50 protein-coding genes and 2 tRNA genes (2 of these 52 only partly in view) are annotated in these 57,671 nt (G+C 49.6%); 19 read left to right on the top strand and 33 right to left on the bottom strand.

The window, feature by feature from the left end:
- Window positions 1-958 carry the 3' portion of a P44/Msp2 family outer membrane protein gene (locus OC187_RS02320; protein ID WP_263008554.1) on the top strand. Its footprint begins 119 nt before the window's first position, so the window shows 958 of its 1,077 coding nt (coding positions 120-1,077); the start codon falls outside the window, past its left edge; it ends in the stop codon at window positions 956-958.
- 705 nt (window positions 959-1,663) lie between these two features.
- Here OC187_RS02320 and ygfZ read toward each other — a convergent pair.
- Both ygfZ and OC187_RS02310 read right to left on the bottom strand, forming a co-directional pair.
- Entirely contained in the window at window positions 1,664-2,533 is an 870-nt protein-coding gene (gene ygfZ, locus OC187_RS02315) for a CAF17-like 4Fe-4S cluster assembly/insertion protein YgfZ (protein WP_263008553.1), read from the bottom strand.
- A complete protein-coding gene (locus tag OC187_RS02310; protein WP_263008552.1) occupies window positions 2,533-4,473 on the bottom strand; it encodes a heme lyase CcmF/NrfE family subunit in 1,941 nt (646 codons plus the stop codon). The genes ygfZ and OC187_RS02310 overlap by 1 nt, the downstream gene beginning before the upstream one ends.
- Window positions 4,474-4,804: 331 nt before the next feature.
- On the opposite strand from OC187_RS02310, the gene OC187_RS02305 reads away from it, so the two are divergent.
- Window positions 4,805-7,246 (top strand): valine--tRNA ligase, encoded by a 2,442-nt coding sequence (locus OC187_RS02305; protein WP_262997485.1) that lies wholly within the window; start codon window positions 4,805-4,807, stop codon window positions 7,244-7,246.
- 95 nt (window positions 7,247-7,341) lie between these two features.
- Here the strand turns inward: OC187_RS02305 and smpB are convergent, their stop codons facing one another.
- The 10 genes from smpB to OC187_RS02255 all read right to left on the bottom strand — a co-directional run bounded on the left by smpB (window position 7,342) and on the right by OC187_RS02255 (window position 14,941).
- Complete coding sequence (gene smpB, locus OC187_RS02300) at window positions 7,342-7,791, bottom strand: SsrA-binding protein SmpB (RefSeq protein WP_262997486.1); 450 nt, start codon at window positions 7,789-7,791, stop codon at window positions 7,342-7,344.
- 3 nt (window positions 7,792-7,794) lie between these two features.
- The gene (ribB, locus tag OC187_RS02295; RefSeq protein ID WP_262997487.1) at window positions 7,795-8,427 is read right to left on the bottom strand and encodes a 3,4-dihydroxy-2-butanone-4-phosphate synthase; all 633 of its coding nucleotides are present in this window, start codon (window positions 8,425-8,427) and stop codon (window positions 7,795-7,797) included.
- 14 nt (window positions 8,428-8,441) lie between these two features.
- On the bottom strand, window positions 8,442-8,942 hold the full coding sequence (gene greA, locus OC187_RS02290; protein ID WP_262997488.1) for a transcription elongation factor GreA: 501 nt from the start codon (window positions 8,940-8,942) through the stop codon (window positions 8,442-8,444).
- A gap of 22 nt (window positions 8,943-8,964) precedes the next feature.
- A complete protein-coding gene (gene atpA, locus OC187_RS02285) occupies window positions 8,965-10,482 on the bottom strand; it encodes a F0F1 ATP synthase subunit alpha (RefSeq protein WP_262997592.1) in 1,518 nt (505 codons plus the stop codon).
- A 14-nt stretch (window positions 10,483-10,496) separates the two neighbouring features.
- Window positions 10,497-11,063: an ATP synthase F1 subunit delta gene (atpH, locus tag OC187_RS02280; protein WP_263008551.1), complete on the bottom strand. Its 567-nt coding sequence runs from the start codon at window positions 11,061-11,063 to the stop codon at window positions 10,497-10,499.
- A gap of 69 nt (window positions 11,064-11,132) precedes the next feature.
- Window positions 11,133-11,324, bottom strand: a complete 192-nt coding sequence (locus OC187_RS02275; RefSeq protein ID WP_262997490.1) for a hypothetical protein — start codon at window positions 11,322-11,324, stop codon at window positions 11,133-11,135.
- A gap of 53 nt (window positions 11,325-11,377) precedes the next feature.
- A complete protein-coding gene (locus OC187_RS02270; protein WP_262997491.1) occupies window positions 11,378-11,635 on the bottom strand; it encodes a DUF1467 family protein in 258 nt (85 codons plus the stop codon).
- A gap of 9 nt (window positions 11,636-11,644) precedes the next feature.
- On the bottom strand, window positions 11,645-12,880 hold the full coding sequence (locus tag OC187_RS02265; protein WP_262997492.1) for a hypothetical protein: 1,236 nt from the start codon (window positions 12,878-12,880) through the stop codon (window positions 11,645-11,647).
- Complete coding sequence (locus OC187_RS02260; RefSeq protein WP_262997493.1) at window positions 12,877-13,629, bottom strand: hypothetical protein; 753 nt, start codon at window positions 13,627-13,629, stop codon at window positions 12,877-12,879. The genes OC187_RS02265 and OC187_RS02260 overlap by 4 nt, the downstream gene beginning before the upstream one ends.
- Window positions 13,630-13,633: 4 nt before the next feature.
- Entirely contained in the window at window positions 13,634-14,941 is a 1,308-nt protein-coding gene (locus tag OC187_RS02255; RefSeq protein WP_262997494.1) for a lipoprotein-releasing ABC transporter permease subunit, read from the bottom strand.
- Between OC187_RS02255 and holA the strand changes: the two genes are divergently transcribed.
- Complete coding sequence (holA, locus tag OC187_RS02250; RefSeq protein WP_262997495.1) at window positions 14,942-16,093, top strand: DNA polymerase III subunit delta; 1,152 nt, start codon at window positions 14,942-14,944, stop codon at window positions 16,091-16,093.
- On the opposite strand, the gene gshA is transcribed toward holA, so the two are convergent.
- The 3 genes from gshA to guaA all read right to left on the bottom strand — a co-directional run bounded on the left by gshA (window position 16,081) and on the right by guaA (window position 20,445).
- Window positions 16,081-17,295, bottom strand: coding sequence for a glutamate--cysteine ligase (gene gshA, locus OC187_RS02245; RefSeq protein ID WP_262997593.1), 1,215 nt, complete (start codon window positions 17,293-17,295; stop codon window positions 16,081-16,083). The genes holA and gshA overlap by 13 nt on opposite strands.
- Window positions 17,296-17,565: 270 nt before the next feature.
- On the bottom strand, window positions 17,566-18,819 hold the full coding sequence (locus OC187_RS02240; protein ID WP_262997496.1) for a citrate synthase: 1,254 nt from the start codon (window positions 18,817-18,819) through the stop codon (window positions 17,566-17,568).
- 36 nt (window positions 18,820-18,855) lie between these two features.
- Window positions 18,856-20,445, bottom strand: a complete 1,590-nt coding sequence (gene guaA, locus OC187_RS02235; RefSeq protein ID WP_262997594.1) for a glutamine-hydrolyzing GMP synthase — start codon at window positions 20,443-20,445, stop codon at window positions 18,856-18,858.
- Between the two features lie 459 nt (window positions 20,446-20,904).
- On the opposite strand from guaA, the gene OC187_RS02230 reads away from it, so the two are divergent.
- The 4 genes from OC187_RS02230 to OC187_RS02215 all read left to right on the top strand — a co-directional run bounded on the left by OC187_RS02230 (window position 20,905) and on the right by OC187_RS02215 (window position 24,224).
- Window positions 20,905-21,285, top strand: coding sequence for a hypothetical protein (locus tag OC187_RS02230; RefSeq protein ID WP_262997497.1), 381 nt, complete (start codon window positions 20,905-20,907; stop codon window positions 21,283-21,285).
- A gap of 548 nt (window positions 21,286-21,833) precedes the next feature.
- A complete protein-coding gene (locus tag OC187_RS02225; RefSeq protein ID WP_262997498.1) occupies window positions 21,834-23,114 on the top strand; it encodes a pyruvate dehydrogenase complex dihydrolipoamide acetyltransferase in 1,281 nt (426 codons plus the stop codon).
- 137 nt (window positions 23,115-23,251) lie between these two features.
- The gene (locus OC187_RS02220; protein WP_262997595.1) at window positions 23,252-24,151 is read left to right on the top strand and encodes a class I fructose-bisphosphate aldolase; all 900 of its coding nucleotides are present in this window, start codon (window positions 23,252-23,254) and stop codon (window positions 24,149-24,151) included.
- Between the two features lies 1 nt (window position 24,152).
- Window positions 24,153-24,224: transfer RNA gene (locus tag OC187_RS02215), tRNA-Cys, on the top strand.
- 901 nt (window positions 24,225-25,125) lie between these two features.
- Here OC187_RS02215 and secF read toward each other — a convergent pair.
- The gene (gene secF / locus OC187_RS02210) at window positions 25,126-26,034 is read right to left on the bottom strand and encodes a protein translocase subunit SecF (protein WP_262997499.1); all 909 of its coding nucleotides are present in this window, start codon (window positions 26,032-26,034) and stop codon (window positions 25,126-25,128) included.
- Window positions 26,035-26,226: 192 nt separating this feature from the next.
- Between secF and OC187_RS02205 the strand changes: the two genes are divergently transcribed.
- On the top strand, window positions 26,227-26,556 hold the full coding sequence (locus OC187_RS02205; RefSeq protein WP_263008550.1) for a YraN family protein: 330 nt from the start codon (window positions 26,227-26,229) through the stop codon (window positions 26,554-26,556).
- A 25-nt stretch (window positions 26,557-26,581) separates the two neighbouring features.
- Here OC187_RS02205 and hemA read toward each other — a convergent pair whose 3' ends face one another.
- The 3 genes from hemA to OC187_RS02190 all read right to left on the bottom strand — a co-directional run bounded on the left by hemA (window position 26,582) and on the right by OC187_RS02190 (window position 29,339).
- Entirely contained in the window at window positions 26,582-27,790 is a 1,209-nt protein-coding gene (gene hemA, locus OC187_RS02200; protein WP_262997501.1) for a 5-aminolevulinate synthase, read from the bottom strand.
- Between the two features lie 196 nt (window positions 27,791-27,986).
- Window positions 27,987-29,231: a tyrosine--tRNA ligase gene (tyrS, locus tag OC187_RS02195; RefSeq protein WP_263008549.1), complete on the bottom strand. Its 1,245-nt coding sequence runs from the start codon at window positions 29,229-29,231 to the stop codon at window positions 27,987-27,989.
- Window positions 29,232-29,263: 32 nt separating this feature from the next.
- Window positions 29,264-29,339, bottom strand: a tRNA-Lys gene (locus tag OC187_RS02190).
- Between the two features lie 194 nt (window positions 29,340-29,533).
- Between OC187_RS02190 and glnA the strand changes: the two genes are divergently transcribed.
- From glnA to OC187_RS02175, 3 genes are read left to right on the top strand one after another with little or no spacing between them, the layout of a single operon-like run.
- A complete protein-coding gene (glnA, locus tag OC187_RS02185; protein ID WP_263008548.1) occupies window positions 29,534-30,949 on the top strand; it encodes a type I glutamate--ammonia ligase in 1,416 nt (471 codons plus the stop codon).
- A 20-nt stretch (window positions 30,950-30,969) separates the two neighbouring features.
- A complete protein-coding gene (gene mraY / locus OC187_RS02180; protein ID WP_263008547.1) occupies window positions 30,970-31,989 on the top strand; it encodes a phospho-N-acetylmuramoyl-pentapeptide-transferase in 1,020 nt (339 codons plus the stop codon).
- 8 nt (window positions 31,990-31,997) lie between these two features.
- Window positions 31,998-32,981, top strand: a complete 984-nt coding sequence (locus OC187_RS02175; RefSeq protein WP_263008546.1) for a polyprenyl synthetase family protein — start codon at window positions 31,998-32,000, stop codon at window positions 32,979-32,981.
- A gap of 129 nt (window positions 32,982-33,110) precedes the next feature.
- On the opposite strand, the gene OC187_RS02170 is transcribed toward OC187_RS02175, so the two are convergent.
- The 5 genes from OC187_RS02170 to polA form a co-directional block, all read right to left on the bottom strand.
- Window positions 33,111-35,177, bottom strand: a complete 2,067-nt coding sequence (locus tag OC187_RS02170) for a hypothetical protein (protein ID WP_262997506.1) — start codon at window positions 35,175-35,177, stop codon at window positions 33,111-33,113.
- A gap of 160 nt (window positions 35,178-35,337) precedes the next feature.
- Window positions 35,338-36,057 carry an ABC transporter ATP-binding protein gene (locus OC187_RS02165; RefSeq protein WP_262997597.1) on the bottom strand — a complete coding sequence of 240 codons (720 nt, stop codon included), beginning with the start codon at window positions 36,055-36,057 and terminating at the stop codon, window positions 35,338-35,340.
- A gap of 4 nt (window positions 36,058-36,061) precedes the next feature.
- The gene (locus tag OC187_RS02160; RefSeq protein WP_262997507.1) at window positions 36,062-36,856 is read right to left on the bottom strand and encodes an MlaE family ABC transporter permease; all 795 of its coding nucleotides are present in this window, start codon (window positions 36,854-36,856) and stop codon (window positions 36,062-36,064) included.
- Between the two features lie 3 nt (window positions 36,857-36,859).
- Window positions 36,860-37,585 carry a ribulose-phosphate 3-epimerase gene (gene rpe / locus OC187_RS02155; protein ID WP_396124700.1) on the bottom strand — a complete coding sequence of 242 codons (726 nt, stop codon included), beginning with the start codon at window positions 37,583-37,585 and terminating at the stop codon, window positions 36,860-36,862.
- A 142-nt stretch (window positions 37,586-37,727) separates the two neighbouring features.
- Complete coding sequence (gene polA / locus OC187_RS02150) at window positions 37,728-40,283, bottom strand: DNA polymerase I (protein ID WP_262997508.1); 2,556 nt, start codon at window positions 40,281-40,283, stop codon at window positions 37,728-37,730.
- A gap of 364 nt (window positions 40,284-40,647) precedes the next feature.
- Between polA and OC187_RS02145 the strand changes: the two genes are divergently transcribed.
- From OC187_RS02145 to recF, 3 genes are all read left to right on the top strand, one after another.
- Window positions 40,648-41,043 (top strand): hypothetical protein, encoded by a 396-nt coding sequence (locus OC187_RS02145; RefSeq protein ID WP_262997509.1) that lies wholly within the window; start codon window positions 40,648-40,650, stop codon window positions 41,041-41,043.
- 400 nt (window positions 41,044-41,443) lie between these two features.
- On the top strand, window positions 41,444-41,593 hold the full coding sequence (locus OC187_RS02140) for a hypothetical protein (RefSeq protein WP_262997510.1): 150 nt from the start codon (window positions 41,444-41,446) through the stop codon (window positions 41,591-41,593).
- 407 nt (window positions 41,594-42,000) lie between these two features.
- Window positions 42,001-43,116, top strand: coding sequence for a DNA replication/repair protein RecF (recF, locus tag OC187_RS02135; protein WP_262997511.1), 1,116 nt, complete (start codon window positions 42,001-42,003; stop codon window positions 43,114-43,116).
- A 745-nt stretch (window positions 43,117-43,861) separates the two neighbouring features.
- Here the strand turns inward: recF and OC187_RS02130 are convergent.
- From OC187_RS02130 to OC187_RS02120, 3 genes are all read right to left on the bottom strand, one after another.
- Window positions 43,862-45,043 carry a P44/Msp2 family outer membrane protein gene (locus OC187_RS02130; RefSeq protein WP_262997512.1) on the bottom strand — a complete coding sequence of 394 codons (1,182 nt, stop codon included), beginning with the start codon at window positions 45,041-45,043 and terminating at the stop codon, window positions 43,862-43,864.
- A gap of 21 nt (window positions 45,044-45,064) precedes the next feature.
- On the bottom strand, window positions 45,065-46,246 hold the full coding sequence (locus OC187_RS02125) for a P44/Msp2 family outer membrane protein (protein WP_262997513.1): 1,182 nt from the start codon (window positions 46,244-46,246) through the stop codon (window positions 45,065-45,067).
- Window positions 46,247-46,822: 576 nt separating this feature from the next.
- Window positions 46,823-47,254 (bottom strand): hypothetical protein, encoded by a 432-nt coding sequence (locus OC187_RS02120; RefSeq protein WP_262997514.1) that lies wholly within the window; start codon window positions 47,252-47,254, stop codon window positions 46,823-46,825.
- Between the two features lie 448 nt (window positions 47,255-47,702).
- On the opposite strand from OC187_RS02120, the gene OC187_RS02115 reads away from it, so the two are divergent.
- Entirely contained in the window at window positions 47,703-48,227 is a 525-nt protein-coding gene (locus tag OC187_RS02115; RefSeq protein WP_263008545.1) for a hypothetical protein, read from the top strand.
- 241 nt (window positions 48,228-48,468) lie between these two features.
- On the opposite strand, the gene OC187_RS02110 is transcribed toward OC187_RS02115, so the two are convergent.
- Entirely contained in the window at window positions 48,469-49,476 is a 1,008-nt protein-coding gene (locus tag OC187_RS02110; protein ID WP_262997517.1) for a hypothetical protein, read from the bottom strand.
- 28 nt (window positions 49,477-49,504) lie between these two features.
- Window positions 49,505-51,007 carry a murein biosynthesis integral membrane protein MurJ gene (gene murJ / locus OC187_RS02105; protein ID WP_262997518.1) on the bottom strand — a complete coding sequence of 501 codons (1,503 nt, stop codon included), beginning with the start codon at window positions 51,005-51,007 and terminating at the stop codon, window positions 49,505-49,507.
- A gap of 91 nt (window positions 51,008-51,098) precedes the next feature.
- Here murJ and lgt point away from each other — a divergent pair, with 91 nt between their 5' ends.
- Window positions 51,099-51,947, top strand: a complete 849-nt coding sequence (gene lgt, locus OC187_RS02100) for a prolipoprotein diacylglyceryl transferase (RefSeq protein WP_262997519.1) — start codon at window positions 51,099-51,101, stop codon at window positions 51,945-51,947.
- A gap of 808 nt (window positions 51,948-52,755) precedes the next feature.
- Here lgt and rpsT read toward each other — a convergent pair.
- Both rpsT and OC187_RS02090 read right to left on the bottom strand, forming a co-directional pair.
- Window positions 52,756-53,049, bottom strand: coding sequence for a 30S ribosomal protein S20 (gene rpsT, locus OC187_RS02095; RefSeq protein WP_262997520.1), 294 nt, complete (start codon window positions 53,047-53,049; stop codon window positions 52,756-52,758).
- 92 nt (window positions 53,050-53,141) lie between these two features.
- Complete coding sequence (locus tag OC187_RS02090; RefSeq protein ID WP_263008544.1) at window positions 53,142-53,861, bottom strand: lysophospholipid acyltransferase family protein; 720 nt, start codon at window positions 53,859-53,861, stop codon at window positions 53,142-53,144.
- Between the two features lie 63 nt (window positions 53,862-53,924).
- Between OC187_RS02090 and def the strand changes: the two genes are divergently transcribed.
- From def to OC187_RS02075, 3 genes are all read left to right on the top strand, one after another.
- Entirely contained in the window at window positions 53,925-54,524 is a 600-nt protein-coding gene (gene def / locus OC187_RS02085) for a peptide deformylase (RefSeq protein ID WP_262997522.1), read from the top strand.
- Between the two features lie 279 nt (window positions 54,525-54,803).
- A complete protein-coding gene (locus OC187_RS02080; RefSeq protein WP_262997523.1) occupies window positions 54,804-55,631 on the top strand; it encodes a uracil-DNA glycosylase in 828 nt (275 codons plus the stop codon).
- A gap of 566 nt (window positions 55,632-56,197) precedes the next feature.
- Window positions 56,198-56,770: a hypothetical protein gene (locus OC187_RS02075; protein WP_262997524.1), complete on the top strand. Its 573-nt coding sequence runs from the start codon at window positions 56,198-56,200 to the stop codon at window positions 56,768-56,770.
- A 188-nt stretch (window positions 56,771-56,958) separates the two neighbouring features.
- On the opposite strand, the gene OC187_RS02070 is transcribed toward OC187_RS02075, so the two are convergent.
- Both OC187_RS02070 and OC187_RS02065 read right to left on the bottom strand, forming a co-directional pair.
- Window positions 56,959-57,147, bottom strand: coding sequence for a hypothetical protein (locus OC187_RS02070; RefSeq protein ID WP_262997525.1), 189 nt, complete (start codon window positions 57,145-57,147; stop codon window positions 56,959-56,961).
- 507 nt (window positions 57,148-57,654) lie between these two features.
- On the bottom strand, window positions 57,655-57,671 hold the end of the coding sequence (locus OC187_RS02065) for a hypothetical protein (RefSeq protein WP_262997526.1). It continues 490 nt past the right edge of the window; only the last 17 of its 507 coding nucleotides appear in the window; its start codon lies off the right edge, out of view; it ends in the stop codon at window positions 57,655-57,657.

Here is a 57,671-nt window from a genome sequence, read left to right as displayed (position 1 = left end):
GGGAACGCATCATGCATATTTAGCCTTTACAACTGGCTGGGCAAGGAGTGTAGTTCGAGACTTCAGATTAGGAACCATAGATGGCAAAACAGAAGGGATACTGCCCTTTGGCCAGAATAGGAATGTCGAGTTGGGAGCGGAGAATTTCAACTGGGCGACACCGGATCCAGAAATAGATTTTGGATATGGCGAGATCCCCTCTGTTGGTTGGTCCATAGGGTATGCAGCAGGCAATAAGAGGTTTGAGTTTGGAGTAGAGAAAAGGAGGTTTGCCGCAAAAATAAACGGAGAATCGGATCAGGAAGGTCTTTTCATGTTACTAAAGGGCCTCACCTATGCCCTTGCTTACTATGGTCACAACGTCACGCGCGTAGCTGATGCTCTGGAAAATTGCATAGGATGCCAGGATGGGTTATTCATAGATTCACCTAACGGTTGGGCAACATATAAGGTCTCTACGTACGGCGATGACGACGCTAAGCACGCAGCAGAGAAATTGGCAGAGTTTAGTAGCGAAGATAGATTAGCCGCAGCCAAGCTCTTAGTAGGCAATGTAGAAAGCGGCGGAGGTGAAGTTTCCGAAATTGTGGAAATTAGCGAGTTAGAGGCCACAGCAGCCATGCTCAGCGTGTGCTACGACGCTCCCGTGCGTACGCTCTCAGGGCGGGTTACCCCGTACGTTTGCGGCGGTGCGGGTGGAAGCCTGATCGACGTATCTGGGAATACCATATGGAAACTAGCATACAGAATGAGGGGAGGAGTAAGCTGCAAGTTTACCCCTAAAATCTCATTGAATCTGGAGGCTTTTTTCCATAGTGTACCTGACAGAACGCTATACAGGAAGTTCGCCGTAGAACGCGCGCTAGGAGACATAAATTACCAGAGTGACGATCCCGTCGAGGTAGCCTTCAATCTGAGCTATTTAGGTGGCAACCTGGGAGTGAGAATCGCATTCTAGGCCTTGTGCAACCGTGCCTAAGTTAAGCGCTCACCGCCGCCTCGTTGCTGAACAAGCGCCAAAGCAGTATGTGGCTCTACCAAGTGCGCGCGCGTGCAATTCCTTAGCGAGTGCTAGGTAAGGCACCAACAACAAGCTCACCTGCCGATTTCAAACGGCGCCGGCTCACTGCGCGATTAAGTCCTCACAGCTGCACCACACCAGTAACATCACCACGGGAAAGCCACCATCCTCCCCGTCAACCAGGCCTGGAATACACACTACAACTTGGCTTCAACCAGGTAATAGGGGTAGCAACCCTACGCCAAACATCCCAGCATGTATACACATCAGTGTTCCAGACACCATGGGAAAGACCCCCGTTTCTGTGGTGACTAGATGATAAGGTCGCGCATATGGATGGATAGAGCGCACACCCTAAGCTTGCCACACACCATGGGTATGTTCCATGCGGGTAACGTAGTGCAAAGCGTTTGGCTGGTGGCAACAGGACAGCACATTGTCCGCCAGAAATTCCGAAAATAACAGCAACCTAAAGACGCGAAGAACGCACGCCTGAAAGATAGACAAACAGCGGCTAATATATGCACTCTCAACACACGAACTGAGGCGGCAAATTGCTCGGCAGCATCAGCCTCCTATAGGAAGTGTGAGTCAGGACACATACCGAAGTGCCACCAACAGTGCAACTGGAAGCCAAGTGTGCTAATCTCGCAATGGTCCAGTCCCATCATAAATCTTGATACTAGTGTTCCCAGATTGTAGGTAGCAATCATCAATCACCTTCTCAACCTCTAAAAGACATAAACCCCAGTTACCGAGTGTGGAAAGCAAATGCCCGGCAGGCTGTCCTTGCGCTAGCACTTCCTGCCCCCTTATGAGTGTGTCAGTGTCGGAGAACACCGTATACAGCCCCCTCTTCGCGCCCACACGCCACATGCGTGCCACGGTTTCTTGCCCTATGTAACACCCCTTATTCGTACTTATGGCGTTAAGTCTATCCATGGAAAAATACAGCGGGAATGACCTGCCTCTTGTCATATCCTGCACACAATCCGGAATTGTGCACTTGATCCTCAATAGCTCGTAATCGTCCCAATCTGGTAGCTCTTCCAGCGTTACTGTCTCAGCAATAGGTACAATTGCACGTGCCCACATGCAGACATTCCTGGGGTCTTTAAACGTTACTATACCCTCCAAATTGGTTGTACACTCTGCATCTGCACCATCAGGGCACACTGCAACTGCATATTCATCGTCACAATTCCTAACCCTAACCCTGAGCCGCAACCTATATGAGCGCAGCAACTCGACGAGCGCATCTGCATCCACACTTGCGCAATCCAGTAAAAAATTTTGTTCATGGGAAATTAGAAAAAAATCAAATACGTACCTACCCTGAGAGTTTAATATCAAATTGTATATAGGCGCACGAGTGCCAGCCCCAAGCACATCGTTCGTTGTAATATTGTGTAGAAACGACCCGGCATCGGGCCCGTAAATCTTCAACACACTGCGGTTCTGAAGGCGAAAAAGTTTCACTGAAACCCCCAAGACGTTACTTAACAAAAACATTAAGCCGTATGCGACGTTGCATTATAATCTGCACCCACGGCTACACTATTAGCTTTCTTCCCGCGCAACCATACCCTGCCAACTGTGCCCAGTATTCCCCCGGCAACCATGAGCGCAAACCCAATCCATATAAGACCCATGCATGGCTTATAGTACACCTGTACAGCTATTCCTCTGTTTCGATCCACCTCACCTACCACTATGTAGATATCTGCGAACAGTCCGTGATATATACTGCTTTCAGAATTCCTGACACCCTCAACGTAGTAAAATCTGCTCTCAGGATACAGCAGACAAACTACTTTATCTCCCTGCGTCACAGAAAACTTAACTCTTATAGCTTCATGATTCTGCCGCTTCACTAACGACACACCAGATAATGTCACAGTAAATCCGTGAACACTCACAGATTCACGCTCTTTCATATACTGTGCTACATCCTCCTGAAATACAGTCGAGCACACAACACCAAGCATCAAGACAGCGGCGCCTGAGTGCGCCATCATCATTGCATACTTCCCAGGACTTACCCGCCGTATAGCAACACTGAGCGGAACTGACGAGCTACATATTCCGCGGATGTAATCCTCTACTATCGAAAAAAACAACAGCGCAGCTAGTAGAATCAGCACCCCCAAAAGCCCTAGAGACACCGTAAATGGGAAAAGCACTAACGCGAGCAAGGAAGAAACTTTAAAGGTCATTTTAAATCTCTGCGCACCATCCCAGCTCAAACCGGATAGGAGAATCATGGCCGCAAACAGCACTATTGATAGTACACCAAACACGCTGTTGTAGTAGGGGGCACCCACAGATACAGTATCTCCCACTAGCAGTTCCAGCGCCACTGGGTATACTGTACCAACCAACACCACCAAAAATGCAGTGAGCATTGCAACGATATTGGCCGAGATCGCAGTAATTCTCGAAACATAACCAAAGTTGCACGCTTCGGGCCAATGCTTGTACTTGGCAATAAACGTCCCAAGGCCAACCACCCCTACCACTGTCACCAGCATCAATAAAAAAATACCTCGCTCAGGGTCATTGGCAAAAGAGTGTACAGAAATCAGGAATCCGGAGCGTACCAGAAATGTGCCAAATAAACTAAATACGAACGCGGATATGGCGAGTAAAAATGTAAGGTTGCAATATATGCCAAACTTCCGCACTACCGGAATCATGTGAATGAGTGCTGTACCCAAAAACCAAGGCATCAGCGAAACATTCTCAACCGGGTCCCAAGACCAAAATCCTCCCCAACCCAGCTCTCTATATGCCCACCATCCGCCAAGTGCTATACCCAGCGTCAACAGCATCCAGGCACTCAGCGCCCAGTTACGCGTAATAGTAACCCACTCCTTGGGCTCCACATGCAAAACTAGGGCAGCAACCGTTATGGAAAACACAGCACCAAAGCCCGCATAGCCCCCAAACAGCATGGGAGGGTGAACTGTCAACCCTATGTCTTGCAACATGGGGTTAAAGCCCAGCCCGTCGGAGTCCATAGCAACAACTCTCAGGAACGGATTTGCGAGCACTATTCCGAAAAACGCAAAGCCAAACCCTAGCAGATTATGCACGGAAAGCGCTATTCTCTTTAGATCATCTCTCTTAATAAAGTACCCTATGAGGGCCGCATATGCGCTCATCATCCACACAAACAGCAGGTTAGAGCCTTCGTAGTTTCCCCATATTCCAAAAACCTTGTACAAAAGTGGCTGTGTGGAATGCACATTTTGGTATACATGCGCATAGCTGAAGTTGTTTGTAACCAGCAAGTAGGTCAGTAGCGCCATCGCAGCACTGTATAAAGCAAATGCCGTATAAGTAAGTGCCACCCCCCATGTGGTGGATACGCGCGCAACTACGGAACATATCAGAGATAGTACGCACGCACATACCAAAAACGTACTCGAACTATCGATATAATAAAGCATACGACCTCTTGAGCCCATTACACCCGAAGCACCGGCTCTTGCCGCAGCAGGCAGGGCACCTTGCTACTCTATACTCTACATCTAATGCAACACGCACTCAACTGTTGGCGAGTTTCACCATATTGCACGCAATACAGTAACGAACAACACGTTTTTGTGGGACGCATATGCACCTAGTTACGCGGTTGCGCCTATTCGAATGCAAGTAGTCCTGTATGTGTTCTGTGGGTCTACCACCAGTGGAGATCCCTCACGTGAAATTAGAGTTGTTTATAGTATGACAATTTTTTATACTTCGTGCCTGCGCTTTGGCGTACGCGTTTGACATTTTATGCGGTCTTTGGACAGTAGATATCAACACAAGGTAGTAGAGGAGAAGTGTAACTCCACCTGGGATGCAGACGGAATTTACAGGTGGAAGGGTGACGTTGCACAGAGTTTTGTCATAGACACTCCCCCACCTACGGTGTCCGGTGTCTTACACATGGGACATGTTTTCAGTTACTGCCACACAGATTTTATAGCCCGCTACCAGAGGATGTCCGGGAAGGATGTGTTCTACCCTATAGGGTTTGACGACAATGGCTTACCAACGGAAAGGCTGGTTGAAAAAGTCAGAAAACTTCGCGCCGCGCAGTTAGATAGGGCAGAATTCACCCAAATCTGCAGGGAAGTCTCGCGTGAGTTCAGGGTAAAATTCAAAGATCTTTTTAGGCAATTGGGTATCAGCTACGATTGGACACTGGAGTATCACACAGTAAGCAAAGAGATTCAGAAGCTATCTCAGGCTTCTTTCCTGGATCTGTATGCAAAGGGGCAGCTCTACAGGAAGAAGAAACCCATATTATGGGACACCGTGGATTGCACTGCCATAGCGCATGCAGAAATTGAGGAGCGTGATTTGCCATCCGCCATGAATACCATAAGCTTTCACACAGAGGATGGAGAAAGGATCAACATAGCTACTACACGGCCAGAACTTATACCTGCCTGTGTAGCAATATTTTTTAATCCCGAAGATGATAGGTACAAACACCTGCACGGCAAGCTTGCTGTGGTACCCGTAGGCGGGCACAAAGTCAGAATTTTACCAGATAGCAAAGTGAAAATCGAAAAAGGCACTGGGCTGGTAATGTGTTGCACGTTTGGTGATGAAACGGATGTGCACTGGTGGCATACACACAGGTTGGACACCAGGATCATCATGGACAAAACCGGAAGTATAAGTAGCCTGGCGGAAGACACGCCAGATTCAAAAATTCCCGCAGCGCAATTTGACGGCATGCGCGTGCAAGAGGCCAGGAACGCCGTCTGCGACGCGCTAAAAAGCGCGGGGTTGCTCATCTCGCAGGAACAGATTGTGCATACTGTTAAGTGTGCGGAGAGGTCCGGTGCCCCAATAGAGATTTTGCTCAGCGATCAGTGGTTCGTTAAAGTAGTAGAGCATAAGCAAGATCTCCTGGAGCAGGTACAAAAGGTATGCTGGCATCCTGATAGTATGCGCAAGCGCATGGAAATATGGATAGAAAATCTAAACTGGGACTGGTGTGTATCCAGGCAGCGGTACTTCGGTGTGCCATTCCCGTTGTGGTACTCCAAGCGGGCAGGAGAGCTTGGTAAAGTACTGTTCCCCAGAGTAGAAGATCTGCCTGTAGACCCACTGCAGGACTTGCCCAGTGGGTACAGTAAAGATGAGGTAGAACCGGAGGTGGATGTCATGGATACGTGGGCCACCAGCTCTATATCACCGCAGTTTTTCACCAAGTCTATCGGGCAGACGCTGCGCCGTGATGGGGGTCTTACCCTCCCCACTGATCTTAGAGCACAAAGTCATGAGATTATACGCTCGTGGGCATTCTATACGATATTAAAATCCTACCACCATAGTGGAGAAATCCCGTGGAAGAACATAATGATCAGTGGGTGGTGCCTCGCAGATGACAAAACAAAAATGAGCAAATCTAAGGGGAATGCTGCAAGCCCAGAAAAAACACTAGACCTATACGGGGCAGACGCTGTTAGATACTGGGCGGCGAAATCGCGCTTGGGAGCTGACACAGTATTTTCGGAGGAAACCCTGAAAACTGGCAAGAGGCTTACAACCAAGCTGTGGAATGCGAGTAAGTTCGTGTCCACCTTCCTGCACGAAAGTTTTCCGGTTAGTAGTGCGGAGATGCCCACAGATTTGTGGATATTGTCAAAGCTACACAAAACAATTGCGGATAGCACAGAGAGTTTCAAATGCTTAGAGTATTGCACGGCATTGAACAGCGTTGAGGAATTTTTCTGGAAGAATTTCTGTGACAACTACCTGGAGCTGGTAAAACATAGGGCATATAACCATGAGCCGGCTCGGGAGCATGCCTCTGCAATCAGCACCCTGTGCCACACGTTGAAGACCCTGCTGTTGCTATTTGCGCCATTTCTTCCGTATGTCACTGACGAGATATACAACACACTTTGTACTGGCTGTGTACATACCCAAGGGTGGCCAGATGCCAGCACAATTCCCTTCAACAGCGCGCTAGAGCAGCATGGAGATGTGCTAGTAAAAATAGTTGAGGAGGTGCGTAAGGCAAAAACCCAAGCTCAGGTCTCCGTAAAGTACCCCGTAGAGACTTTGACCATAAGCGGACTCGCAGCCGATTTCCCGGAACCTATGCTCGAAGATTTGAAACACGTGTGCTGCACTGAGCACGTCATGTGCACCGCATCAGACAATGCAGAGCTGAGGGTTTCTGTATCCTTGGCAGCTCCCACAAACAACGCGTAATCGCCCCATAATGAAGCTGAAGTGCCGCCTGAAAAGTTGTGAGGCAAACTCGGCCCACCCCAGTGGGAGGCCATACTCAGCCTGAGCAGTACTGATTAAACTTCCCTACGAGCCATCCTGCTCTTCTCTCGGTTCCAGTCCCTAGTTTTGATAGCCTCGCGTTTATCGTACAGCTTCTTTCCCTTTACTACCGCGATCCTGATCTTGGCAAACCCCTTATCGTTGAAAAAAATCATGAGTGGAACCACTGTTAAGCCCGCAGTCTTGATGCTACCCATAATTTTGTGTATTTCACGTCTTCGCAGTAACAACTTCCTCATGCGCAATGGGCTGTGGTTTTTATTATGCGACATGTTGTACTCAGATATGTGTAGGTTGTGCACCCACAACTCCATATCCCTTTCTAAAACGTAGGCATCACCAATGTTGACCTTGCGCTGGCGCAAAGACTTTACCTCACTCCCAACCAGCACCATTCCAGCGTCATATTCCTGGAGGATGAGGTAGTCAAACCGCGCTCTGCGATTCTCTGCTACTACCTCCATATATCAAGAACTACCCAAGTACTCTACAAGTCCCTTTATCGTGGTAACACCAATACCATGTTCCCGAGCAAACGTAACAATCTCGGGTAGTCTGGACATTGTGCCATCAGGATTCATGAGCTCACAGATAACAGCCGCACCGGTTTTTGCCCCGGCAAGTTTTGCTATTTCCACGCTCGCTTCAGTATGTCCAGCTCGCTTTGCTACACCACCACTATCAGCCACTATAGGGAATACATGCCCAGGAGTGACTATGTCATCAGCAGTGCTGTGCTCTGCAACTGCCGTAAGTATGGTCGTCACCCGATCATAGGCGGACACGCCGGTGGTTACCCCATATCTAGCATCGATAGATGTGGTAAACGCCGCACAACTGTCCTTCGCATTCCTCCGGGGCATCAGGGTCAAACCCAACCTATCTGCATGCTGCGCAGAAAGCGCCAAGCACACAATCCCGCTGCCACACCTGATCATCATGTTCATAACTTCAACATCAACCTTGTCTGCAAGGACTACCAGATCACCTTCGTTCTCTCTCTCCTCATCATCCAAAAGCACAAAGGCTTCGCCCCGTGAAGCCGCCTCGACAACCTTATCTACAGGCACAAAAACCTCAGCGGCTTGCTCAACGCTCATACGTACCCTGGCCCCTAAACAAACTCAATTTTCATAATCTGATAGATCTTGTAGTCACCCCTAGGAGTTTTTACCTCAACACTGTCCTTCTCCTTTCTACCCAAGAGAGAAAGTACTAGCGGAGATTTAATGGAAATCATGTTTTTTGACACATCCGCTTCATACTCACCAACAATCTGGTACTTCATAATGCTTGTAGAGTCAGTCTGTTCGTCATAGACGGATACAGTCACTGTGGCACCAAACATCACGGTATCCCCGGACAACTCGGAGACATCTATAACCTCGGCCCTGGAGCGCTTAGACTCGAGCTCCATTATCTTGCTCTCAACCAACCCCTGCCTCTCACGCGCCGCATGATACTCAGCATTCTCGGAAAGGTCACCTAACTCCCTGGCATCTGATATAGATTTAATAATCTTAGGCCTTTCACTTTTCAGGGCCTCCAACTCCGCCTCCAACTTCTGGAAACCCCTTCTCGTGATAGGAAACCTGGTGGTCACATAATCACTCATACAGCACACCCATCCTCCACAGTCAAAAACTAGAAGCGAAACTCCTTATAACCTCCGAAAGCTTACTTTTTATATCATCAGCAATATCAGCTGACAAGGAAGACATAAGACTCCTGTGCTCAACACGCAGTAGATCCAGAAGGCCACTCTCAAACCTGCATATCTCGCTCACCGGAATGTGACTCACGCAGTCATCCACACCTGCAAGCACAACAGCAACCTGTTCCTCAACAGAGAGAGGCGAGTACTGACCCTGTTTTAGTAACTCCATAAATCTGCGCCCCTTTTCCAGCATAGCCTGAGAACTAGGATCAAGATCAGAGCCAAATCTAGCAAAGTCTTCCAGCTCCCTGTACTGGGCCAAGGCCAACTTCACAGAGCCCGCAACTTTCTTTACTGACTTAACCTGAGCAGCAGAACCTACACGAGACACAGACAAGCCTACGTTAATCGCTGGCCTAAATCCCTTGTGAAACAACTCAGATTCCAGAAAAATCTGCCCATCGGTTATGGAAATCACGTTGGTAGGTATATAGGCAGAAACATCACCAGATTGAGTCTCTATGACAGGCAGCGCAGTCAGAGAGCCCCCACCCAGGTCTTTAGACAACTTAGATGCCCGCTCTAGAAGACGTGAGTGTATGTAGAACACATCACCAGGATACGCCTCCCTACCCGGAGGACGCCGCAACAACAAAGACATCTGCCTGTATGCAATAGCATGCTTAGATAAGTCGTCATACACTATCAAGCAGTGCATCCCATTGTCTCGGAAAAATTCACCCATGGCACACGCAGCATAGGGCGCCAGATATTGCACCGGCACGGGGTCAGATGCACCCGCAGCTACAACCACTGTGTAGTCCATGGCCCCTGCTTCCTTAAGCTTGTGCACCACGCGCGCAACCGAAGAGTTCTTCTGCCCGATGGCGACATAGATGCAGTACATCTTATCCTTGACGTCAGACACATCATTAGTGCGCTTCTGATTTATAATAGTATCAAGCGCTATGGCAGTTTTCCCAGTCTTCCTGTCACCAATAATGAGCTCACGCTGCCCGCGGCCAATTGGGATAAGCATATCTATGGTCTTTATTCCTGTCTGCAAGGGCTCGCACACAGGCTGCCTAGCCACTACCCCAGGAGCCTTGGCCTCTACAGGAAGTCTACAGTCACCCGAAATGGCGTCGCCCCCATCCATCGGGAGTCCAAGCGGACTCACTACCCTACCAAGCACGGACAACCCGGCAGGAACAGTCATGAGCTCACCCGTACATTGCACCGAGTCCCCTTCCCGTATAGCCCGATCCTCACCAAAAACTACAACACTACACGTATCGCGCTCCAGACCCGCGACTACACCACGAACTCCGGAAGAGAAGGCCACAGACTCACCAAATTTCACTCCATCCAAGCCGTAGACCAGGGCTATGCCATCCTTAATCGAGACAACATCACCAACGCTACTGGTTTTCACCGGGGTGTCAAAGCCCTCAATCCTTTCCTTCAGAATCCTGAGCACATCACCCGAGGACACAATACCCACGCCGCACCCTACCTAAAATCGACACCACATATAACGCTCTTGCTGACCTTCTCCAGCTCGCGTAAGTGTCCGGAAAACGAAGCATCAATCACGAGGGAACCCGCCTTCGCAACAAAGCCACCAAGCACTGTAGGATCCACGCGCTTTGTAACCGTCTCCGGCTCCCCACACTCCGACCGCACGATGCCCAATATTTTCTTCTCCTCTGCAGCAGATACTGGAGCCGCTGTTGTTATCTCCAGCTTACACCTACCACGTGCACGCCTGAGCAGAGCAAAAAACTCCTCAAACACATCAGAGAGTAGGTCAAACCTACCATCTTCCACAACTACGCAAATAAGGCCAACAAGGGCTCTGCTTAGCTTACAGCTCCCAACCAAAGCCCGCAGCACCTCAATCTTACTAGCCTTTGAGGTTACAGGGTTGGAGAAGAACGCTCGTACGTCGGCATCCGCAATAAGCACATCATGCACAAGCTCGATCCCCGCGCACACGCTGTCCTCGCTACCCGCGGCCACATCCAGCAACGCACGCGCGTAACAGTACACTACGCGCCCACCCCCACGCTTGCTCATGACATCAAAACAAGAATACAGAACACCCGGGCGTATTATTGCGTACACTGTATACCCAGTCAAGTGGTTTCACCCATAATATACCCGCACCTTGATGCAATTATCCATATTTTCAGTAAAATGTACGTTGTAACAACCGCATTTTATGAAATAAACACAAAGTATGTCCTCTATAACCGGACATGCACCATTAGCCGCAGCCATTTCGGCGGTGGATCCAGCATCTAGCACCGCTATATCGCGGCAGCTTCTCAAAACCATTTTGCCGGACACACAAAATTTGAACGTGAACACAGGGAAGGGCCCACAGAGATTTAGGGCACCAAATCGTATAAAAAGCTGAAGTCTGCGTCCAGGTACCCTGCGTATTTCAAGTAGCAGTACAGACCCGCACATATCGCAGAGATAGCAGTCACAACAAGAATTTTTACTGCTAGGTAGGCCTTTTTAGGCGCGCTACTGGCACATCCTACCGGGTACTGCTTTGTATCCACCTCAACCCCCACAGGCAGCGCAACGAAAAGGGCTATCCACCAGGTAATTGTGAATACGAGAAATGCCCCAGCTATCACTTAATTATCCTACAGCCATTGTATGGAATCAAACGCACCACAATCTGGGCACTCGTGCACCCACTCAGGCGACACAGCGCAGCACTTCGCACACTTCCACCTCGCATCTGGCAAGGAGTCCTTTCTCATCTTTTCCAGCCAGTATACCACCCCATCAATATTCCCTATGCAGGCCATAATGTCCATCATCATACAATAAAGCTCGGTGCTTTTGTGCTTTGCGATCGCGCGTTTAACATACTGCTCAGCCGCATTATATCGCTTTGCCCCCATGTACCGCCTTGCAGTCAGCATCAAGCTGACGTAGTGCTCAGCATTAAAACTACTGAGTCGTTCCATGGCCAAGTCCTGATCTTTGGCAATTTCTAAATACACTGCAACAACCTCCGGATGGGGTGCAGCCCTGTAACAAGCCTCTAGCACATCTCTGGCTTTTCGCAGGTTATCCAGCTTGACGTGGATCTGCGACTTTAGGATTGCTGAATGCATGTCCGTTGTACGCTCCAGCAGTTTTAGGCTTGCCCTGTACTCGCCTCTCTTGTAGCGTGACCTGGCACACATGAGCCGGGCAATCTCACCGATTCTCTCGTGTTCGTATGGAAGAACAACACCTCGCCTTGCAGCAAGCTCCGCCTCAGAGAGTACAGCATCCCAGTTTCCCTCCATGCGGGCAATTTCCAACCTAAACATGGTAACCCAGACCGCCCGGTTAAACACATCACACAGCCTTCTGAGAACTCTAAGCCTACAGTCCCTGCTCTTTTCCCGTTGCAATGACTCTAACAACCATAACCCGAACTTTCCGTCAGGCCAGCAGTTGCTCCCCAGTAGCGACATTGGCTTCTCAGCCATCTCATACTTTCCCAACCTAAACCATGCACAGACTTCCAATATTGCGAGTGAGCGTCTATCAAGCCCCTGCAGCTTATTCACTGTGTCTATAATGCGCTCAGCATCTTCTGCCCTTCCCAAGCTCAGTAGGGCATATCCCGCACCTAGAGACTCATATTGCTTAGCAACGGATCTACATCTGAACTTATAGGAAAAAAGTGCGCACGCCAGGAATAACCGCAGCAGAGCAGCTAGTAGCAGCATTACAGCACAAACTGCAAACACTACAAACACCGCACTTGCCTCAACGGCATATCCGGCAACTTCAACCTTGAATATGAGCCCCTCATAACTCTGTATAGCAAGCCCAGCAGCCAGGGACACAACTATGCAAATCAAAAAACAGGTAATCATATGCCCTCTGGGTTACTATTAACACGCTCTATTAATCGGTCGTATATTGCAGAGAGGCTCCGTTCAATTTTCAGCATCGATTCCAGATCTTTTATCCAAGACTTCATACCAGGTATGGAGTTTAAAGAATCGTCGTTGGCAACGCTTAAACAATCCTCCCATGCACCTAAGCTTGCAAGTCGCTCCAAGCGCTCAAACTCCCTCCAAACCGTCTCGTTGTGGTTTTCTATCGATATCCACTTTGACAGATATCTTCCTATGGGGCCAGACACTGCTGTGCGCAGCCTTTTCCTTATACCAAGCAACTCCTCAACCAGATCTCTGTACCCCCTATTGGGCCTGAACTCCTCAACCACCTTGAAATTGTCACTAATTTGCTGATCGTTCAGCTCAACAAGTATAGGCTTTACCGCGTGAATTGCGTCATGAGACATCGCCCCCAAAGCAAAGGCTCTACGCAAATCGGCAATCATGAGCAGCACCTTGGCCAGACACTCCGCACGAACACAACCATCCCGATTCACTACTATGGTGCTCTTGTTGGGAATCAAGCCTTTGAGCTGCTTGGTCTCCGATGATATACCAGACAGGGTCTCACTCATGAGTGCGTGCTCGCGCACCAATCTCTCAATACTGGCTGCAGAATTCAACATTACTTCCCTGAAGTCCAAAACAAAATACGAGACCCCCCCCATCCAAAGAGATAGGATACAGAAAATTCCCATCCATCCACAATGTTCTGCTTTCATTTACTTACTCATACCTAAGAATATCAACAGGATTCTGGCACGCAGCTGAAATAGCAGGAGGCACAGCCGCCAGCAGAGACGCACTTAAAGACAACGTCACAACCTTTACAACATCCCCCAGCATCATTTCCGAGGATATCCCCTCCAGGCAATATGCCAGGGATTCAAAAAGCGTACCACCCCCGAAGGTGCTGACAAAGTTGCTTATGCTTTCCATATTCACGGAAAAGGCCATGCCTAGAAAGCACCCTAAGCTGGTGCCTAACATTCCTATGAAAGCGCCACACAAGCAGAATATGCGCATCACTGCATACTTGCTAATACCCATTGTGCGCATTATGGCTATTGCGCCCCTTTTGTCGTGCACCAGTACAGAGATTCCGGAAATTATGTTAAACGCAGCAACAACAACAATCAGTGCCAATATGAAGAACATGGCATCTCGTTCTAGCTCCAAAGCGCGGAAGTATTGCCCCTGCTGAACTTTCCAATCCTCCACCCTAAGGCCAGTTTTTTCCGCTATAGAAACCAGTGCTTCGGAAGACTTCTCAACATTCCTCAGAAACACCTCTATGTACCGCACCTTATTGCCGTACCCCAAAAGCTGCTGGGAATCCCGCAGCGGCATGTACACAAAAGCGCTATCATACTCGTACACTCCAACGTCGAATATCCCGGTAACCCTATATGTCTTCACACGTGGTACTGAGCCAAAAATCGTCGAGGAAACCTCTGGGGAGATTATAGTAATTTCATCATCGCAGTCAGCACCTATACTCTCTGCCAACCTAAAACCTAGCACAATTCCCTCTTCAAATGCATCCACATTGCCTCTTACTATGTGCCCTTGCAACTTACTGCGTATATCGTGCCTGTGCATACCCCTAATCACCGCACCCATGGTATTGCCCCTACACTTCAGCATCACCTGCCCCTCAACAACCGGCGCAGCAGAAGCCACACTAGGCATGTGGCTGATCTCGGCAATCACATTTGGGTAATCCGAGTGACGGCAGTGGACTGTGATGTGGCCGTTCATACCCAGAATACTTGAGAGAAGCTTTGCCGAAAAACCATTCATCACCGACGTTACTGATATGAGTGTAGCAACTCCAATAGCAATTCCCAAGATAGAAAGAACCGTCGCAGTGGAAAAGAGAAACCCCCACCTATTGGACCTAAGATACCTCCCGGCTAATAGCCACTCCAAACCCATAGACACCTTACCGCCCATATCGTAGGCAAACCTACAGCACGTATAGCACGCTTCCGGAGCGGTTACAATTTCTCCAGCGCATGGCTCAGCAGCCATGTGACGTTTTCAGCACACAAGGCGGCTGGACATCTGCGCCATACCGCATACACTGGAAAGCTTAGTTGTGCACAGCATCAGTTTCTAAGAACCGGTACAATAGTGAAGATCACCGCATCAAAGTTAGGAGATTTCTTCGGTAACCCCGAAGCGTACGGAAGCATGCTATTCCACGGGAATGACTGCAGCAGAGCCAGTATGTACATACAGAAAATCCTGCATCAGGTTAACCGCAACGGTGAGTTTGCTATCCACAAAATGGAGTTTCTAAAGGCCAATAAGGACCCAGAGCAGTTGCTTGTCAATTTGATGACCATCCCAATGTTCAGCAAAAAACCCTTGGTGCTTCTAACAGATGCAAAGGATGGGCTTTCCTCCGACTTAAAAGCCGCCATGGAAAGCGTGAACCCGCAACACTGTCACGTGATTGTGCAAGCTCGTGAGCTCTCAGGAGCATCTTCACTGAAAGACTATTACAACACTCACAAAAGATTTGCATCGATAGGTTGCTATAAGGAGGAAGATGCCAGTTTCATAGTGGCTGATTTTCTCTCCAGGCACAGTATATCCTATGAGCAGCGCGCATTGAGGCTATTGTGCGATACATTGCGGCACAGTAGCGCCTGCTTACAACCAGAATTAGAGAAGTTGCTATTATACCTTGGCACAAAGAAATCCCTGTCTACAGAAGACATACAAAAAAGCCTGGCCTCTGATTTGGACCCTGCACTAGACGATCTGTGTGTGGCAATCGCAGACGGAAATCTGGGTGATGTTCTGAAGTTTACGGATGCGCTATTTCAAAACAAAGTTTCCCCCATGCTGGTTATTAGATCTAGCATGAAATACTTCGTAAGGCTCGAATGCTTGTCTAGAAGGACGCATCACGGCGAAAACATTGACAACGTGATCAAAACATTGCAGCCCCCAGTGTTTTTTAGGTTGATACCAAAACTTAGGCGACATGTCGCGTCTGTTGCGTATGAAACAATACAGGTGATACTACGAAGGTTGCTCGAAGCGGAAATACAGTGCAAGATTTCTGATACAACGCAGGAAGTGGTTTTTAAATACCTGATGTGCTCACTTGCCACATTCGTGAAGCATGCCGAGAATAGGCAATACAAGCAGCGCGCCACTCATGGCAACTGATCCCCAGTATGTGAGGAACGGGCGGTAATTTCCGCTGCCTCTATAGCTGAAGCCAAGACTGCAAGTTTACCAATCACGCGCCAAACTCGTTTCTTTCCACACGCAACGTCGAGTTCCACATCTGCAAAACCGCAACCAGGAGCATTGAGATTCTCAAATTTACTTTTTGTAGAATTGTACCTACACAAATAGCACACAGGCTCCGATCCTACATAATACAGCAGGGGTTCTGCAGCATGGCCGTCAAACACCTCATCAGTCGGTATCCCCTCCTGCAGCATTACACTTTTTACGGGGTTGTTGTCCTTAATCCTACGCATTTTGTTGCGATTTCTCTTGTTCATATTGAGCACATCATCCCCGCTGTATACCTCTATCACACCCATGCCATAGGTTCCATTGTCGGCTTTAACGAAAACATGCGGAGCGCCCTCTATCCCATAAAGGCGAAATTTCTCTCCAATTTGTGATATCAAATCTTCAACCTTGTTAGCAATGTGGTCAATCCCCTTCTTGCTCACGAAATCTACATCCTGGCAGTGCATAAACAGCGCACAAACTCCCCACTCGTCAAGCCCAAATTCTTTGCAAAACTCTGCAGCCACATTCTCATATATACTGAAGTGTCTGGACTTGCGTCTATTGAACCAACCCAAGCGCGTCGGCGGTATTACACGCTGGGTCAGAGCTCCATCAAGCACGCTCGGAACTCCGCTCGTGAGATCGCTGTTGAGTATTATAAGATCTGGCACAAAGCCGGAAGTGGTGCTGACCTCTCCCCCATGATTTACCAAGGCCTTGATATCAAGGCCGGCACCCGTGGAAGATAGTACACTTGTGTCCTCAGTGATGCCGCACACGCCAACTTCAGCACGGAATCCCGAGTCGCCAAGCATGTCCCTTAGCGCAATTACGCTATCAACGTATTTCTTGTTTCTGGTGTGGCCCTCAACCACAATCAGCACCCTAGTATCCAGATACTGAGACATATACTCCGAGAGGGCGGCTGCTGCCTTTTTTCGTGCTGGTATACCAAAATTATTGTACCCCGCAGGGAAGAAGTTTACGTCAACTGGGGCTATTTTGTACCCTGAACTTCTAACGTCCACAGAGGTGCTCAAAACCGCAGGGTATTTGGTAAACCGATCGGAAAACCAGTCTTCAATAGCAGATACATGACGCCCGAGCACGTCTTCAAGCATTTTGACATACGCCAAAACAGAACCCCAGAACTGCGAAGCCGGCAGCGATTATATCTACCTTTATGTGCGTAAACCACCTAAATTTATCGTGTGCAAGCCCACCAAAACCAGGCCGAGTCGCCACAGGCGCCGAAAAGCACATGCAGGGTTCGCATCTAACCCACGGCGCACACACCTGCAACACATGGGCGCACTATCTGTTACAAGTTACGCAGAGAAGCTAGGTGTCTAATAAAAGCATGGTGCGAGCATACCGCAACCAGCAGGCTCTCACTTTGCGTTCATATTGCCAACATACAGTTGGCGCGGCCGACAGATTCTATTGCTGTCACCATGCTCAGTCACCATTTCATACCACTGAGCAGACCACCCAGTAGTCCTAGCTAGAGCAAAAAACGCAGTGAACATATTCACTGGGACTCCTATTGCCTTAAGGACAATACCGGAGTAAAAGTCAACGTTCGGATACAGGAAGCGCTTGACGAAATACTCGTCCTCCAAGGCCACTCTTTCAAGCTCAATAGCAACATCCAACAGAGGATCGCTTGTGCCGAGCTCGTGCAGTGTCTCTTTGCAAATGTCCCTTATGATAAGCGCTCTTGGATCGTAATTCTTGTAGACCCTATGGCCAAAGCCCATAAGCCTCACTCCATCCTTTTTGTCCTTCACTCTCTGAATGAACATGCCCACCCTTTCGGGGCTGCCAATTTCCTCAAGCATCCTGACGGCCGCCTCGTTAGCTCCCCCATGAGCTGGCCCCCACAAAGTTGCAGCACCTGCACTCAAGCAGGCAAATAGATTCGCCCCAGCAGAACCGGTTACTCTCACTGTAGCGGTAGAGGCGTTTTGTTCGTGGTCCGCATGCATTATGAATATCGACTCTAGCGCCCTGCATATAACGCTCTGACGCGTACTACCCAGATCACCAAACATCATTTTCACAAAGTTCTGCACGTACCCCAGATTTGGGTCCGCCTCCACAGCGGGCATACCTGAAGTGTGCCTATAGATGGCTGCAACAATCCCGGGTACTTTGGATATAGCTACTATTGCGCTCTTTAGTGGATCTATGGAATTCTCGGCGTGGTAGCAGGCGGCAAGTGTAACAAAACTCGCGATTAGTATCGCCATGGGATGCGCACTGCTGGGCAAAGATTTAATCACGTTTACCACCTGCGCGGGTACATGGCACTCATTGCCCACAGCGGAAGCAAAATCATCCAGCTCGCGCCCTTGCGGTAGGGCACCGTGCAACAGGAGATGAGCAACGCTGCAGAACCCGCCACCTGTCGTGACAAGATCTGCAATGTCATACCCTCTGTAACGCAGAATACCCTTGTCCCCATCTATAAAGGTTATCTCAGACCTGCACGCAGCAGTAGACAGGAACCCCGGATCATAAGTAAGGATTTTTGCATCCTTGTACAGACCAGTAACATCGATGGCGAGCGTCCCATCGTTGCCACGCATCACGGGTAGGCTAACCTTGCAATCTCCACACTCCAAAATCGCTTTCTCTACCATACAGTTCCCCCGACAACAAGTTTACTGGACACTCAATCACTCCCACTCAATAGTCGCAGGAGGCTTTGACGTTATGTCGTATACCACCCTATTTACTCCCTGCACCTTGCTTACTATAGCTCCGCTCACCCTCTGCAAAAACCCAAGAAATCCTGACTTTTGCTCGTCAGATTCACCAAAGGGAAAACAGTTTGCCGTCATACCATCACTCGAAGTCACCGCTCTGAGCGCGCATACATAACCATAAGTCCTACTATCACCCATAACGCCAACTGTGCGCACTGGCACCAAAACCGCAAATGCTTGCCATATATGATCATAAAACCCGTCTTCACGCATCATATCTATGTAGATGCTATCTATTTCCCTAAGTAACTCAACCCGCTCCGCGGTAACCTCCCCCATAATTCTGACTGCCAACCCAGGACCGGGGAACGGGTGCCTATCCAGTATCTCACTAGGTAAACCGAGCTCCCTTCCCAACAACCGGACTTCGTCCTTAAACAAACACCTTAACGGCTCTACCAGCGACAGCTTCATGACCTCCGGAAGCCCACCAACATTGTGATGTGATTTAATCTTAACCCCGGATTCTCCAACACCGGACTCTATCACATCAGGGTATATTGTCCCTTGCATTAGGAACTTTATGTCTCCCAAACTGCGCGCCTCTTGTTCAAAGACCTCAATAAAGGTTGAGCCGATAATTTTGCGCTTTGCTTCGGGATCCTCCACACCCGCAAGGCGCTCCATGAACACGCGACTCTTGTCCACAACGCTCACAGGCATCCCAAGCGTACTCACAAAAAAGCTGCGTACGACGTCGGCCTCACCCTTACGTAGCAAGCCAGTATCAACAAACACGCACCTTAATCTGTCTCCTATTGCCCTGTGAACCAGCACCGACGCAACGCTTGAGTCTACGCCACCACTGATAGCCGCTACCACGCGCCCGCCGTCAGTTGTGGCTCTTATAGCATCAATCTGAGTGCGTAAAAAGGACCCCACAGCCCAATCCCTGGTGCAGCCCACAGTCGTTAAGAAGTTGTTCAACATCTCTCGACCACCGGGCGTGTGCGCTACCTCCGGATGAAACTGCATGCAGTAAATCCTCCGCTCTTCGTTGGCCATATAGGCAACAGCGGACGTATCGGCACTGCGCGCCACCACACAAAAGCCTGGCGGCGCCTCACCAACTATGCTATCCGAGTGACTCATCCACACATCCACCCTACTGCCTACAGACCAAACCCCTTCTGTGATGGATGAGCGCCCCACAACATCCAGCTGCGCCTTACCAAATTCCCGAGCTTTTCCCGGCTCCACAGCAACCCCGAAATAGTGCGCGAGCACCTGCAGACCGTAACATATGCCTAATATTGGAATACCTCTCTGCATGTTCAGCTCAAGAACGTCCGATACTACTTTAGGAACTTCACGAAGCTGCTGTACCGAACCCGGCCCCCCAGAGAGGATGAACGCGCTTATTTCAACGCCACAATTGACCATGGAGGAAAAATCCGTACTAGGAGGAAACACCTCGCTGTACACACCCAGTTCTCTGATTCTTCTAGCTATAAGCTGAGTTACCTGAGATCCAAAATCTATTATGGCAACTGTAGACATCAAAAGCACCCCAAACCCTTCCGCACCGCATGATACTGGAAAAGCATGCTGTGTTATGTATACTTGACCAAGCTCCATAGTGCAAAGTTTTATTAGGTGCTAAATGAGTTGAGATAGAGCCTCAGTAGGGAACCGCAGCGTGTGTCTACATCCCAGTTGGGTTGCTTTTCTGGCATTTAAGCTTATAAAAGAATCGTAGGTGGGGCGTTGCGGGGAGACGGCACGGCTTTGTCTTTACATTCGTGTGCTGCCTATGTAATGGTTGGGTCTTGCCTAGAAGCAAGTGGCCATGGGACAGGGCTACACCCCAACATGGACGCATGTTTGTGCGGCTGTGTGCACAGGTAACTGGCGTGAGGCTTTGCACCTTGGGTGCTCGCTGTGTGCATGAAGTTATAAATTTTTTAATAAATTCTGCATATCATTCCAACCATGTAGAAAGTGTTAGAGTAGTTTAGTATGAGCTCAGAACCTCAGAATCAAGGCCGTGCTATCAGCAGCCCTAAGGGCCCGCTGCAGCAACAAAAGCGGGATGCAGGTGCCAGTAACGGCGCGAGACGAAAGGATGACTTCTCTCTGTCTAACGATGAAATCGAGCAGGTCATACGGTGCATGGAGAAAGAGTATGGCAGCGAGATGAGCGATGCTATGAGGAAGGCGATGAGAGACGAGATCTCCACTGCCGTGCCAAAGCTCACTAAGGCTCTCGTGCCGATTGTGACATCTGCCGCTCAAAACAGCGGGCCCACAGCCCAGTCTCAGGAGGAACTTGTAAGAGCCTTCATGCAGATAATGCTGCCGCACATGCGCAGGATAGTAAACGTCGCAACAAACTACTAGACAAACCGGTTATCGTGTCAAGGCCAGGACCGTTGCAGCCGCGCTGCGATCGCCCGGATCCCCCGGGGTGGCGGTGCAGCGGCAGCGGCCCCGGCCTTGACACGCAGACAGATTGGAAACACCCGCAGGGCTACACTCACTGCACACTCTTCTCGAGAGCGAGTAGGCGCCAACATAGCCAGACACACATAGTCCTCTTAACTGCCCTGCGGGCTTAACCTGAGGCCCGGCGCGAGCTGGACCTCAGGGGACACCCTTCCCCGGGGGCCCGTCCGAGCATGGATATCGGCTCTCTATTGACGGAGTAGCAGGCATTGGAAGGGGGCGTTGCCACGCCTTGGGGCACAACACAGTGATAACGTGTACGGGCATTCCCACAAATCATATTCCCCACCCGAGCCATAACAAAAGCCTAGGTACGCCTACCACGCGCAGGAACTTGTTTATCGTGCCTACAGTAATCTGTAGTTGTGCCAATTAAATTGACACCGGCATTTTGATGTTGTAAACGATGGTCCTGCCTTGAGGGTTTCTGTCCGAGTTGCAATATGCCAGTTAAAGTATTGATGCCTGCTCTGTCTCCAACAATGAAGAGCGGTATCGTTGCTAAGTGGCACAAGAAGGAAGGAGATCCAGTCAAACCTGGTGACGTTATAGCAGACATAGAGACGGACAAGGCCGTCATGGAGTTCGAATATGTAGACGAACCCGGAGTCCTACACAAGATTCTCAAGCAGGAAGGCACGCGAGATGTGCAGGTGAATCAGGTCATAGCCGTAGTTAGAGTGGGGAACGAGGATATAGGAGACGTTGAGGAGCTGTGTAAGGCCGACGGCACAACCCAAATTGGAGAACCGGCAGTAGAAGCGGCGGAGCCATCTCCAGCACCTGCAAAGACCAGCAGCACAACAGAAAAGACAGAAAACCAGCTCCAGCAACCAGAAAGAGGCGTTGCGTATCCTATCCCCGATTTTGTGGGAGAACGTAAGGTTAAAGCGACGCCATTGGCTAAGAAAATAGCTTCTCAGTTGTCAGTGGACATCACAAAGATTACCGGAACTGGGCCGTATGGCAGGGTAATTAAGGCTGATGTTTTAGACGTGGCAGCGGGTAGCAGTACAGGTGGAGTTGTCGCTGCAGGGGGTGGTGATGTCGTAGAAGTCAGCAGTATGCGCAGGATAATTGCGGAGCGTCTGCTGGAATCGAAGCAGACAGTGCCACATTTTTATCTTGCGGTAGATTGTATGGTCGGAGAGCTCTTGAAGCTTAGATCTGAAATAAACAACAACTGTGCCGACCGCGGAACTAAGGTTACTGTGAATGACTTCGTGCTCAAAGCCGCAGCACTGGCCATGCGTGAATTTCCTGAAATTAATTCCTCGTGGGAAGGTGACACGATAAGATACCATAGCAACATAAGCATATCATTTGCGGTTTCGATAGACGATGGGCTAGTCACTCCTGTCATTGAAAACGTTGATACCAAGTCTCTGTCAGAAATATCTAGCATCACAAAAAGTCTAGCTGCTAGAGCCAAGGAGAGGAAGCTGCAGCTGCATGAGCTGCAGGGAGGAGGATTTACTGTATCCAATTTGGGAATGTTTGGAATCCGTGAGTTCTATGCAATCATCAATCCCCCACAATCTTGCATCATGGCCGTAGGCCAGTCCGAAAAGAGGGCAGTTGTTGTTGGCGAGTGCGTCGTCCCTGCCGACGTTATGACAGTGACGCTCTCCGTGGACCACAGAGTAGTAGACGGCGTACTTGCAGCAAAGTTTCTTAATAGGTTCAAATTTTACTTAGAGAATCCATTGCTTGTATTGGTGTAGCAGTGCAAGCCGCTGCAGCCATTTCCTAGATTTAGTTTGAAATTGGGTGCCCTCACCATATAATGGTGAGTTGCGCAGTTCAGAGCGTCGGCACAGCGGCGGCCGTTTTTGCTCTGCGTGGGTTTTGTGGGGGCACCATGGGTCTTAGCGAGCAAGTCAGGAACATCCTTGACTATTACGACGGCGAGAGCCCTGGAGTACTAACAAACCTTGCCAGAATTTTGCTCCACGGTAAGCTTGCAAACACGGGGCGTCTCTTAATACTGCCCGTAGATCAGGGGTTTGAGCATGGCCCAGTCAGGAGCTTTGAGGCCAACCCAGATGCGTGTGACCCGTACTATCACTTCAGGCTCGCCGTCAATTGCGGATTTAGTGCGTATGCCGCACCTCTAGGAATGCTGGAGTGCGGAGCATATGCACACGCGGGCATGGTCCCCCTGATACTGAAGTTAAACTGCTCTACGGCACTTACCCCAAGTGGGCTACAGCCCAACCAGGCAGTCACAGCCTCGGTCAGGGATGCACTGAGACTTGGGTGCGTAGCCGTAGGCCTCACAATCTATCCGGGATCCGGGGCATTCCTGTCCATGGTAAGCGAAGCAAGGGAGCTTATCCGCGAGGCAAAGTCTTGTGGACTTGCGGTGGTTGTGTGGTCATATCCACGTGGCGGAGATTTATCTAAAAAAGGCGAGACCGCCATAGATATAGTATCCTACGCAGCGCACATAGCAGCGTCTATAGGGGCTAACATAATCAAGGTTAAGCTGCCCACAAATTACACAGAGCGCGACAGCATAGGGTGCGACATATCATCCCTGGCGCAGAGAGTTGCTTACGTCAAGAGATCTTGCTTCGCCGGTAGGAGAATGGTAGTATTCTCGGGCGGCAGTGCAAAAAGCGATGAGGAGCTGCTTAGGGAGGTCGAGGCCGTCAGATCCGGCGGTGGTGATGGGTCTATAATAGGGAGGAATTCCTTCCAGAGAACCGAGAAGGAGGCTGCGTCGTTGGTGCGTAGCATCGTGGAGATTTACAGCTAGTGGCTGGGTGGCAGAGTGGTTTATGCAGAGGACTGCAAATCCTTTTATACCGGTTCGATTCCGGTCCCGGCCTCGCGTCTGTAGAGTGGTTGCCAGGTCTACATTTGACCCCGTCTCACGGTAGTTCTACGCCCCCAAAAGCATAAACCCCCTATAGGCTTTCTACAGGTCAAAGTTACCTAGGTGATCAGGGCCTACAAAGCAAGGCGTGGCCAGGCTATGGAGCCACCTCTCACAAGTCGCTATTTGATCATGCAACCTGCATGGGACACCAGCATGCTACAGAACACTGCAAGTGCTGCCAGGTGTATCTGGCATGTAACCACCCCTAGCTGTTATTCACATCCAAACACTGCAACCCACAAATGACAAGCCCGCAACTATCCCAAACGGTTCAACCGCAGCAATCCCCCTAGAACTTTTGCCGATGACCGGCTTCCTCCCGGTGGGATGCCCACAGCACCTCTCCCGCAGAACCACATCATGCATACTAGTTTCCCGCCCATAGCACTCCCCGTGACGACTTACTCTGTGTTGCTGCATGGGCTAAACCCTGCATATTCCGCAATGCTGCGCACAGCACTCACCAACAGGAGCGGACCCATCTATGGTGAGCGTCACACAGTTTACGCACGCAAGACTGAGAACATAGCTTCAATCTACAGTTCCGTGCAGCGTGAACGAGGATCGCGTCACCCACGGCCAGTCTCCTGTCAGTATCCCCCAACGCACTCAGCAGCTGTACATGCATCCAAATTCTTTAAAGAGCGCACCCGCACACAGCAGAGACCCGGCTCTCTTCCACCAAGGATTTAAACGAACACACAGTGCGCCATGCACTTGTTCGTCAAACTATCCACCACCGTGCCACATCCACATGTAGCAATCCTAAGTAGGCATGAAATACTTGCTGCGCGCAAGGACACCCCCAGCCTTTAGCGCCATGTATCCAACAAATTTACCTCAAATGGCAATCATGATCGCTGCTGGTCTAGGACCCTTTGCATACTGCTTGCAAAGGGGGCAGTGGCAACAAATGTGGAAGAATACGTTCCTACAACGATACCGCAAAACGTTATGATCCCTAGGTCGCGCACAGCTCCTTCACACAACAATATGAGGGGCACAGAAGCTAGCAGGGTGGTACCAGACGTGAGCAGAGTTCTGGACAGAGTAGAGTTTATGCTGGCGTTTATAATACTACCCATGTCTTTGTAGCACATGTTTTTGTCCCCCATGCACTCCCTGATCCTGTCGTATATAACCACAGAATCATTAACCGAATAGCCAATAATCATCAAAATCCCAGCAGTTGCCGGAAGGCCAAATTCAATTCCAGTGGCGCTGACCATTCCCATGGTAATAACCACATCATGCATCAGAGCTAGGACCCCCCCAACCGCAAACTGCCACCTGAACCTGCAGCATAGGTACAGAAACATGCCGGCCAGGGAACATAGCACAGCTATGACCCCCCTCACTATCTGGTCTGCACCAACTTGTGCGCCTACGTAATCCAATCGTTTGTACGTTACCGGGCCCATTTTGTTCAGCACATCTTTAATCCTGCTCAGCCCGTTAGACTCACCAGCGCCGCGAAAGACAACCATAAACTCCCGACCGCTATCTCCAAAACTTTGAACCGAAAGCCCACTAAGACCAGCGTCCGCAAGTGCGGATCGAACGCCCTCAGCGCTCGCACGCCCTTCATCAAAACTAAAATCCACGACTGTGCCGCCGGTGAAGTCAGTACCCAACACTACGCCTTTCAGCGCAATCAGCAACAATGAACCCAGCAGTAACGCAGCACTTAACAGCAAGGCACACTTCCTTCGCGCTATGAAATTAAAATTAATGTCATCGGGAACGATGCGCAGGACCATAGCCAATGCAGCGAATGCTCTAGTCCCTCAGTCTATGTCATTTCGCCTTTATGTTCAAGGTAAATAGTTCGGAGGTACCAACTCGGGCACATATTGCAAATATCTATTGTGAAGGTGTACAGTACGTGCAGAATTACCCGGCTGGTTGATCTGTATATGCGCGTTGGCAGCAGAAATAAGGCGCGAAATTTCGTGGGTCACATTGGAGAGCTCATGATTTTACTTCTGCACAAAATGCAGCTTCACAAAATACTCCGCCGCAGATACCGATCCCCTATAGGGGAGATCGACCTAATAGTGCAAGACAGGCAGATGCTCTACTTCATAGAGGTAAAAGCTAGCACCAATTCACAGTTTCGCGAGGTGCCCCTCACAGCCAAGCAGCGCAACTCTATAGTTAGGACGGCAAGATATTTTCTCTCGCGGCACCCACAATTTGCTGAGCACCAGATCAGCTTCGAAGTCTACTGTGTTTCCCTTACACACGGCATAACCCGTTTCTCCAATGCATGGCAGGAATAAGACACCAGGGACACACTAAACCCAGCTACGCATAACTTTTGACCAGTGGAATAGAGAACTGATGAAACACCTTGAGCAACCCATCAATCAGATGTTCAATCATCTCATCCGTGTGGAACGGCGTGGGCGTTATTCTGAGCCTCTCCGTACCGAGTGGCACAGTTGGGTAGTTGATTGACTGTATGTAGATTCCATGGTTACGAAGTAGGGCTCCAGAAACCCCTTTACAGATTTCTGCATCACCGATGATTATGGGAATTATGTGCGTATCAGTCATGACAAACTCTATGCCTGCGCGTAGCATGGCGTTTTTCACCTTGTCAACAACCTGTCTGTGCTTTTCTCGCTCCACATTGCTAACTTTGAGGTACTCCACACTAGCCCTGGAGGACGCAGCAATTAGCGGGGAAATAGCAGTGGTAAAGATAAAACCCGGCGCAAAACTTCGGACCACATCGACTAGGGCCTTTGAGGCCGCTATGTATCCGCCCATTACCCCAAAAGCTTTGGATAAAGTGCCCTGTATCACCGATATCCTGTCAGCCAAACCTTCACGTTCGGATATCCCCCCGCCACGCGCCCCGTAAATGCCAACTGCGTGAACTTCATCTAGGTATGTAATGGCATTGTATTCACTCGCTAAGTCGCAAATTTCTCTAATGGGGGCCACATCCCCATCCATAGAGTATAATGACTCAAATAAGATGATCTTGGGACCTGGACCGGTAGCTGCTAACAGGCTTTCTAGGTGCTTGACATCGTTGTGCCTGAAGATATGCCTCTCACGATTACTTGACCTTATACCCTCAATCATGGAGGAGTGATTCTTCGCATCAGAAAACACAACTATGTCGGGAATCATTGACAGAATGGTGCTTATGCTGGTCTGATTTGCAACATACCCACAAACAAATGTTAGGGCAGCCGGCTTGTTGTGCAGATCCGCAAGAGAACGTTCCAGCTCTACAACCTCCTTGGTAGTGCCAGAAATGTTCCTAGTACCGCCAGCACTAATGTTTACGCTGGCATCACGTGCTGCAGAAAGCACATGTTCGTTTTGGCTCATCCCCAAATAGTCGTTGCTGCACCACAGCGTTACGACTTTTTCGGTTTGGCATTCTATGGCGTGCGGGAATTTCCCAGGAATGCGCCGAAACCCAGTAAACTCCCTGTATCTGCCCTCCTCCTTGATAGCTTGTATCTTCTCTGCAAACACCTTTTCGTAATCTATCATGGGAACTGACCCTACATTGACCAGAAAACAATAACACTAAGCGTTGCTTCTTACCACAACACACTGAAGTCCTATTGCCTTATAGCCACACACATCACACCGCGTGCACTTGGTGGCACAAGAACGTTGCACCCACAACAACCTAAGACAGGCGTCGGGAGCCTTTATGCAACACTAGAGGGGCCACACTCTTGCACTACCCCTCTACAACAACTTTCAGACGGCGTTTTTTACCACAAAACACCGTTATATATCCACCATTGCATTCAAAATCTTCATGAGTTAATGTGCGATCAGCATCCTCTATAGTAACCCCATTGATCTTACAGCCCCTGCCTTTTATGAGGCGCTTCCCCGCACTAATGCTTTCCTCCAGCCCAGCCAACTGCAGCAGCTTGGCAATTGATATGCCCTGATTCAAAAATTGTCTACTAAGTGGAAATCTCGCTAGCCCCCCATCATCTTCGCGTTCAAACACTTCCATAGCTGAGTTTGCAGCAACAAGCGCGGCATCTCTGCCATGACATATGCCAGTAGCCTCAGTCGCCAGGATCTTCTTCGCTTCGTTGATTTCCTCGCCTCTTAAATGCTCTAGCTCAACAATTCTACTCATGGGCAATTCGGTGAAAAGCCTAAGCAGGAGACCCACCTCTGTATCAGGAACATTGCGAAAATACTGCCAGTAACTGCTTGGATCAAACATTGATGCATCAAGCCATACAGCCCCGTCTGCAGTTTTACCCATTTTCTCTCCGGTGCTCGTAAGCAACAGGTGTGTGGTCAAACCATAGAGCTGTGGTAACCCCAGTTTCCGCCCTAGATCAATGCCATTTACAATATTGCCCCATTGGTCAGCGCCACCTATCTGTAGCACACATCTGTGCCTTCTGTGCAACTCTATAAAGTCATACGACTGCAACAGAACGTAGTTGAATTCCAAAAAACTCAAGTTTTGGTCCCGGTCCAGGCGGCTCCGGACACTATCGAGGCCTAACATTGCATTTACAGAAAATTTGCTGCCAATTTCCCGTAAAAACTCCAAGTAGCGCATCTCGCTTAGCCACTCAGCGTTATCTGCAACAATAACACTATTGTCCTGGCACAGAAACTTACTGATGGTCCCTAGTATCCCAGCCTTATTAGTTGCAATTTCCTCTTCGGAAAGCATTGTCCTGGTTTTGTCCTTCCCGGAAGGGTCGCCAATTTTTGTAGTGCCGCTACCCAACAACACAGCAACTCTGTGGCCATACTTTTGAAGGTATCTCATAACCATAATCTGCATCAAGCTCCCGATATGGAGGCTTTTTGCAGTGCAATCAAACCCTATGTACGCAGTTATCGACTGCGATTTCATCAACTCGTCCAGTGCAAGAGCATCAGTACACTGGCGAAGATACCCCCTGACCTGCAGCGTATTCAAAAACTCGGACTTGAACCCCATAAGCCCTCACCAACTCCGACAGCACCAAGCACTGGTGGTCCCGGCGCGAATCGAACGCGCGACACGGTGGTTAAAAGCCACTTGCTCTGCCAACTGAGCTACAGGACCCAAGAAGACGCTGAAAACAGCATACCACGCCCAATGGTAACTTGTTTGCCTATGGAAGTCAAAAGTCTTAACGGTCTTTGAGCGCATACTTCACAACAAATATGCTTACAATTCGTACTGGTTGTTTTTACCTCTTGTCAGGACACGGAAAATTTACTACACTGCGCCCGCGCTTTTTTTTTGGGAGTTTTGTCGTGTTTGTGTGTGCAGAAGATTTACTGGACTATATTGCAAAAAATTCGGTTAAGTTTGTGGACTGGAGGTTCACGGATCTCCGTGGTGCATGGCGCCACATAACATACAGTGCCTCTGCGGTGGGTGCTGACGTGTTTTCCCTTGGTATAACCTTCGATAGCTCTTCAGTCACGGGGTGGCAACCCATAGATAAGTCGGACATGCTTCTGGTTCCAGACGTCAGGACCGCGTTTATGGATCCATTTTCCTCCCAGCCGTCTCTGGTAGTAATTTGCGATGTCGTAAGCCCGCGTTCACGTTCTGACTATTCCTGTGATCCACGCTTCACTGCACGCAAGGCGCAGGAGTACATGCTGTCATCCAAAATCGCGGACGTGTGCTCCTTTGGCGTTGAGCTGGAGTTTTTCGTTTTTGACCGCGTGTGTTTTAGTGTAGACCCCTATCACACATACTTTCAGCTAGCTGGCCAGGAGGAGAGTGGCGGAGCTGGCACTCAGGAGTCCTCCTCCCCAAACCACGGGTACAGGATGCAAGCAAAGGATGGGTACTGTAAGCTGTCACCGGTAGACTCCTCGCACGACATACGCTCGGAGGTGCTTTCCGTGCTACATGAGGTTGGAATTACGCCGTTGCTGCACCACCATGAGGTTGCCGCAGCACAATGCGAAGTTGGGTTTCGGTACGCGGGGTTTGTAGAAAGCGCAGACAACGTACAGAAGTGCAAGTATGTGTTGCGCAACGTGGCGGGCTCCTACGGTAAAAGCGTGACTTTCATGCCAAAACCTGTATATGGTGATAACGGTAGTGGCATGCACTGCCACCAATCTCTGTGGAAAGACAATAGCAATTTGTTCCACGGAAACAACAAGGGAATCTCCGAGCTGTGCTTGTACTACATTGGAGGCATAATGAAGCACGGTAGAGCTTTGAGCGCGTTTGCAAATCCATCAACCAACAGCTACAAGCGTTTGCTGCCAAATTTTGAGGCTCCAACTTGGCTGGCGTATTCTCATGAGAACAGGTCTGCAGCAGTACGGATACCGCACACTCCAGGCAACAGCCCAGCAGCTGCAAGGATAGAGGTGAGATTTCCAGATCCTCTAGCAAATCCGTATTTATGCTTTGCATCACAGCTTATGGCGGGGCTAGATGGTATTAAGAATAAGATCCTCCCCAAGGAGGTTGTGGGCAGTTTGTACAGCGCGGACCCACAGGTAACACGTGATTTGTTATCCATACCCGCATGCTTAGAGGATGCGCTGGAGTCTTTGGATGAGGACCGGGATTTCCTCCTACAGGGAGGGGTTTTCGCCAGTGAACAGATAGACTCCTTCATACAGATCGGGAAATCAGATATTGACAGTTTGCGCTCATATCCGCATCCTATGGAGTTCAGGAATTACTACGGACTCTAGAGGCAAGGTTGTGTAGCACAGTGGTGGGGGTCGCAGCTTCGCAGTACTTCTACTGTTTTTGCTTGTCGGCAATCCTGGGATTCGCGATGGCGCCCAGTGTCATAGCTGCACTGCGGAGTATCCAAAAAGGAACAAATCCTGTGCGCAGTTGCCTTCCGGCGGAACATGTTATCTGGAAAAGGGGCACACCGTCTATGGGCGGCATCGTTGTGCTCCTACCGTGCTTAGTGTCTGTAGCGGTGTTCGGAAATCTAAAAAGTTGGGATATATGGGTCATACTGGCAACTTTGATCCCCTCGGCAATACTTGGAGGAGTGGACGACTACCTGAAATTTACTAGGCAGAACCCCGAAGGTATTGGGCTAGGAACGAAGTTGGCCGCACAACTGCTGATAACGTCATTAGTTCTAATTTGCCTGTCGTTCATTTCTAACGACTTTACCAGCACACACGTATTCTCCAAAGAATTGACAAGCCTGGGGTGGATGTATATTCCTTTTGCCTATATAGTTATAGTGGGGTCGTCGAACGCTGTGAACTTGACGGACGGGCTTGATGGGCTTGCGACAGTGCCAATTATAACCTCCGCTGTGGTTTTGGGAATTATAGGCAGCTTGTCGTCAGCATTGGACGCAGGAACTGCGTCGGTCGTGACCAGCGAGAACATACCTTTGTTTTGTGCAGCGCTTGTCGGCAGCGCCCTGAGTTTTTTGTGGTTCAACGCGTATCCGGCTAAGGTATTTATGGGAGATTTGGGCAGCCTGCCTATTGGGGCATCACTGGGGTTAATGAGTGTTATGCTGAAGTGCGAGTTGATTTTCGCAATTGCGGGTTCTGTATTTGTAGCAGAGGCGCTATCCTCCATGATACAGGTGGCTTTTAAGCTCACAAAAGGGCGAAAAATTTTCCTGGTAGCTCCTGTACATCATCATTTTGAAAAGCTGGGCCTCAAAGAGCCCACCATCGTTATTAGAGCGTGGATTATTGCCGTCTTTTCAATGGTCATGTCTCTAGCGGCCACTACTTATGTTTATCGTTAGTGGGAACCGTGTCAGACGCTTTTAGTAGGACATTAGAGGAGCTCAAGAATTTGGTATCGGAAGATCTCAAGGAGATGGAGAAGCTCATTATAGACGCGGGCAACAGCGAAATTTCATATGTTGCGGATATAGTCAGTCACCTCATGCTCTCAGGAGGCAAGCGCATACGGCCAATTATGTTGTTCGCAACCTGCAGAATGCTGGAACTAAATGACAGGCGCAAAATTCACATAGCAGCCGCTATAGAGTTTATACATAGCGCAACCTTGCTGCACGATGATGTAGTGGACCAAAGCGACCTGCGTAGAGGTATTAGAACATCAAACAGCCTATGGGGGAATAAAGCAAGTATTCTGGTAGGAGACTTTCTACTGGCCATGGCTTTTCGGTGGGTCGTCGCATGTAGAAACTTTGAGCTACTCACCGTATTTTCCGAGGCATCTCGCACAATAATCACAGGTGAAATCCAGCAAATGACGTACGGCACAGATCTGAACATGACACGTGAAAAATACCTCGAAATAATATCAGCAAAAACTGCTGCCCTGTTCGCTGCAACGTGCGAGTCCGCAGGCGTTATGTCAGAAGTCTCGCATGATAAGCGTGAGGCACTGAGAGATTGGGGGCACAATTTTGGCATAATATTTCAGATTGTAGACGACCTACTCGATTACACGACACAACGTGAAGAGTGGGGAAAAACATCCGGGCAAGACCTCAGCAACGGGCAGGTGACACTCCCCTTGATCATAGCACACGAGGGGGCAGATCCTACGACGAAAGAGCTACTAAGGGGCGCTCTGGCTGGCAAGCCCTCGGATCTTAAGGCAGCGTACTCCTACATCGCGTCTCTTGACATCGTAACAAAAGCCACGCAGTTCGCCACAGATTATGTAAATGCCTCTCGCAGATTCTTGGACCCATTCCCAGACTCGCAATATAAGTCAAAGCTTGATGCACTCCTACACAGCGCGCTACAGAGGCAGTTTTAGTGTACTCTACATTGCACCTCTTTTGTTTTGCTGCCCTCCGCGCAGAACAGCTTAGTGACTAGGTTATTCTTCCAACAGCCGCTGTGACACCACGGGCACACCGGATTGGCGGATGCAGCAACTCCAGAATTAGGATATGCCAGCAACATAGCCCACCCTTACTCCGGCAGAGGGCTCCGTAATAGCAGGCATTGACACCTCAGCAGTAGTTGGTGCGCCGCACGCAAGCACTGGACCAGGAGCCTCCACCCCTACGCGTGGTGAATTCCCGGCAAGTGCACGCTCTCCATCGTGCAATATACCAAGTATATAGCTTTCCGAACCGCGTTCGAGTTTTAATATCTCACGCGTAACGTTCATCCTCTCCAGCAGACAGTAAGCACACAAAGCGGTGCACAGCAGAATCGCGGTCCAAGAAAAGCCAAAAATTTGCCAGAGCTTAACATCGGGTGGTGCTTGGCTGCCCATAAAAATACCTACAAAGATGCACACCAACGTGACTACTCCCCCACCCAAAAGTAAGTAGCAGTACACCGCAAGTGCCGCACGTTCTTTATTGTAAACACCCTTGGCGTGCAGAAACCCTTTACATAATTCGGTGTGATCGCGAAAAAACTTTGAGGCTGGTTTGCACATCGAACACATCACTGCAAAAAAGCAGTTAACCACCGTGGTATACGTGTCATATGGCCACTCCTCGTTACTTTTGGCCGCGCTACTATTGAACCGCTTGCGTGCGTAGTCTGCACATATGTTTACCCTTCTGATGTATGCATTATCACTTAGCACATAACCCATTACTTCATGCGCCGCTGCCTTTGCACCGAGGTGCTTGTGCTTGCTAAAACTGAAGAGCTCACCGAAACGGTCACGTATCAGGCCATCGAAGAGGTTGGACTCGGCATCAGATTCCGCCCTTATGCTGTCTAACCTTTGTTTGCAGTAGGCAAAAAATTCTTGTGCGGGAGCGAATGCCTCATATTGTAACAATGCACCGGTACCACGGATTCTGGCATCCTTTGCACGCAACATACGAAATATACTATAAAACCTGCCATTGAAGCTCCTAAGACGCTCAGAGAGTCCATCCGAACTCTCCAGGCGTCTTCTTAGCACTCTAGAAACTGAGTGGAGATCCATCATTTTGGGATCGCTACGGCCATCTAGCCAGCATATGGCATTCCTTAGCTCCACGTTCGACTGCTTAAACGCTGATCTAAATCGCATACAGTCTTCACTAAGCGAACAAAAAAGCGCGTAGTAAGGCACTCCAGCAATAAATTCTTGAAGCAAAGCTGGCTCCCCTGGCACGTCAATCTTATCAAGGCGTGAAAGCACGTACCTTACTGCACCCTCGGAACAATACACAGAGCTCAGTGCGTAGTGCAGAGGACCATTACCTTCGCGGTCCTTAAGCACCGTAGAAAGGGAGCTGTCAGTGCACTCCGTGCGAAAGCGCCGCATCTCCTGCGCAATCAAGGGGCGTATGATCTCAGTCATAAATTGCGCCTCGTGCATACCACCACACATTGACAAAGCATAGTGGATGGAGCGTGCACCACGACCATCAAGCGCATACCTAGAAAAACCCAACAGAAACTTCTTTATGACCCCCAGTATGAGACCTTGTCGCTCTTTATTGCCCGTATTCATGAAGTACTGGATGCACAGCATGTAAATGAAGCTCCTGCGCACTTCCGTAGAGTCACCATTACAACTGTGGATACAGACGTGCTCCTGCTGCAAAAATTTCTCCACGTTGCGCACAAACACCTCGTGTGTAATTTTCCCCCTCTTCATAGATGCTAAGCGTGCTTGCTCAATTTTGTCCGCAATTATGCCTATGCATTCAATGATCGCAGGAATACGGCGGTCCCTTCTCGATACGAGATCCACTTCATCCGGTACGCTGCCAGCCCGAACCGGAGCACCCTTTATGGTAGATTGCTGCCTACGGGTTGCAATCGCACCTGAACCTGACGCCTCGCCATTGCCGCCATAAGTTATTGCAGAGCGCAGCATAGTCCACAGATCACTGAGCACGCCATGCTCCTGGACACTAGGCAACATAGCATCTAAAAGGATGGAGAGCGGACTATCGTCGTCACGACACGATAAGATGGCTTCGGCTTGCATTCCCGTAAGCGTGCGTATAAAGGCAGGCGCGCACCCATCCAGATCTACGGCATTCCACATTTAAAGCCCATACGTTGTGTCGAGGTTACCTAATGCATCAAGCACAGAGCCGTACATAAGCGGGTAAGTATAATATGCCGGGAGTCTTATCCGCCAACGGAATATTTTTCGGGTTACACAGCGGCGCCACAGCCCGCAACATAAATTTGTGCGCCGACTATCAGGAAGCGAGGCGCATAAACTTTATAACGTAGGGATCTCTGCTGTTTTTTATGTCATCGACCCCCTCACAAGCGATGATCTTACCGTCCTTCAAGACTGCAACCTTGCTAGCTATTTTCATGGCGCTGTCAATGTCGTGAGTTATGGTTATAACGGTGAGTTTAAACTCATCGTGACACCTAGCAATAATATCATTCACCACATCTGACATTATAGGATCTAGTCCAGAGGTCGGCTCATCCAAAATCATGATTTTCGATCTACCAATTATCGCGCGAGCAAGCGCCACTCTTTTTTTCATGCCGCCAGAGAGTAACGCAGGGTAAATGTACATGATGCTAGAATCCAGGCCTACCATCTCCAGCCCAAGTGCTGCAAGCTCCTTAGCCCTACTTTCGCTGATACCCAACCTCCTGCGGAAATTAAAAACCACATTTTCCCATATAGTAAGGCTGTCAAACAGGGCACAGTTTTGGAACAGGACGCTAAAATCCTTCGTATTCCCTTTGTTTTGCACCACATCTACACCATCCACCACCACACTGCCAGACGTGGGAACCATCAACCCCAAAATTACTTTTGTTAGTACCGACTTTCCACTACCGGACTCCCCCAGTATCACCAGAGACTCCCCCCAAGAAATGTCGAGATTGACGCCCCTCAGTACTTCCTTACCGCGGAAAGACATGTGTAAATCAGAGATAGATACGGCATACATGGCATTATGCATAAAGAGCTGTAATCGCGTAGTTGAGTAGTACAATAAGCATGGAGGACGTAACAACGGTGTTGGTTGTTGCAGCGCCGACTCCTCTAGCGCCTCCACTGCAGTAATATCCGCTGTAGCAGCCAACAAGTGAAATCACAAAACCAAAAGATGTTGCCTTGACTAAACCTTCCACTATATCTTTGAGACGCAAAAATTCTACAACACCCCCCAGATATTCATGTGAATCGTAGCCTAAACCCAAAGTGCCAACCGCATATCCACCGAATATACCTAAAAAGTCTGTGTATATGATGAGCACGGGCATGGCGACCATAAGAGCAAAAACCCGCGGGATTACTAGATACTGTAGTGGGTTGGCCGCAAGAGTGTCTAGAGCATCGATCTGTTCAGTAATACGCATCGTTCCTATTTCCGCAGCAACAGCAGCGCCAACCCTTCCCGCAACAATAAGCCCTATCAACACGGGACCAAGCTCCCGCACTGTAGCGACAGTCACTATACCAGCCATGAAGTGTGCAGCAACCTTCCCTCCCCCGACCACCAGGGTATCCTGTAGCACCAGCGCACCACCTGTAAACAGTGCGGTAACCCCAACAATGGGGAGAGAAAAAAACCACATCTCAAAAAACTGTTTTGCCGCTACTCGGAAGTAGTAAGGCGGGGTGATGCCATAAACTGAAGACCGCGCAAAAAAAATGGACATTCTGCCAATTGGCACCAACAGTTCAATGAAATACCCACCAATGGCGGCAAAAACCATGCAGACAGCTTTCAATTCCAACCTCACGTACTACCAAAATGATTTCAAAGTCCTTACAACCTCAAACATATTACCGGACTTAAAAAGTGATGTGCCCACAACCACCACGTCCGCACCTGCGCTCATAACAGAGCCAGCATTTTCAGTAGTCACACCCCCGTCTACCGATATTTTAGTGGATAGAGAATACTTTTCTATCATTTCACGTATTGCCTCTATCTTACGCAGTTGCGATGCAAGAAATTCCTGGCCTCCAAACCCCGGATCCACGGACATCACAAGCACAAGATCCAACTCGTGTATTATGTACTCCAAGGCACTGTGGTGGGTCTTAGGCACCAAAGAAACTCCTACTTTTTTCCCACAGGCTTTAACTTCTTTCACAAACCTATGTAGATGTACGTCTGACTCCGCATGCACAGTAACAATGTCGGCACCCGCATCAATTACACCCTGCAGGTGGCAGGCTGGGGATTTTACCATTAAATGCACATCTAACACCAAGTTGGTGCACTGCTTAATACCAGCGATCACCACGGGCCCAAAGGTCAGGCTGGGCACAAAACAGCCATCCATCACGTCAATATGCAGCCAGTCAGCGCCAGCAGCCTCCACCGCGGCAACCGATGAACTAAGATTTGCAAAATCAGCGGAAAGTATGGAGGCGGATACGACCGTGGCTTTCGTGGCCTTCGGGTTCACTCCCCCAGAAGTTTTGCGGAACTCTCCTCTACTATCAGACAAGGCAGCAACCACAAAATACGATCCTCGCGCATTATAGCTCTTAGATCACGTCTTTCAAGACGTAACCAAGTAACACAAAATTGCACGTGGCAGAGCCGGTAATTTATGCTCTAACGAGTGCACAAAGTTTGCGCCCTCAGTCGCTAGACGGGTACTACACAGACTCCAATTTCGTCATATCACCCCAACTTGTACCAACCCCTATGTCAACCACAAGTGGCACAGAAAAGTTCGTAACAACACCTTCCATCACCTCCTTTATGAGCTTCGCAGCCCTGTCTACCTGATCCTCGGGAACTTCAACCAGCAGTTCATCGTGCACCTGCAGAATTATGGAACCAACTGTAAGCTGGTTGTGTAAGTTTATCATCGCTTTCTTTACAACATCAGCAGCGGTACCCTGTATTGGAGCATTTATGGCAGCGCGCTCTGCAACACTCCTGACAGCATGTTGGTTGCTATCCATCCCAACAACGTAGCACTTTCTGCCAAATACCGTCCTGGTATACCCGTGTTTCCTCGCATAGGCCTTGATTTCCTCCATGTAGTTTTTTATCTCGGGGTAGGCACCAAAGTACTGGTCTACATATCGGCTTGCCTCCTGTTTTGTGATACCAACGTTTTTTGCCAACCCAAAGGGACTCATACCATATATGATCCCAAAGTTTATAGACTTTGCTCTTCTTCTAAGATTAGGATCCTCCGCATTGTCACCAAAAATCTGCTGCGCGGTTACCTGATGGATATCTCTTCCCTCAGCAAACGCGTCCCTAAAGGCTCTGACCCCCGCAATGTGAGCCATGATTTTAAGCTCCATCTGCGAGTAGTCTGCAGAGATTAGCTTATGACCTTCACGTGCCACAAATGCTTTTCTAATTTCACTGCCCTCTTTGCTCCTGATCGGTATATTTTGCAAGTTGGGGTTACTCGAGCTTATTCTCCCAGTAGCAGTAGCAGTCATAGAGTAGTTTGTGTGTACCCGCTTTGTGCCAGCTTCCACCTGTCTCAGTAGAGCATCAACGTAGGTGCTTTTGAGCTTGGAAAAGTGCCGCCATTTGAGAATTTTATCTGCAATCTCTACTCCATCTGCAGCAAGCTCTGTAAGCACTTCAGCGTTGGTAGAATACGATCCTGAGCGCATTTTCCTTGCACTGCTACTGAGCCCCATTCGCCCGAACAGGAGCTCTCCTAATTGCTTGGCGGAAGCAATATTGAATTTGCATCCAGCAAGATCATATACTTCCCCCTCTAGTGAGCGTATAGAATCGTGAAAACTGTGGGAAAGCTGTTTTAAAATCTCGGTATCTACCTCGATGCCAACCTCCTGCATTTCATAAAGGACGCGCGCAAGTGGTCTTTCAAGCCGGTAATAGACCGTAAACAACCTTTCCGATAGCAGTTTTCTCTTCATAGCAGAGTGTAACTGCACAAAGACGCGGGCCGTCGCGGCCGGACATTTTTTATTCAGGTAACTGCGAACTATGCTATCCAAACCGTGGTCACGGCTCCCCGCATCCAGGCTGTAGGACATAAGCATAATGTCATCAAACGCACCTAGATCGGGAAAATGCCTCATAATGAGCTTAGCATCATATACAATCTTCAGCACGGCATCTGAAGTAAAAATCTCCTTAGCCTCCTCCATAAACTGCAATACATTTTCCCCACTTACAGAAAGCGCGCATTCTTCGTCACAAGCAACTGAAAGCCTGCTGACGGCTCCGTTTTCAATTTCCGCATAAAAAGCCAGCAGCCCTTTATCTCTACACCTACCCAAAAAGGTTGCCGTGTCCTCTTCTATCTGGGCTGGGATTTCCTCCATCCCTTTTTGCTGCGACGGGACCTCCAGAGAAATCTGATAATACCTTGCGATTTTCTCTAGCAAGGATTCAAGTTCGTATTTCTGCAAGAAAGCGAGCAATTGTTCGTTCTCAGGGAGTTTTTTTACGTATTTATCTAGCTCTCCATCAAGTTCAACTTCCCGATTCAGCAACACTAAATCCCTAGAAAGTGTCGCCTGGTCTGCATGCTGCATTAGCATTTCCCGACATTTTTTTTGCTCCACTTGCTCCACACAATTCAGGACGTTATCAAGAGATCCGAACTGATTGATGAGCTTTGCTGCAGTCTTAACCCCAATGCTAGGCACACCCGGAATGTTATCAGAAGCGTCTCCAGTCAGGGCCAGTACATCTAGTATTTTGTCCGAAGTCACACCAAACTTATCCAGCACATACTCATTGGTAAGGTACCGATTCTTAATGGGATCAAAAATATGCACGTTTTTCCCCATAAGCTGCAGTAGGTCTTTGTCCGCGGTAATTATTTGAACCTGGACATCTTCAGATGCATACTTCGCGCTTAGCGTAGCAATAACATCGTCTGCTTCGTAATGAGGCACTGCCTCACTTGCAATGCCCAACGCACTTACCGCCTCCCGCAGTGGGGAAAACTGCCTAATTAAATCCTCCGGTAACTGTGGCCGATTCATCTTGTATTGGGGATACATGGTGTGGCGAAAGTTTTTTGTTCCCGTATCAAAAACTACAACCAAGTAGTCAGCATCGTGTGAGGTAAGGTGCTTCAAAAGAATGTTAATAAACCCATACACCCCTCCTACGGGTATGCCACGCGAAGTATAAAGCTGTGGCAGCGCATAGTACGCGCGAAACAGGAACCCATAGGCATCAATCACAACAAAACTCGCCATTTTCCTAAACCCCTTAAGCACCCCCTAAATAATGCAAAACGTACAAAGTCTCCAGCTCGTTATTCGACGAAATAATCGTCAATTGGGCAAAGGCCGAATCCACACACTCGCAACAGAGGGGATGATAATGGTCTTGATCCATTATACATACGGTCCACACATCAAAATGCATGCCACGAAAACACAGCCAGAGGCGCTATCCACCAGGCAACGTCGGCGGTGGTTCCCGAGTGTGGCCGTTTCATTAAGAAATTCCAAACTGTTGTGGTTGAAAATTTCACTATGTTTTCACAATTTAGGGTTGGTTCAACGTCGTCCAGCTACAATCCTAGGTCGTTCCAAACGCAGAAGGGGAGTTCAGTTCATGTCAGAAACTATTGGCAGTAAGCCTAAAAATAGCGCCAAGAAGGCAGCAAAATCCGTAGGCAGCGGGCTCGCGTCAAGCACAAAGAAGCGTACTGCTGCGTCATCGAAGGGCAACGCTACAGCGAAGAAGAGCACAAGTGTAAAGGCAGTAGCATCCAAAGCAGTAGCGTCAAGAGCGGCATCGCCTAAGGCAACAACGTCTAAGGCGGCATCGCCTCAACAAAGTCGCCCGGCGGCAGCCGCGTCTCGGCCGACCATCGGCGCCGCAAGACAGCACGTCGGCCGCCACAGCGTCGAGAAGTGGTGCAAGGGGCATTGCAGCCTAGTGGTAGGACGCCTCAGGCACTTGTGGGGTGCTGCTTTGTCATTTATTAGGGCGCAGCTTCCTAAATAGAGGAGGATGGCAGCAATCCTCAACGCTTGGGCCTGTGGGTCTAAGGTTCTCTGCAGGGAGGAGGGGGTATCCGCGCACGCGCCATTTGGTGCTGGGCGCTCTATAGAGCCGCGGGACGCTCTTGTGTGGTGATTAGTTTAGGAGCACGGCGCCAGCTGTTTGAGCTCACACAGGAGGCTGCGCTTTTCTAGCGCTCATCTGGCACTCGGTGCACAAGGCACGGTGCATCAGCATTGTGGCAGCGCTGGCCTTTGGCGCCTTCCATTTGAGTTCGCGAAGGGAGCCACAGACGTCGGTTCTAGCGCACATCTGGCCCGTTTTGGGTTGCAAATATAGCCGGTTGCGTGCAAATCTCTTGACATTCTTCACCCTTTATGGTGAAACCCTAGGATGGTCGCTTATGGTTTTGGCCACGAGCAAACTCTGGAGTATCGCAGTGGATGGAGAATTTCAGCACAAAAGGCGAGCAAAAAGTTACGCGCTGCTTGCGCTGTTGCTCGTACTCGTGGTTGTGCTATTCTTTGTATCCATCGTCAGAGTAAGGGTCTAGTGTTGGGCATGCAGGTCAAGCTGTGGGCGTTTTAGGACGGGGCGCGGAGTCCTCTGTGGGTGCTGGCTGTTGCGGCGAACGCGTGCGCTCTGCCTTAAACTCTAGATCTGAGGCTATGGAAGGAACATGCGTGGCTTGCACCCAGGTGGACCACAACGTTGCCTCTACGACGCGTCAGCTTTTAGTGTGCACCGGGGCTCCTTTCAAGGCTCATAATCAAGTAGGCACGCAGGCAACTTCGCAAGAAGGCAAAATTCAGCAAAGCGAGCTCTCGTGCGGTACCGCCACATTTTCGCAGTCAAGATGGAACTCAGTACGATACGTGTCTCGCAAAACAAAAAATAGATCTCGCACGGCGCAAGAGGTTATGCTTGCACGGCGCTCGTGGCTGTTATAACAACTTGCATATGTCCTCCAGTCCGCAGTCATGCATCAAGAGCATAAAGTTGTGCAATTTCCGGAATTACACAAAAGCGGAACTCGACAGCCAAGGTAGCCCGGTTGTTTTGCTGGGCGAGAACGGGTCAGGTAAAACTAATGTTCTGGAGGCAATATCCTTACTGTCAAAAGGCTCAGGATTGCGGAACATAGGTGCCGACTGTATGCAGAATCATAAATCAGAAACTCCCTGGGGGGTGCATCATACGGTCCTTAGCAACGGAACACAATTTTCGGTAAGCATAACAAAGCACGAGAGCAAACGCCGCTTATCCATAGATAAAAAAGCCAGCTGTTACAGCGCATTACACGACATACTGTGCATAGTGTGGCTCATACCACAACTTGACCACATTTTGTTGAAGGCGCCGTCAGAACGCCTTAGATTCTTCGACAGAGTAGTGCACATATTTGATAAAGACTACTCCTCACACATGATAAAGTACGAGAAGGCAAAGCGCGACAGGAAGAAAGTCCTACATGAAGCCCCACAAAACCTTAACTGGCTCACCAGCTTAGAAAGCGTAATGGCATCCAGTGGCGTACACATAGCGCAAACCCGGCTCAATGTACTCAAGATTTTACAGCGCACCGCATCAGACAATGACATTGACTCCCCATTTTTGAAGTTCGCAATACACCTGGATAGCAGGGTTTTTGAGTTGCTAGATGATCAAGAACGCGCAGTGGACCGCTATTTACAGCATATGGAAGAAAGTAGAGCCAAAGATGCGTCCGGACAGTTGACCTCTTTCGGCATCCATAATGATCAATTCCAAATGTCTGATGTAAACAAAAACATAATGGCAAGCAGCTGTTCGACTGGTGAACAAAAAATCTTACTATTATCGTTACTGTTGACTGCGGCGATTTCAAAACGCCGGATACACAACCAGGCGCCTATAATGCTGCTAGACGACATCATGTCTCACCTGGACAACGTCCACAAGGAAGAGCTTATTCGTACCATAAAAGACGTGGGGTGTCAGACATGGATTACCGACGTCGATGGCAAAAACTTCGCAGGGTTGGAAAAACACTTCAAGTGCTTTCACATAGCCAACAACAGTATAAACCCCATGTGAGGTACGGGTTGTAAGCTTTTGCGACACTATAATTGGAGGACCAAACCCAGCCTTCTCGGCCAGCTCATCCAAAAGCGCCAAACGACACCTCCCCCTGAGCGCACACATAGCCCAAAAGCAGCAACTGGCCAACTCCGAGCGTCCACTCTCATGTGCTGTGCGACCAGTGTTTAACAAACTCGTGGAGCACTGGCTAGATTCATCCCCAACAACCACAAAGTAATCTTGCGAGAGAATCGAAGGCCACACCATACTTATGCAGCCTGTACAAAACTCCCAGGGAAAACCATACCGACAGCTGCGCAAGCATACACAGAATCGCCAGGGCACAGACACGGTGAAAGCTTCTCCTACACGTCCCCAACGGCAAGCTCACGGTCATTGGAACTGCAAATCAGCTAGGATAGCCATAACCACCCTCGACACATGCCTCATTTGCAGCTGCCCAGCCATTCCGTGGCCTCGTGAATCAGCTACCGCATCGCACACCCCCGGCTGGGTACGGCCAATCACACCCAGAACGAACGTGCTCCTAGGACCAACAATCAAACCTCCGGGCACGCGAAAACATCTCCAAGGGGCTAGGAGCAACCCACATCACCGACGCTTGACAAAGCAACGGCGACACCGGAGAGGAGCCGCCGATATAAAACTTGAGTAAAGCCCCGCAACATCTCCAATACCCGGAGGCCCCCGGAGGAGTTCCCCCGCCCACTACTGCCGGGCCGCGGCGGGGCGTAGCAACCTAGAGGGAAAACCTCACACCAGCTTCCCCAGCCAAGTAGTGCAGCCCAAAAGACACTGTAGCCTTGATATTGCTCTCCCCGGTATACTCACTATAACCAGATGACTCAGACAGTGTCATAACAGGGCAGCGGTCTTTGTAGTTCACAATCCTGCGGTAAACGCCACCAACAAAAACCCTAGCTCTAGGAGAAATTTCATAGCTCGCACCCAGCTTAGCCTGATACGTGAACTCCGCTGAGTTGCCACCCGCTACCTCAACAAAACTTAGGCCCGCACCAATACAGCCATACGGAGACAAGCTACCAATAATCCCAGTCGTAACGTCATAGCAGTAGTTTGCACCAATTGTATTGGCGGTAATGCCCTTAATCTCAATCTTGTAACCGCCAACACGACTGACAGCCTCACGCATCATCACCTGCTGCTCGGACTTAAACTCCTCTCCACTTGCCTTTACTGCAAGGCCAAGCAAGCGCAGAGCAGCCGTGGATCGCGTATCACGCTGCCTATTACTATTACCATACATGCGCCCATATGCCGCGGCAATAATACCAACAGCCTTTCGCCTTTCGTCATATTCACTCAGTAGAGTCCCTTGCCCCCTCGCGTTGGCGACACCAAAAGCATCAAGCAGCCCCATAAACTTATCATGCCACTCGCTAGGAGTGCGGCCATCCTGTAGAGCCAGCACAGCCGGGCCGCCATAACGCCCCGCTATCGCCTGCGCGACCCCATCATCTACTAGAAGAAAGACAGAATCCCCTTTAGCCCACTGCCTACCACTAGACTTGGAAATAGGGAACCTTTCATGCACGGTTTCAAATTCCAATCTACCCACAGAGCAATGCGCCCCTATACTTCCTCCAACACCCCACAAGCTGCTGCGCTTGAATTTGACTGAATACCCCGAAGCGCCATATCCAGCCCAATCAAAATCGAAGGGAGATATGTTCTCGTTACCAGAAGCATCCTTTCTATAGGGCAGGGTAACGTGCGCCGCACCGGAGATTCCTGTATGAAAATCCTCAACGCTCCCAAGCGAGGGAGCAAGCCCAAAGCTCAAGTAGAGGCCAGTTCCACCACGATCATCAAGCGCTAAGCCAGCACCAACGGCGGACGAACTGCCGAACGCAATCACAGCCCCAGCTAGAACCGCACCCCACAAAGACCTAGTAACCATATCCCACACCCCCTACACATCTTAAATCAAAAATCGCAAGCCGATCTCCCCGGCAAAGTAAGTAACCCCGAAAGAGAGCCGTGCCTCACCTTTTACACCCAAATCTGCCACCACTGCTCCGGCCTTACCTCCAACAATAGGAGTAACAGGCACACCGAGGTCGCAGTCCAGGGTCCTACGTACGGCACCCCCAACAAACACAGATGCAGCTGGGGACAGCCTGTAGCTCACACCAAACCTCGCCCCGAGGGAAAACTCAGCTACACCTTCCCCGGCCGCTTGCACAAAGCCAGCCCCCATACTGGCACAACTATATACTGTTGCACCCTGGGCGATAGCGATTGTCGACAGATTTGATAGCGCGAAGTCGCGGCAACCCGCAATTTCAACTGTAGTCAGCTCAATTGCAGGAATGTCAATAATCTCGCTCCTGCTGCCGTAACTACCATCGAGAGTACTCAGAACCAGCTCTTTATCACCCGATGGCAAGTGCGGCCACACCCTGGGCAGCACCTTTTTTAGCAGCGCATCCAGCTTAGAGGTAAAGCTAGACGGCACGTCTGTTCTTTGCGCTCCTCCTGGCGTCAACAACGCCGACCCCATGAGATTTATTGACAGGTTCGCCTCCGCAAGATCCTCGCCCAGAAGTCCATCCAGGCCACGCCTTAAGGATTTAACGAGCTTATCAAGTTGATCTTTGCTCATTGTGCCGTCGTAGACAACACGCGGAGACCGCCTGGTAAGGTCCGCCTCCGGCCCAAGCAACAGGAACCAAGCATCTCCCTTCTTCCAGCACCTGCTACCAACCTTAGCAATAGGAAACTCCTCCCGAGCAACTTCAAGCTCAACTCTAGAATTTTCAGACAGAGCATAGCCAATCGCCCCGCTGACCCCGCGTAGGCTAACATCCCGAAATTTCACCGGAGCATCGCCGGGCGCACCGCCCACCGTGCCGAACCAGTCAAAGCCAGACCACGAAAGTGCCTCACTACCGCAAGCATCCTTCCTATAAGGTAGAACGTACCAGGTATTCCCGGGAGTGCCAACGTAAAGGTCCCTAGCACCCCCCCACGACGGCGCATAGCCGAGACCCAAGTAGAAACCGGAACCCCCGGCGAGCCCAGCGGTGAAGCCGGCACCAGACAACAAAAAGACAGCAAACAGCAGCACTACAAAAGTAGCACCAACAAAAGACCTAAGCACACCCCCTCCGAGCAAAGAAACCGCAACAACGCAAGCAACCCGGACCCGCGTACAACCTCCACGTACACGAAAATCGTGACAAATGCAATCAAAAATGTAAGCATACTCCGTTTAATTCTAGTAAACGTGGCATTCAGCTCGGGTCGCTTGCCTAACAATACACTTGGCACGCACTTGGCGCGCACAAATCGTAATGTCCGCGGTGTACTGGCAGCACGGGCATAGTTCCCAGATATATCTAGACCGGGCAAGATCGGGGACGCAGCAGCACCGCGCGCAACCCCAAACAACTGATGTAGAGAATCGAAGCGGACAGGCCAGCGCTACGCGCCAGCCCAGATAAAACCAAGTGCTAAAAAGGGCCCCGGCCCCCGAAGGGGGCTGCAGTGCGACGTATCAGGCTAGGAGAAGCATCACTACTGCACTGCAGCCTCCCACTGGGGACGGGCAGACCCCCGCAGGACAGGTTCGGCACCGATTTTCATCACAAAGCCTCACGCCACAGGTACCCACGGGGGGCCGGGGAACCTACGCAGACTCTGGAGAGAGCCCCACCCGTTCTGGTGCAGTTTATCGTCACTCAGCCTTTTTCTCAAGAGAGACTACTATGTCGTAGCAGCCTTCTTGGGTACGGAACACCAGAGTATCTCCGTCACTATGACCAACAATGGGGTGCCCCACGTACACAGACTTCGAGACATAGGCCCCATCAATGTTGACACCATTAGGGCGGCTACGTTCTCCGCAAGAGAAATCCCGGAGAGTAATTTCTTCCTGCCCATCTTTGTTGCCAACGTGTATGTCGCCATAGATCCAGATTTCCCTGACAACGGTTTCGTCATCGGTAACCCTTGTGACGTTGGACGATAGGGACATATCACCATCCTGGTAGTCATCAAAATACAGGCCCACAGGCACAGAGTATTCCCCGAAGCTGCATCCGTGCGTACCGCCTACAACGCCGGTCACAGTTACAGACGCTACAGAGTAATCGCCGAACTCCACCATAGACACACTCCCTAAATCGAAAAACAACCCGCGCAGGGAACTACAACAAAAAGCCAGTTCTGTAAAGAAAAATCTCAAGTTTTACAACTAACAAGACGTGCGTGGTGGCCTTCTCGCCGCTGTAGTGTACTACGCTTCAGCCTCCTCGGCCATCGCCACACTTTTCTCATAACACACTTTTGCAGTGTGGCGTGTATGCATGCCTCTCCTTCAGAATCGCAAGCGATGTTAGATGGAATACCCACAACTACACCGTTAGAAGTGATATGCAGATTCTCGGATAGCACGGCACCGTTTGCGCATGTAGACGCCGCCACCTCGATCATTGAGGAATCACTAACGTACCCGCAAAGTTGGGTAAAAGTGTGTATACACACTTGTTTGCCAATGTCACAATAACGTGTTACAGTGGCACGGTGTTGATTATAGAATGCTAGGGAGTTTGCGTATGTTGTTCGATATAGATATAGAAGTAGGTGGCGAAAGGCTGACTATGCAAAAAGTCACAGTAGACGAGGACAGTGGCTCCTTCAACGCCTGCGCTTGCAACGGTAACCAGCAAAAGCGAGTTGATGGAGTGTGGTCATCTACATATCTCGTCATTTCCGTGGGCGATGACGTGATTGGAGAGTGTAACAAAGCTTGTGCAACAGACAAGGAGATCACTAAGGGCCACATGTATGTCTTCGACCAGTGGGCTGATGAAGTAACGCTGAAAAACGGGCAAACCGAATTGCACGCTAATTTCGATAAGGCAAGCGGGGTCATGAAGTTTTCGTTCGAGGATGGTGGCGACCTCATAGAGTTCGTTGATGCGACCGAGCCAACTGTAGTGAAGTTCAAAGCTCACGGAGCAACCGAGAGTAGGGGCGATGCTGAGACAACAACCCGGGGCGACACAAGCGGGGATGGAAACACTGGTGTCAGCACCGATAGTAGTAGTAGTGATCGGGAAGAAGACGCACGAGAATAGTGCGGTTTTGTTGGTTCTTTCTTCCTTGCCTTTGATTGGAGCGCCGCATCTCGGGTGTTGAGGCCCCTTGGTTCGCCAAGGGGCGCGGCTGCTGAGTTTGGCGGCGCGTGTTTTGCTGGGGGCGTGCCTTTGGTAGCAGGGGCGGTGTCTGGTGTGCCTCCCTAAAGTTCGCTGTGCTGCCGTGGCCTGTCGCGGGGGGTGCCCCAGCTAGACTTTCCCTTGAGGTACACCGGTCTGGTATCTAGTCGTTTATTATGTTCTTCAACTGGGAGCCAAAATCTCTGTTCAGCTTGGCGAACCCCTTAGTCAGCACCGGGGGCACTCCAGAGAATTCTCCCTTTTGTTCCAGCGCATCCTCCAGCCGTCCCAGAGTTACAGGATCGCAGGTTTTGTTGCTCAGACAGTGAAGTATGTTCTCGACCGTCCTAGCAACGTCTTTGTATTTACTCAGGGGATGAGCATTGGGATAATTCGCGATGCTGCGCACAACTTTGAGCTCATTGCTAGCCGAATCCCAAAATGCCAGTCTGATCATCTGTTTTCGTGCCAGCTCTTCATCTTCCCGCGGTACGGCCCCTACTTTGACCAATGCATTGCTTAAAGCCGCAAGAGTGTCACAAACTCCTTCTACGTGGGATATCCTTATGGATCTGCTTTTCGCATCCGTGGTGACAGAGCCAACAGAGCCTTGCCTACACAGGACCTCCACAAGTTTTTGACTCGGCCCCGAAGAGAAGTCAAGGTACTGCTCAGACACGGGAGAAAGGGCAATAGTGTCTTTTGATATGCTAACAGCATAAGAGAGGCCGGATCCAGATTCCAAAATTACTACTCCTTCCGTATTCAAATTACATGCCTGCGCCATCATTTCCGATAGTACTCCAACCTTGAAGGTAAAACCGTGGTTTAGCATGTGATTGATCATGGCACTCACGCTGTGGTAAGTAAATTCCTCATCGGGAACAAGCTCGACGCGATTCCCCTCATGGTAGGATATAGATACACCATGGGAGAATATGGCCCTCGAGGCAACACCAGCGTCCAGCGTGGTGAACCTCTCCTTCAGATTTTCCACGTGCTGTGCATCAGAAAACGACAAAACCACTTTTTGCCTATCAATAGCAGAGTATGTTATCACATCTATACTTGTGTAGGTTGAGTGGAGCATTGTGAGCGGTTTATTATTAAGAAAAAAATAATTTAAGTGCTCAACGACATAGGAACTGCCCGCTTGCCCGAACTTTAACATGTACCCCAAAATTGGACCATTTGTGATGCTATTCGACAGCCAGTTTTTGCCTAAATACAACGAGAAGCGCAGAAAAATACACCAACACTCCAAGAGATACCACAACAACCAGGGAAGATATCTTGAAAATTGGACCCTGGAAGAAAAACGGTGCCAATATGGTCTTCGCCATGCAAATAACTACAACCATTACAGTGGTGGAGAGAAACACGCAGGCCATCTTGCGGCCTAAATGTTCGCTCACACCGTACAAATTGTGTGCTTTTAGGTAAACAAATAATAATAACGTGTTAGTCCATGAGCCAATAGACGAGGCGATTGCTATACCAACATACCCAATGAATTTCATGAGAATATAATTCAGCAGCGCATTGACAACTAGCGATATGAAAGAGAAAAATGCTGGAATTTTGAACTCCCCGCGTGCATAGAAAAACAGTAACAGGATTTTAGTCACTACAAAGGACGGTAATGAGGTTGCCAAAGCCGCGAGAACCGGAATTGTGTTACCTATAGCCCAATAGTCGAACTGGCCATAATTCAGCAGAGAAAGCAGAATTGCATCGGGTATGGCAACTAGAGCGGCAGCAGCAGGTACTATAAGGGTCATTCCCAGGTCTAGTGCATTATTCTGCATCTCGATCATGCGCTGTGTACCGCCCTCTCTGGCCAACTTGGACACTACAGGAAGCAGCACAGTACTCATGGATATTCCCACTAGAGCCTGAGGCAACTGATTGAGCCTGTCAGCATAGTATATGTAAGATATCGCACCAGGAATAAAGCTGGCAAACAAGACGTTCAGCCACACACTGATCTGGGTGATGCAACCACTGAGCGCCGACATCATCGCCCTTTTCAAGAACACTTTCATGTCATCATCAAGAGTAGGAAATGCAAATTTGATCCCAATACCCTTATGCGTAGCAACGTACAATGTCAGGATGAGTTGCAAGACACCAGATAGCGATACGGCCACAGAAAAATAATACACAGGTACACCTGAATGCGGGATCAGCGCGCTGATAATTACACAGCAATTCAAAAGCACTGGCGAAACTGCGGTCACGAAGAAATTATTGTGCGCCTGTAGGACACCACCCACTACAGACGAGAGAGACATACAAAAGAGGTATATCATCATTATTCTTGAAAGCTCTACTGCCAGATTAAATTTATACGAGCTTAGCAAGAACCCTGGAGTGAACACCCCCAAAATCTGGGGAGTAAATATGACCATGATTAGGCAAAATGCCAAAAGAAATATCAGGAGCGAAGAGAATATCTGGCTGGCAAATTTTTCTGGGGCATCTTGTTCAGAGAGTTTTTGCGAGTATAGCGGCACAAAGCTCGAGCTCAACGCCCCTTCCGCAAAATATGTTCTAAACAAATTCGGCAGGCGAAACGCAGCGAGAAATACATCGGACAATCCCTGCGCACCCAGCGTATAGGCTATTAAAGTGTCGCGCAGTAGGCCAAGAACTCTTGATACGAGCGTAACTGAGCTAAAAGCAAAAACCTTCTTCAGCATGACTTGACTTCACGATTCAGAACCGCCGATAATACGCTACAGCGGCTTTGAATGCCACGAGCTAGCAGGAAGTTATAGGTAATGTGTGAGAATGTCAATTTGTTTTGCCCTGCAAAAGGCAATGAAATGGCTGTTAGAGTTAGACCCGGTCATCGCGCACATCGGTTTCCTGGAAATCAGATGGTACGCACTCTCCTACGTATTGGGAATACTGTTCGCACACTTGTACATAGCAAAAATCCCTAAGCACCTGGCACTTAGCAAACAGTTTCTCGACTCCCTGGTGTTTTGGGCGATAGTGGGTATTGTACTGGGCGGCAGGGTCACATATGTATTGCTATACAACCCTGGTCTCTACTTGGAGTATCCGTTAGAAGCCCTAAAAATATGGCATGGAGGCATGTCGCTTCATGGCGGATTGGTAGGATGCATCGCAGCTGTTGGTGTAGTATGTAGAAAGCACAAAGTAGGGTTTGCTCCCATCCTGGACCTATGCGCATGCTCAGCCCCTGTGGGGCTGTTTTTGGGTAGGGTAGCAAACCTCATAAACGGAGAGCTGTATGGTAAAGTCACAACCACATGTATCGGTATCACGTTCCCAAGCAGTGGTGATCTGCTTCCCAGACACCCCAGTCAGATATATGAGGCTGTACTAGAAGGTCTCTTACCGCTGCTATTCATGAATGCACTCATGCGGTATACCAAGATTAGGCTCCACGCTGGGGCGTTATCCTGCATTTTTGGCATATGGTACGGCACGGTAAGGTGCGCTGTAGAGTTTCTGCGGGAACCCGACATACAGATCGGCTACGTAGCATTCGGGTGGCTAACAATGGGGCAGATACTATCAGCACCTGTGGTTGCCGTATGCGCGGTTTTACTAGCAACAATAGCGCGACGCAAGAGACTATCCGAACGCGAAGAAGTTGCCACAATCTAAATTCTGCTATTTCCGCAAATTTACTTGCACATCGGAAATAATACGCTCAACTTCGCGTGTGTCAGTTAGGGACTCGGTCCTCTAGTTCCATAAAAACATCAAAACTTGAAAATGCCATAATCGGCCTATTATCCTTTCTTAGAAGACTTTGCAGACGAGTCTGAGTGGCGGATAGTTGGAAAATTACGTGATTATTACTAGTGTTAGTATGCAATATGTAGTATACGTATACAGGTTCCGTGTCTTTGTTGGGTCATGAAACTGAAAAAACCCGGCGTATGCGCATATAACGTGGGGGAGGAATACTTGCTCCCGCAGTTACAGCAGAGCCTATTTCTGAAGTGCAGCACAGGAACGAATTCGAGTCCGGATACATACATGAACGATATACGGTGTGACCAGCGTTGTAGCCCGGAATACGACCCCAACAAGGAAAAATGTGAAATATCCTAAATAATAGGATATTTCACATATCGTTCGCACTCTAGCTTACGGGCTTGGCATATGGGATTAATATGCAGCTAAGTTTACTGCTTGCGTTCTTCCCCGCAGTATTGAGGATTAGGCGCACACACCGTGTGGCACCACGCTAATTGCACCAACACAGAAATTCGGTTCAGAACGAACTTGCACACAACCAATGCCAGGTTACTCGAGAAATCCTAAGGCTCGGCCTCCACCGCAGCCAGCCTACGGCTGTTTGGCACACAACCTCGCAAGGTGGTGCACCGCCAACAAAAGAAAGGCATACACACCCCACGTAACCGTAGGAGCAACAAACGCGGTGCGTTTAGCAACAAATGGTGAATCAAGCACCGGGGCCGCTTTGCGTGCCTAAGTCAAAAGCCTTGAGCTTCGCGGCAAGAGATTTAACTTTACGCGCAGCAGTGTTCCTGTGCAGAACACCCTTGTTTACGCACTTGTGTATATTGGACTCCGCAGTCCTGAAGGCAGCAACAGCGTCTTCCAGGCTACCCTTGGACTCCAGCACCGCCAGGAACTTCTTGACAGAATTACGAACCCTGCTCTTCCTAACGCGATTAGAAAGCGTGCGCCACTCAATGACTCGGACCATTTTCTTGGCACTTGAATGATTTGGCATTTATCAACCTTTACCCCACTCACCAGGACTTTACATGGAATTGATCACAAATGCAAGCCCGGACGCCGGGGTTGGTAGGCGCGGCTTTGGCCTCAATCAATCCGATTTTGCTCATAGCAGTGGTACAGCCTACCCATGAACTCTTCCAAGCCCAGACCGGGCTCTATAGCGGGTAAAATCTTGATTGTAGCCTTTCCTGGCCTCTTATTCAGTAGGACAATATCACTGGGCCAGTAGTTGCCCGTGTTTAGTACTATTGGCACCACTGGTAGAGATGTTTGTGAATAAACCACTGCCACTCCACGCTTCAGCGCCCGCTCAGGACTAGCACGTGACATTCTTGTTGTGCCTTCAGGGAAAATCACCAGTGTGCATCCTTCGTTTGCCTTGACCGCAGACTCCCTAGCAACCTTACGAGCGGCAGACACCTTATTATTTCTGTCGATAAACACCATGCCCAAAGCCGTAAAGTACACACCAAGTAAGGGAAAAACCTTCAGTTCCTTTTTCAAAACAAACACAACATTCTTTAGCTCCGCGTAGAGAATTAAGGTCTCCATGGGAGATTGGTGCTCCGACGCCACTATGAAGGGCCCATCTGGTAGGTGTTCCTTACCGACAACTTCGTAAGATATACCATCAATAACGCGGCACAAGTACAATATGGCTCTGGCCCAAAATACACAAACAGCCCTCCTGTAAGACATGGGCATAAACGGCAATAGGGGCAGAGTTAGGCAGGCAACAAGTATTGAAAATATTGTAGAAAGTATGTAGAATTGCAAGATGCTTACCTCTGCAACAACAAACACTCCATGCGCTATTATATAGAATTACGCAATGGGTGAGAAGCGCGTTCCTGAGAGGAGTTTGGTATGCCTGTACTGCCTTTAGTGACCCTGCCTGACAGCCGGTTGTTCTTGTGCTCCGAAGAGGTAGATGTGGCAGGTTTTGACGCCCAGCTTAAGACACTCGCTGATAGCATGTTTGAGACCATGTATGCTAATAAAGGTATTGGGCTTGCAGCTGTGCAGGTGGGCATACACAAGCGCATTTTTGTCGTGGACCTGGAGTATGGAACAGACAGATACGAGATACCGAAAGACAGCGGCTCAGGTGCGTATCGTACAACCTGTGGCCCAACTGTTGTCATAAATCCAGTAATAGTCGGGGCATCAGAGGAGTTGGTGGAGATGGAGGAGGGGTGCTTGTCTGTACCTGACCAAAGAGAAGTCGTCGTGCGGCCAGAGCGTGTAATCATGGAGTATGTTGACCTTCACGGGAAGAAGATGCTCATGAAGGCTGAGGGGTTGTTGGCGCGATGTCTCCAGCATGAGTTAGACCACTTGAATGGAGTGGTGTTCTTGAAACACATCTCAAAGTTCAAACGTGACATGGTAATGGAAAAGATCAGAAAAGCATCAAGACGTGTGCATACATCGCGGCACAACGGTCACCAAAAGTACGACGACTAGTGGCCTCGTGTGTTTCGCACCCGCAGTACAGATCCCCCATAGGTGTATGCTCAAGCTGAGAAGAAAGTAGGCATCTGCACCATGCATTTATCCCCGAAGTGGCGCCGCCCAACCCTCAAACTAGAACCCTCAGCTTTCTCTTAGCGACAGTTATATTGACTTACTAGCAGTTACGTGTATGAAGAATCTGGTAGTGTGCGCTTGAGCTGCCACAGCTGTGTCGCAAGGCACGAGCGTAATAATGGCTGCAACGCAGGATTATTTGCTGAGAGGGTGTAAGTGACAAAGGAAGATATAGTAGACGATGGAGAGCTGCTAGAGGCTCTCAAATTCCACCACGAAAGCGGGATAGACTCCGTGTTAGAAGAAGGCGATTCCTGCGACGGCAGCGTGCACTTGCAAGAGTCGCAGGACCTTGCGCCCGAGGCCTCGCGGCCTGAAGTGGGTGAGCTCGTCACCGAAGCAGAGAGTAAGTTCTCAACTGACTGGGTGGGAGCAGCTAGAAGCATCGCAGAAAAGTGCAGCGATTTGTCGGAGTTAAGGGAAGCGATAGAATCCTTTGAGGGGTGCGATATAAAAAAGACGGCCCTGAACACCGTGTTCTCCGACGGTAACCCTGACGCGAAAATCATGCTAGTCGGGGAGGCCCCCGGCAGCAGCGAAGACCGGGAGGGCCGCCCGTTTTGTGGGGCAAGTGGTATGCTGCTTGACAAAATGCTCGCAGCCATTGGCCTCAATAGACAGAACACTTACATAAGCAATACAACATTCTGGCGCCCTCCGGGAAATCGCCGTCCTACTGATTTCGAATTAGAGGTATGCAGGCCATTTGTTGAAAAGCACATAGCCCTGGTCGCACCAAGTATTCTTGTACTGGTAGGCAGTACCGCGTGCTATTCTCTGCTTGGCTCGCCAGAGAGCATTTCCAAGTTGAGGGGGCGGTGGCACAAGTACGCCAATCCGTTCCTTGAGAGCAAGATAGACACCGCAGTGATTTTTCATCCAGCTTATCTGCTTAGGCAACCTATGCAGAAGCGACTTGCATGGGAGGATTTAAAAATGATACGAGCTCGCATAGAGCAAGAAAAGATAAGAGTGAGCTTTTGATGCAGAAAGGTCGCATCCTTAGCCGTGTTTGGCGCAGCAGCGCGTGCAAGGTCACACTTTCCACAACATTGCAGGACTTCAACACATCGCAAACTTTGGTGCGGCGCACATCACTGTTGTAGCCGCACTGCAACACGTCCACAACGTTAGAGTGCCTGGGCGCGAACTTTCATACAACTGCACAAGTAAACACATCTTTAATATGTGACACAGAAAGAGTAGCAATGCCAGGGACGTTGAAATAGGGAATATATTTACGCAGGACCCAAAGCATTGAAATTGCAAACCGGCTAAGAAACAAAAAAGGTTTGCGCCTACTATGCGGGGTTTACGCTCACATTGTCATAACACTATGTGTCTGCAGCGCCGCAAAGCTAGGTTCATAACATCACCGTAACACCGCAACTCCAGCACCGTTAGTAACCTTGTAGCTAACCCTAAAATTCAAGAAATACAACACATGGTATACACGACATGTCACACAAACAACTATGAGACTTTTTTGCTTTACAAGCCTAACCATTTTAATGAGACTGTGGCAGTTTATCGTATTCTTAGGTTACACTATGGTGGATTTCAGCGAGGGAACATACAACGTTTCCATTTCTGGTGGCAATAACGCGTTGTGTGCAGGTGATTGTAGTTGCGATGCAGAGTTTACCGCCGTTACTTTCGAACACGGATACGACGGCCACTGGTGGTTCTGGGGCGGGAGCAACGGCGACGCTGTAAACTGTGAGGGCATCACTACAGTTTACCACTCAATAAGTGGCGCCATATTAGAGGATGTTGACGGAGCTCTGGTCGCACGTTTTGTTTCTTATGTCGACACTCCATGCGGTCGCGTGGATGAAGAACAGTACTCCGTAGTCAACAGGGGACTTGAGTTTTCCGAGCTCAAGGGAAGAGAAGAGGCTGATGGTCGTATAGTCTTCCACAGTGACACACTAAATGTTGACCTTACGCTCGTGAAGGCAACCGGGACGCAAGATGATGTTGCGGCAGTAGATGATGGAGTAGATGTACAAGAGCTGGAAGTAACAGCTGGAGAAATAGAAGTTCCAGCAGCTGATCAGGTGCAACAAGATGTGGAAGAAAAAACCGACTGCCCTTGTGCGCGCACCGGTAACGTCGCATAGAGTGCTGTTGGTATATTGCTGGACGCTTAGTCAATGCGTCTATCCCTTGCAGTACTAGTACGGAATGCCTGCGGCATACTGCCATTACGCGGGCTCACACAAGTATCGTAACCACGCTAGCTGCGCAGTGTGGGTAGCCCGGCCGTGGGGCATCTCGTGGTGGGATCCCCGCGTTCGGGCTTACCTGCTTATGCGAGCGTGTTCCTGAGAAGGCGGGCTTCCTGCATCTTCTCGTATCCCTCTATGAGTAGCGCTATCGATGCCTGATCAGCCTCCAGAAACTGCGAGAATCCACAATCAACATCGGGAAAAGGACTGTGATCTGCGTGGTGGTCATGCGTGGGCAAAACCTCCCAAAGGTTTGTATAATCAGTCATTTTAAATCTCCAAAAACAGGATGGGGCATCGTGCGGCTTCGGTAGATGCTAGAGCAAATACCGCTGTAGCCGCACGTCGGTCGTCCGGACGCCGGTCTCTACTTGTTACGTTCAGTATGCCTACTTCGTAGACACGAGGAGGCGTCACTGTTCCTAACAGTGGACCCAGAACGACCGCGCTCACCAGAATCGTTATTGAGTTGCCGCAACAGTTGTAAGCTTGTGTTTAATGACGACGATGTGACTCCGACACGTCTCATGTGTGTGCAAGGACTCCTAAAATATTTCAAGAACTTATCCACGACTTTTACCTCTCCTAATGTTTGTTACTAAAAACTCGCTCTAGAGCCATAGAAGGAACCGTGACTCACTCCATGGCCAGCAGCGCAATGGCACCTCACCAAATGCACGGCACCCCTGAGCACAAACTAATATGGAACGCTACCAAAGGGAACACCCAATTGGACAGATACACTTAGGGGGAGGCAGCCCCTCGATACATATCCATCAGCAAGCTGGGGGCT

The organism is Anaplasma capra, assembly GCF_025628805.1.
Lineage (GTDB): Bacteria > Pseudomonadota > Alphaproteobacteria > Rickettsiales > Anaplasmataceae > Anaplasma > Anaplasma capra.
The sequence above is the reverse complement of the archived record's forward strand: the minus strand, read 5'-3'. Positions and strand labels throughout refer to the sequence as shown.

Bases quoted from the DNA above. Each gene is read 5' to 3' on its own strand.
- OC187_RS02310 (WP_263008552.1), bottom strand. From the start codon at position 4,473: ATGCTTTATTATATCGATAGTTCGAGTACGTTTTTGGTATGTGCGTGC.
- OC187_RS02265 (WP_262997492.1), bottom strand. From the start codon at position 12,880: ATGATTACCTGTTTTTTGATTTGCATAGTTGTGTCCCTGGCTGCTGGG.
- OC187_RS02115 (WP_263008545.1), top strand. From the start codon at position 47,703: ATGTTGTTCGATATAGATATAGAAGTAGGTGGCGAAAGGCTGACTATG.
- OC187_RS02305 (WP_262997485.1), top strand. From the start codon at position 4,805: ATGCGGTCTTTGGACAGTAGATATCAACACAAGGTAGTAGAGGAGAAG.
- OC187_RS02240 (WP_262997496.1), bottom strand. From the start codon at position 18,819: ATGGTAGAGAAAGCGATTTTGGAGTGTGGAGATTGCAAGGTTAGCCTA.
- OC187_RS02225 (WP_262997498.1), top strand. From the start codon at position 21,834: ATGCCAGTTAAAGTATTGATGCCTGCTCTGTCTCCAACAATGAAGAGC.
- OC187_RS02110 (WP_262997517.1), bottom strand. From the start codon at position 49,476: ATGTTAAAGTTCGGGCAAGCGGGCAGTTCCTATGTCGTTGAGCACTTA.
- greA (WP_262997488.1), bottom strand. From the start codon at position 8,942: ATGAGTGATTATGTGACCACCAGGTTTCCTATCACGAGAAGGGGTTTC.
- ygfZ (WP_263008553.1), bottom strand. From the start codon at position 2,533: ATGTTTTTGTTAAGTAACGTCTTGGGGGTTTCAGTGAAACTTTTTCGC.
- OC187_RS02220 (WP_262997595.1), top strand. From the start codon at position 23,252: ATGGGTCTTAGCGAGCAAGTCAGGAACATCCTTGACTATTACGACGGC.
- OC187_RS02170 (WP_262997506.1), bottom strand. From the start codon at position 35,177: ATGTGGAATGCCGTAGATCTGGATGGGTGCGCGCCTGCCTTTATACGC.
- OC187_RS02070 (WP_262997525.1), bottom strand. From the start codon at position 57,147: ATGACTGATTATACAAACCTTTGGGAGGTTTTGCCCACGCATGACCAC.
- secF (WP_262997499.1), bottom strand. From the start codon at position 26,034: ATGGTCCTGCGCATCGTTCCCGATGACATTAATTTTAATTTCATAGCG.
- OC187_RS02165 (WP_262997597.1), bottom strand. From the start codon at position 36,057: ATGTATGCCGTATCTATCTCTGATTTACACATGTCTTTCCGCGGTAAG.
- murJ (WP_262997518.1), bottom strand. From the start codon at position 51,007: ATGCTGAAGAAGGTTTTTGCTTTTAGCTCAGTTACGCTCGTATCAAGA.
- hemA (WP_262997501.1), bottom strand. From the start codon at position 27,790: ATGATAGATTACGAAAAGGTGTTTGCAGAGAAGATACAAGCTATCAAG.
- OC187_RS02075 (WP_262997524.1), top strand. From the start codon at position 56,198: ATGGTGGATTTCAGCGAGGGAACATACAACGTTTCCATTTCTGGTGGC.
- smpB (WP_262997486.1), bottom strand. From the start codon at position 7,791: ATGGAGGTAGTAGCAGAGAATCGCAGAGCGCGGTTTGACTACCTCATC.
- rpsT (WP_262997520.1), bottom strand. From the start codon at position 53,049: ATGCCAAATCATTCAAGTGCCAAGAAAATGGTCCGAGTCATTGAGTGG.
- OC187_RS02275 (WP_262997490.1), bottom strand. From the start codon at position 11,324: ATGGTTTTGAGAAGCTGCCGCGATATAGCGGTGCTAGATGCTGGATCC.
- polA (WP_262997508.1), bottom strand. From the start codon at position 40,283: ATGGCGAGTTTTGTTGTGATTGATGCCTATGGGTTCCTGTTTCGCGCG.
- recF (WP_262997511.1), top strand. From the start codon at position 42,001: ATGTCCTCCAGTCCGCAGTCATGCATCAAGAGCATAAAGTTGTGCAAT.
- tyrS (WP_263008549.1), bottom strand. From the start codon at position 29,231: ATGGGGTTCAAGTCCGAGTTTTTGAATACGCTGCAGGTCAGGGGGTAT.
- OC187_RS02255 (WP_262997494.1), bottom strand. From the start codon at position 14,941: ATGGCTGCTGAGCCATGCGCTGGAGAAATTGTAACCGCTCCGGAAGCG.
- atpH (WP_263008551.1), bottom strand. From the start codon at position 11,063: ATGAGCAAGCGTGGGGGTGGGCGCGTAGTGTACTGTTACGCGCGTGCG.
- OC187_RS02230 (WP_262997497.1), top strand. From the start codon at position 20,905: ATGAGCTCAGAACCTCAGAATCAAGGCCGTGCTATCAGCAGCCCTAAG.
- OC187_RS02145 (WP_262997509.1), top strand. From the start codon at position 40,648: ATGTCAGAAACTATTGGCAGTAAGCCTAAAAATAGCGCCAAGAAGGCA.
- OC187_RS02120 (WP_262997514.1), bottom strand. From the start codon at position 47,254: ATGGTGGAGTTCGGCGATTACTCTGTAGCGTCTGTAACTGTGACCGGC.
- guaA (WP_262997594.1), bottom strand. From the start codon at position 20,445: ATGTCTACAGTTGCCATAATAGATTTTGGATCTCAGGTAACTCAGCTT.
- OC187_RS02130 (WP_262997512.1), bottom strand. From the start codon at position 45,043: ATGGTTACTAGGTCTTTGTGGGGTGCGGTTCTAGCTGGGGCTGTGATT.
- OC187_RS02140 (WP_262997510.1), top strand. From the start codon at position 41,444: ATGGTTTTGGCCACGAGCAAACTCTGGAGTATCGCAGTGGATGGAGAA.
- gshA (WP_262997593.1), bottom strand. From the start codon at position 17,295: ATGCTTGAAGACGTGCTCGGGCGTCATGTATCTGCTATTGAAGACTGG.
- lgt (WP_262997519.1), top strand. From the start codon at position 51,099: ATGTCAATTTGTTTTGCCCTGCAAAAGGCAATGAAATGGCTGTTAGAG.
- def (WP_262997522.1), top strand. From the start codon at position 53,925: ATGCCTGTACTGCCTTTAGTGACCCTGCCTGACAGCCGGTTGTTCTTG.
- ribB (WP_262997487.1), bottom strand. From the start codon at position 8,427: ATGAGCGTTGAGCAAGCCGCTGAGGTTTTTGTGCCTGTAGATAAGGTT.
- OC187_RS02260 (WP_262997493.1), bottom strand. From the start codon at position 13,629: ATGAAAGCAGAACATTGTGGATGGATGGGAATTTTCTGTATCCTATCT.